This is a genomic window from Algoriphagus ratkowskyi (assembly GCF_002150505.1).
Classification (GTDB): domain Bacteria; phylum Bacteroidota; class Bacteroidia; order Cytophagales; family Cyclobacteriaceae; genus Algoriphagus; species Algoriphagus ratkowskyi.
In genome coordinates, this window is sequence record NZ_MSSV01000015.1 from 172,611 (window position 1) to 216,506 (window position 43,896).

Below are 43,896 nucleotides of genomic sequence, written 5' to 3' on the forward strand. Positions count from 1 at the left end.
AAAACCAGCCACCCAAAAGTTCACCACTAAAAAAGAGCCTTCTCTGAAGGATTTTAGTTTGGATAAGCTTAATCAGATGCTTGACAAAGCGATTAATAACGAGGACTACGAGCGAGCAGCTCGGATCCGAGATGAAATAAACAAGAGAAACTAATACCAGTTAGAGCCCGAGATTATCTCGGGCTTTTTTTATAAAAAAAGAAATAACCTCAAAGGGCACAGCATTGATTTAGTTTAAGTATGAAGTTTCACATTAGCTAGCTCATACTAGTTCAACTGCGATTGCACTCTGATGACTGTACACTTATTACCTTTTGCTCTTGATAACAAATTCAAGTCAGTCCAGTTGTCCTGCTTCTCCAGAAGCTGGACTTTTAATAACTTAAACTACTTTTGTCAATATAACTGAATCCTGATCACTGAAAATTGATCACTTTTCTACCCCCTCATTTCTATTTCAACTGTATTCGCCGAAAGCAAGATTGTTTTCCGAGCAGGCGTTCCTTATTTTTAGGCCTTATTCGCAATAATTACTTAATGGAGTATTTAAGAGGAGTCTTTGGTCTGGCCGTCATCGTTTTGGTGGCTTTTGTTTTTTCAAGCAACAAGAAAAGTATCGACTGGAGATTAGTTGGAATTGGAATTCTCTTACAATTAGTTTTTGGATTTTTGATTACTCAAGTTCCTATTGTAGAAAGTGGATTTGCGATGGTTAGCCGAGGTTTTGTGAAGTTTCTGAGTTTTAGCCGTGATGGAGCATCCTTTATTTTTGGAGACCTTGCTGGAGACAGTTACGGTTTCATTTTCGCTTTCCAGGTACTTCCTACTATTATTTTCTTCTCTACAGTTTCCGCAGGATTATATTATTTAGGAATACTTCAGAAAGTTGTTTTTGGTATCGCCTGGGTGATGGCGAGAACGATGAGACTTTCAGGACCGGAGAGTTTGTCCGCAGCAGGAAATATTTTTCTGGGACAAACTGAAGCACCTTTGCTGGTGAGACCCTTTATCCCAACCATGAGTAAATCAGAACTAATGTGCCTGATGACAGGTGGAATGGCGACTATTGCCGGTGGAGTTTTGGCTGGGTATGTAGCTTTTCTGGGAGGTGACAGTTTGGAGGAGCAAAGTAAATTTGCAGCATATTTACTTGGAGCAAGTATTATGAATGCCCCGGCAGCGATTGTGATGTCCAAGATGTTTATTCCTGAGGTAGAGAAGGAACGAACGGCCGCTAAGCTTGAAGTGAATGAAGAAGCGATGGGAGTAAATCTGATCGATGCGATGTCGATTGGTGCTTCTGAAGGTTTGAAATTAGCGTTGAATGTTGGAGCTATGCTTTTAGCGTTTATAGCCGTCATCGCTGCAATCAATTTTCTTTTGATGGGGATTGTGGGTGACATCACAGGATTGAATGAATTTGTAGTGAATAGCACAGGTGGCCAGTTTAAGGGCTTTTCTTTGGAATATCTTTTTGGCCAAGTCTTTAGATTGTTTGCTTGGGTGATCGGAGTGGAGTGGGCTGATACGCTCCAGGTGGGTTCTTTACTTGGACAAAAGACCGTTATCAATGAATTTGTGGCTTATTTGAGCCTTTCAGAAATGAAGGAAATGGGAAGTCTAAGTCCAAAGTCGATTGTGATAGCAACCTATGCACTTTGTGGTTTTTCTAACTTCAGTTCAATTGCAATTCAGTTAGGAGGTATTGCCATCATCGCACCAAATCAACAAGCAAATATTAGCAGACTAGGCTTGAAGTCATTGCTTGCAGCATCGCTTGCTTGCTTGATGACGGCTACGATTGCTGGGATGTTGTTTGGGTAGCTTCACTTTCAATATGCAATTTTTAAAGCTTTAATTATGAATAAACTTTTCGTTATAGAAATTGTGAAATCAGATAACTATGAGGGAATTGTAAAATTCAGCAATTCAAGAGGGAATTCTATATATGCGAATTTTTGGGGACAAGATTTTGAAATCGGAAAATCTTACATGGTTGAATTTTCTCATTTGGAATATTCATTAAGGTGGGAGGAAGTTTTCAGTGAAAATATAAACAAACAATGTAAAATTGACCAAGCTGAAAATCAAACTGCATATAATTGTTATGGGATAATCGAGTCTATAAATCCGACGGTTGCTGACTTCGGAGATTTGAAACTTTCAATTGGCGAGTTATCAAACGACCAAAAAATAGTCGATGAATTTATTTATTGGAAAATATTCCGACTTGATGTCTTTCAAATTTTGGAGCTGAATGATTTACATTGAAATTCATTTAAAATTTTGTGTTTTTCTTGAATCATAATAATAACACCCACAGTATTTGAAAAAAATAGGCGGATAATCGATTTTATCATAACCCAACTTACCGCCTTTTACTTTTTACCTATTTTAAGAATTGCAACTTACAATTCATACATTTTTTTAGATATACCGATCGTGCCTTTGACACTCATATTTATCTATAAATTTGACTAAACCCCGAATTTCGCTTCGCTGTATTTGGGGCTATTATGGGAATTGCCGTTGGCAATTTCTCGGGATCTGAATTAGATTATAGTTCTGAAAATCTAAAAATGATTAGGGTATTGTTTTGTGCCAACGGCACAACCAGTAACAGCCCAGAATGAAATTCTGGGTTAAAAAATATCTGATGGTTCTCTAGAGTGCCAAAGGCACGATCCATATTCCATGTAAAATCCGACTCTTCATCCCTCCATTAAAATAAGAGGTAAAAAATATCTTGTATTTACATCTCACTTTTCACCTCGAACTTCTTACAACTTACAAGAAAGTATTTCGCTTAGAGTCCCAGCCCTGACGAGCAGGGCTTTGGTATTCAGGGCTTTCAGCCCTATTATTCAAAGTCATCAGTTTTTAGTTTCTGAGGGATTCCTCGTGTTCAATTTCACTATTACCTCATACAAGAATTACTACTTAGAAATGAAACAATTTTAGATATACCGATCGTGCCTTTGGCACTCGTATTTATCTATAAACTTGACTAAACCCCGAATTGCGCTTCGCTGTATTCGGGGCTTTTATGGTAATTGCCGTTGGCAATTTCTCGGGATCTGAATTAGATCACAGTTTTGATAATCCAAAATGATAAGGTTTTCGTCTTGTGCCAACGTTACAACCAGTAACAGCCCAGAATGAAATTCTGGGTTATAAAATATCTGATGGTTTTCCAGAGTGCCAACGGCACGATCAGTGTCATGATTCAACTACAGGTGAGAGAAACTAGCTGAGGTACGACAATTAAAACTATCCCTGAAAGAATTCAACAACATTACCCTTTGCGCTTTCTTTGTGATCTTCGTGGCTAAAAATAGAAATCTATCAAAAAAGGTGGTAAATGGAATTCATCAGAACCCAACTTACCACCTCTCACTTTTTACCTCTTACAAGAATTACAACTTACAAATCTTACGATTTACAAACTTTACTTATCCCCGTAAAGCTTTTTCCCTGCTTCCTGGTACTTATCACCAGCAACCCACATTGGCTGCTCTTTGTTGTTCGCGATGTTTTGCGCAGCTAGGATAAATGACTTCCAATAAAGGGTCACATAATCCAAATCCATGGAATCCACGTGATCCCCAGCTTTGTGATAATACTTGTTAATCTCATCATCAAAAGCAGTGAATCCTAAACTGAAGGTAGGAGCGGGGATGCCTTCTTTGGCGAAGTTCACATTATCCGATCTATCGTAAAGTCCCTGCTCTGGAGCTGGATCAGCAATTGCTTTCAGTCCAAAATCAGAAACAGCTTCCGATACTAAGTCATCAGCAGTTGTTCTTCCCAAACCAATCACGGTAATGATAGATGTGTCATTGTAACCAGCACCATCGATATTCAGATTGTAAATGATTTGATTTAATGGAATTAGGGGATTGCTTGCAAAATATCCACTACCCAACAATCCTTTTTCCTCAGCTGTCCAAAGCGCTAAAAGTATAGATCTTTTTGGAGGGTTTTTGGCAAAAAACTTAGCTGCATTCATTACAGCTACTGTTCCCACAGCATTGTCACGAGTTCCGTTGTAAATGGAATCTCCACTTGCATCTGGTGTCCCAATTCCCACATGATCGTAATGCGCAGACAGCATCACAAATTCATTTTTTAGTGTTTTGTCCGTTCCCTCGATCCAGGCAAGCACATTTTTCCCTTCAACAGGTGTATTTTTTTTGCCTTCAATGGAAAGAGAAGCCTCCACCTTTCCGGCAGTTAATTGATTTTTAAAGGTGTTTTTCACATCCTCTATCCAGATATATGGCATTTTGCTTGATTCTCCATTATCAACGACCATCTGAGTGCGATTCAAATAATTGGAAATCAAAGGCCATGGAATAGATGGAATGTTAAATCGTTCGATCACTCCAATAGCACCTGCAGCTTCTGCAAGTTTAGCTTTCTCAGCACCCAAGCTGAACAAATCAGCAGGACTCATTCGGTCTGGAGCACCTACATTTGTCAACAAGATTTTACCTTTCAGGTCTTTTCCTTCCAGATCTGCGGCCATTCCAAACCCTACATCTACCAACTCATATTTCCCAGAAATAGCACCTCCATTAATTACAAGCATGTTTTTTCCTTGAGAATAAACCGAATCTCTCAATTTTATTTCTCCTTTGGTAGGAGGCGATGACATTATAAAAGGAATGTTTTGAAAAAAGCCATCTCCTCCAGGAACTGGCTTTGCACCAGCAGATTCTAGTTGCTTGGCGATGAAATCATAGGCAAGTGCCATCTCAGGAGTGCCAGGATCTCTACCTTTCAGTTCATCAGATGCTAGGTAAGTCAGTTCAGAAATTGCTGCTTTTTCATTGAATTTCTTGTCAATTTTCTTCTTTTGAGCCTCAGCTACAAAAGTCACGGATAGTAAAAGGCTAAGGCCTAAAAGTGATTTCTTCATAGGGTTTATAAATTGTGGATTTTTGAATATATGATTATCCGCTTGTTACTAGCAACCATTAGTTTTAATTGACGGGAGACAGAAGACAGGAGACCGAAGTGGCCTGAAACATAGAATAAAATTATTCGAATTTGAGTTTGCTTTTTTAATGTCAGAAAAGCGGATTTGACTACTAAAGTATTTAAATTTTGGGAAATGGCGATCCTATTCCTTTAGATGAAGGGCTGTCCATCCTAAATCAGTGATGGTTTTTTGGAAATGGCCTGGAAGCTCAGCTCGTACGATGAGAGTTTCTTTCAAAATAGGGTGGGTAAACTCAAGTTGTCTCGCATGCAAAAGCAAGTTTTCCATTCCAAATTGTTTCTCGAAAAACTGGTTCTGCTTATTGTCTCCATGCTTCCTATCCCCCAAAATATAGTGTCGTATATGTGCCAAATGCCGACGGATCTGATGAGTTCGACCAGTTTCAGGTTTCAATTCAAGCAAACTATAGCGGCTTGTCGGGTACCTTCCAGTGGTGTCAAACGGGATCTCACCTTCCTCTAAAACTTTATAATGTGTTTGCGCTTCCTGCAGTTTGTTTGAGCGCTCACTTGTGAGTGGATGGTCAATTAGAGCTGATCTGATAGCAGGAATCCCACGAACTATCGCCAAATAAGTTTTCTGCACAGATCGATCAGCAAATTGCTGTTTCAGCATGGGCAGAATATCTTCTTTTTTGGAGAAAAGTAAAACCCCACTCGTAGGTCTGTCCAAGCGATGTACAGGATATACATGCTGCCCAATTTGATCACGGAGCATTTGCAAGGCAAAAACAGTTTCCTCTGCTGCGATGGAAGTTCGGTGAACCAACAGTCCCGAAGGCTTATTAATTGCGATAATAAAATCGTCTTCGAAAAGTATTTCTAACACAGGGGAATTTAAAATGGAATAATTTAAAATTGAAAATGAATGAGTAGTGAAAGAGGCTAATGAATTGAACTGAAGGTTTCAAATTTCATTAGCCTCATATTCCGATAGCTTTCGGAACGTAAATCCTAAATCAAAATTCTGAACTTATTAGAATATCGTCCCCGAACCAATACATTCCTCACCATCATACCAAGCCACAAACTGACCTGAAGCCACACCTTTTTGAGGCTGTTCGAAGATGACATAGAGACCATTTTCTTTTTGGATAAGCGTGGCTCCACTTAGCGGTTGACGATAGCGAATGCGGGCTTCGTATCTGGCAGTTTCGCCAAGATTGAGCTTTAGATCCTCACGGATCCAATGGATCTCGTCAGTTTTCACGAAAAGCCCATCTCGAAGTAGTCCAGGATGTGTTTCTCCCAAACCTGTGTAAATCACATTTTCAGTGGTATCGGTAGAGATCACAAATAGTGGTTTGCCAGTGCCACCAACATGAAGCCCTTTTCTTTGGCCGACAGTGAAGTAATGCGCTCCATTATGCTCAGCCAACACTTTTCCCTGATCCTGAGAATAATGGATAGGTAGAGAAATGGCATCCAAAGCTTCCTGATCGTAATCTTCAGGAGAGATTCCCGCTGGGATTTGTTGTTTTTGATAGATTGCTAAGTCCTCAGGGATCTGTATGATTTGCCCTTTTTTAGGTTTTAGCTGCTGCTGAAGAAAATCAGGTAATCTAACTTTACCTATAAAGCAAAGTCCTTGACTGTCTTTCTTGTCAGCAGTAATTAAGTCCATTTCTTTGGCCTTTGCCCTTACATCTGGCTTTTGCATATGCCCAATTGGAAAGAGCGCTTTTGCTAACTGACTTTGATTCAATTGACACAGGAAATAACTCTGATCTTTGTTTGGATCGGCTCCTGCAATTAATTGATAGGTTGTTTTGCCATCAGCACCCATAGTTTCGCCTTTTTGGCAATAGTGTCCAGTAGCCACAAAATCAGCTTTTAACTTCTCTGCGGCTTTCAGGAAAATATCGAATTTGATTTCTCTGTTGCAAAGGATATCTGGGTTGGGAGTTCTGCCGGCTTTGTATTCGGCAAACATATAATCCACGATTCTATCCTTGTATTCTTCGCTGAGATCGATTGCTTGAAATGGAATACCTAGTTTTTCTGCCACCAGCATTGCATCGGTGGAATCTTCCATCCAAGGGCAATCATTAGATATGGTGACGGATTCATCGTGCCAGTTCTTCATGAACATCCCGATGACTTCGTAGCCTTGCTCGATTAGCAATTGAGCGGCGACGGAACTATCGACCCCTCCAGAGAGGCCGACTACTACTCTTTGTCTTGTCTTCATGTGCTGTAATAGGTAATGGATTCAAGGTCCATTAGGTTACAATGTGTTCAGAACAGCATTTCTTGCGAAAATGGTTCTAATTGGGACAAAGGTAAGGTAAATCTATTTTTCTGCGACCTAGTTTGATGATCTCAAAACAATAGGTCGTTCGAGATGACACAAACGACTGCATAGGCATGCTATCATTTAGTTTTTAGATCTATGCTACCCCTTCCAAGGGTAATTACTTCATTGTAATTTCGTACTAAGTCTTTGCGCTTTCTACATGGCTAGAAAAAATATTTGCAGTTATAAAACCTTACAACTTGAAATCCTCTTCCCAGAATTTGAAACCACCTTTGAAAGCATTCTCGTTGGTTCCCAATCTGCATCCTTCAGGAATAGTGGTTAATAACTTGGAATTTCCGCCACCCAAGAGAATATCATCTGGCTGAAATGCTGCTCGGAAGTGCTCTACCATTTTTAGCACGTTTTTTTCCCATCTTTTTGTACCGCTTTTGGTCAGGTATTCCTTTCCAACATACTCTTCGAATGTCTTTTTCTTGAAGGGAAGATGTCCGCCTTCTATAGGTAAGATGGTGTTGTGTATGACCATTGCAGTACCGAGGCCAGTTCCTAAACCGAGAAAAAGTAACTTTTTCCCCTCATAACTTCCAAGAGCCTGCATGGCAGCATCATTAATAAATTTTATTGGGAGATTGAATGCAGCTTGAAAATCAAATTTATTCCAGCCTTCTCCAAGGTTTACAGGTTCTGAGACTATTCGATTTTCTTTGACCACTCCTGGGAATCCCATCGTGATCATGTCGTAATCCCAATGAGAAGCATTTTCTTTTACTAATTCAACCAACTCCTCGGGCTTGAAATCTGCTCCAGATGGGATTTTAATTCTTTCTGCGGCACCTGTTGCCAGGATTTTAATGTTTGAACCCCCTATATCGATTACGAGGATTTTCTTTTTGGTTTTTTCCATTCATTGAAACTAATTAGAAATGTTTACTTACAGAAGAAGAAATTGAATCAATTGTTAATTATTATGATTTATGGTAATTATTTTAATAGCCTTATTTCCCTTGGTTAAGGGGCTGGAAGACCGAAGACCGATGACCGAAGCCACATCAATTATAGAGTTATTCAATCCTTCTTTTACTTCAAACTCTTTAGAGTTAAATAAATTACATACATAAAAATTTTGCCTTGAACTTCCCTTGCGCTTCGGTAAATATTTTTTTTGGCTGAAATGATTTTTCTTTAATCAAATGCTGTGTTCTCTCATTTCTTACTTTAAATTACAAGTATTACATACATCTCAGATGATTCAAATTATTTTCATGTGAGGATTAATTTGACCTTTTTCTACCAGAATATTCTATCTAGCCATGTCAATTAAAGTTGCTATCCGGCACTATACCAAATACGAGTACGATCGCCACATTGCACTTAGTGCCCAAGTTATTCGCTTGCGTCCGGCACCTCATTCACGCACTCACATTAAAGGCTATTCTTTAAATATCAAGCCTGAAAATCATTTCATCAACTGGCAGCAAGATCCATTCGGCAATTATTTAGCAAGGATAGTTTTTCCAGAAAAAGTAAAATTCTTTGAGATCGATGTGGAAGTGATCGCCGATATGGTTGTGATTAATCCTTTTGATTTTTTTGTGGAAGAGTATGCTGATAAGTTTCCCTTTGTCTATGATGAAAGTGTAAAGCAGCAGCTGGGGCCGTATTTGGAGCTGAAAGAGTCCGATGCTTTGTTAATGAAGTTGGTCGAAAAGGCTAAAGCTTTGATCACAAAGGATATTATCACAGTGGATTACCTGGTTGCTATTAATGCTATGATCAATCAGGAACTTCGCTACAATGTGCGGATGGAGCCTGGCGTACAATCCTGTGAAGAGACGCTGAACATCGGCTCAGGATCATGTCGTGACTTTGCCTGGCTATTTGTGCAGGTTTTACGTCATGTGGGATTGGCATCTAGATTCGCTTCTGGGTATTTGGTTCAATTGAAATCTGATGAGAAATCACTCGATGGGCCATCAGGACCAGAGGAAGATTTTACGGATCTGCATGCGTGGACTGAAGTATATGTGCCAGGAGCAGGATGGATAGGATTAGATTCGACTTCAGGTTTATTTGCTGGAGAAGGGCATATTCCGCTTGCTTGTACCCCAAGTCCTCAGGATGCAGCTCCGATTTCTGGGATGTCGGAACCTACGGAAACTGAGTTTTTCTTCAAAAATGAGGTGACTAGGATCGAAGAAACTCCCCGGGTGACCAAACCTTATTCAGAAGAGCAATGGGAGAAAATACTCGCAGTTGGAGATCTAGTGGATGAAGATTTAGAAGCCAACGACGTGAGGCTGACTATGGGAGGAGAGCCTACTTTTGTGTCTGTGGATAATCAGGACGCTCCTGAATGGAATACAGACGCTGACGGAGAACATAAGCGAAGTCTTTCCAATACACTTTTTCATAAGCTAAAAGGAGAATTCGGAGCAGGTGCGCTGATGCAATATGGTCAGGGGAAATGGTATCCAGGCGAACCTTTGCCGCGATGGAAACTTGCTTGCATCTGGAGAAAGGACGGTAAACCCATGTGGCACAACGATGCTTTGATGGCAGATTTGTCGAAGGATTATGAAATGGTTGATACCGATGCGGAGAGGTTTATGTCTGAATTGGTTTTGCAGCTTAATCTTGACAAAAGCAATTTGACGCCTTTGTATGAGGATCCATTCTATTTTATTTGGCAGGAAGGGAAAGTTCCAGTAAATATAGATCCCTATAAATACGATCTGAAATCGCCTCTTGAGCGTCAGAAATTAGCTGAACTCCTAAATGAAGGCTTAGATAAACCAGTCGCATTTACTATTCCTTTGGAATGGGATACAGAAGAAATCTTATGGCAAAGTTGCAAATGGGAATTCAGAAGGAAAGATTTGTTTTTGGTGCCGGGGAATTCGCCTGCGGGATTGAGACTGCCTTTAGATTCTATTGAGTTTACTCCTCCAGAAGAAGAACCACTCAAGCCAGAAACGGACTTATTTGCTGAGGTTTCTGCTTTACCAGATTCATCAGTTAAGGCAACTTCTTTTAAAACAGCTCCAAAGAATTCAGAGCGTATTTTCAAGACTTCCTTAGTGGTAGAAGTAAGAGAAGGAAAACTCTTTATCTTCTTTCCACCACTCAATAGAATTGAGAATTACCTTGATTTGGTGTCTGCGGTAGAGCGTACTGCAGAAAAGTTGGGAATCCTGATTTTGATTGAAGGATATGATCCCCCATCTGATAAGCGAATCGAAAAGATGATGATTACTCCAGATCCCGGGGTAATAGAGGTGAATGTTCAGCCAGCTAAAACCTGGAAAGAGGTTACTCACAATTATGCTGTGATCTATGAGAAAGCCCGCGAATCCCGTCTGATTAGCGAGAAATTCAACGTGGACGGTAAGCATACTGGAACTGGTGGTGGAAATCACATTACCCTTGGCGGGTCTTCTCCAGAGAATAGCCCTTTGCTAAGAAGACCTGATGTGTTAAAGAGTTTTATTACTTATTGGCAGCATCACCCAGCTTTGTCCTACCTATTTTCTACCCAATTCATCGGACCTACCAGTCAGGCTCCAAGAGTGGATGAGGGAAGGGACGATATGCTTTATGAGCTAGAATTAGCTTTTCAGCAGGTTCCTAATGGCAAGGAGAATGAGATTCCTTTTTGGATGGTTGACCGTGTTTTCAGAAACTTACTGGTGGACATTACGGGAAATACGCACAGAGCGGAGTTTTGTATTGATAAATTGTATTCACCGGATTCTAGCACAGGTCGCCTTGGGATTCTAGAATTCAGAGGATTTGATATGCCTCCGCATTATCGGATGAGCATGGTGCAATTGCTATTGATTCGTGCATTGATGAGCTGGTTTTGGAAAACTCCATACGATCATAAACTCGTACGATGGGGGACTTCTCTTCATGATAAATTTTTGCTTCCACACCACTGTGAAAAGGATATGGCTGAGGTGGTCAACGATTTGAAAGGTGCTGGGTACGATTTTGATCTTTCGTGGTTTGATCCGTTTTTCTCTTTCCGTTTTCCTTTTATAGGGGAGCTACAAGTGGATGATATTCATATAGATATGAAGATGGCTATCGAGCCATGGCATGTGTTGGGAGAGGAGATTTCCAGTACTGGAACGGCTCGCTATGTAGATTCTTCTTTGGAGAGACTTCAAGTGAAAATCTCAGGATTAACAGATTCTCGTTATCATCTGCTCTGCAACGGACATAGAATTCCTTTGAAGAACACTGGTGTACAGGGTGAGTTTGTCGCTGGCATCCGATACAGAGCGTGGCAGCCTTATTCTGCTTTGCATCCGACTATTGGCATTGATACACCCTTGGTGATTGATTTGTATGATACTTGGACTAAAAAGTCTGTGGCAGCTTGCCAATATCATGTGGTACACCCAGGAGGCAGGAGCTACGATAATTTTCCTATAAACAGCAATGAAGCGGAATCCCGTAGGATTTCGCGGTTTTTTGACTTTGGCCACACGATCAATTCCTCACCAAATGCACCCAAGACCGCTGTGCAGGAAGATAAGACGTCAGGCAGGTATATTACTAAAATGAATTTGAAAGCAACTTATGATGAATCTCCTGAGATCGTTAATCCTGAATTCCCATATACAATGGATCTCAGACGGTATAAAAAACGCTAATTGTTTATTATTTAAACCTCATTAAGTTCATTTTTGCGGTATGATTGAGTCTTATCTTATTGACAAAATGTTCAATAATGAGCCGTTTCTGGATGAAATGGCCACCGACCAAGGTAAAATACATCCTCATTGGGAAAAGTTAGCTAGATACTACGAACAGATTGGATCTGACCGTATGGGGCAATTCCATGAGGAGGTTGGTCGGCAATTGCGTGAAAATGGCGTGACATACAATGTCTATGGTGATCCCAATGGGATGAATAGACCATGGATCTTGGATCCTGTTCCTATGATTTTTAGCAGTGAGGAGTGGGAGGGAATAGAGAAAGGCTTAATTCAAAGAACGGAGCTTTTAAATCTGATCTTGAGTGACTTGTATGGAGAGCAAACCTTGATCAAAGAAGGTCATATTCCCTTTGAATTGATTTACAATCATGGAGGTTTTCTTCGTCAAGCTCACAACATCAAGCTCGATGGAGATCAGCAACTTATTCAATATTCTGCTGATTTGGCTCGTGGTCCACATGGCAAAATGTGGGTGCTTCATGATCGCACAGATGCTCCCTCAGGCTCTGGATATACTTTTGAAAATCGCGCCGCTATGACACGTGTTTTCCCAGAATTAATTCGAGAAAATCACGTACGTAAAATCACCTCCTATTACCAGACTTTTAAAAATACACTAAGTAATCTCACCACAAACAATAAGGAAAATCCCCGAGTAGTTTTGCTTTCTCCGGGACCCACGAATGAGACATTTTTCGAGCATGCGTACATATCCTCTTTTATGGGATTTACATTGGCTTTTGGAGAGGATCTTACAGTAAGTGATGGATATGTATGGCTGAAAACCATCAAGGGTTTAGAAAAAGTAGATGTAATAATTCGTCGTGTTGACGATGTTTTTTGTGATCCCTTGGAATACAGAAATGATTCTCACCTAGGCGTTGTGGGCTTGATGGAAGCGATTCGACAGAGAAAAGTATTGGTGATTAACCCATTGGGATGTAGAGTGTTAGAGAACCCTGGTTTAATGGCTTTTTTGCCCAAAATAAGCAAACATCTCTTGGGTGAAGATTTGATTTTACCTTCTGTGGCGACATGGTGGTGCGGTCAGCCTTCCGAAATGAAATATGTTTTTGAGCATATTGAAACATTGGTAATCCGTAATATTTACAGAAGTACTCAGAAGAAATCTGTTTTTGGAGGAGATCTGTCAAAGGCTGATTTGGAGACTTTTAAGCGGGAGATTAGACGTAGCCCTTTTATGTATGTAGGGCAGGAGATGGTAGAATTTTCTACTACTCCCTCTTGGATCAACAATAAGTTGGAGGCAAGAAATGCAGTTTTCCGTAGCTATGTTGTAGCCGATTCAGAACACAAAAGCTATAAAGTAATGCCAGGTGGAATGTCTAGAAGTTCTCCTGAAAAGGGAGCTTTTCTAGTGTCAAATCAAGGTGGCGGAATCAGCAAGGACACTTGGGTATTAGGAAAAGGAAAAGAGTCATATGTCTCTGTATCTAAAGCTTTAAAATCTCAGCCATTGGTTCGAAATGTACTTCCTAGTAGAACTGGAGAGCGCTTATTCTGGCTGGGAAGGTATCTGGAAAGAGCAGCATATTCTGTGCGTCTGATGCGTTTGACCCTACTTTCTTACAATGAAGCGGATGAGGATATACATATTCATGACAATCCAGTATTGAGTACTTTGCTTCAGACGCTCACCGTGATGACAGGAACTTTGCCAGGTTTTACTTTGCAGAAGAACCTGAAAAAACCTGAGACTGAGCTGCTCGCGCTGGTTCATGATGTCAATAAGACCGGTAGTTTGGCTTATTGTATTCAGTCTTTTCTCACAAATGCGTATTCGGTACGAGACAGGCTTAGTCCGGATACTTGGAGGATTTTAGATAGTATTTCGGAGGAGCTTACTCGAATGCGCAAATCCGATACGACCCTGATGCAAGCCTATCAAAGCCTAGATAATATGGTGGTGAAATTGATGGCCTTTTATGGGTTGAATATTGATAACATGACCAGAGAGCCAACATGGCATTTATTGAATATTGGGCGTTTTATAGAGTCAGCAGCCAACAATTGTTTGATTTTGAAAGGGATGCTGAGTAAATCGTTTGATTCAGAATCTAATAAAGAGTTGATGGAAGATACCCTGCGATGCAACGAAAGCTTAGTGACCTATCGCTATCGCTATCGATCCAACCTGGAAATGCACGGGGTTCTGAGTTTATTGATTCTGCATGAAGACAATCCAAGAGCATTGATTTTTCAATTACTTGAGATTGATAATCACTTGAAAACTCTTCCTAATCAGAATGAAAAAGAGCTTTTCAGTACTGAGCGTAAGAAATTGCTGGAAGCGATCACCAAAATCAGATTATGTGATATTGAGCTTATTTCTACTCCAAATGAGCTAACTCATGAGTTTGATGAGTTAAGGGCACTTTTGGATCAAATTATAAAGCTCCTTCATGAGACTTCAGATGCTATTTATGAGAAATATTTTAGTCATACTGAAACTAGATACAGTATGATTCAATCCTCTGTAATTCCTGAGATATGAAATCATCACTAGCTCAAGCGTTACACGGAAAGGTGATTAAACTCCATGCGAGATTCTCCCAAAACAAGCCTGCCTGGGGCAGACATGTTCGGGACGGGCTATGTGACCAATAAAAATCAAGTATAAACACATGAAATATAAAGTCACACATATCACAGATTATATCTACGAGTTCCCAGCTACTCTTTGTCATAACCTGATGTTCCAGATTCCTCCAAATCTACCTTTTCAAAATGTGGAAGAATACACCTGTGAAATCACTCCAAAGCCGAGTTCTGAGATAGAGAGAATAGATTTTTTTGGGAATAAGTACTTATATTTTTCTGTGGAAAGACCTCATAAAAATCTAACTATCAACTCTAAAAGTTTGGTGGAACTCTCTGCTCCGCCATGGATAGCTATCAAACCAACTGAGACTATGGTATGGGAAAAAGTGGTCGAATTACTTCATTCCACAGAAACCTCTACGGATGTTCGGCAATATTACTTAGAGTCGAACCACGTTCAATTTGTGGATAGGATACGTGCTTATACGTTGAAATCTTTCACTCCCGGGCGACCAATAATGGAAGCTATGCTTGACCTGAATACTCGGATATTTCGTGATTTTGCTTTTACTCCAGGGTTCACAGATATCAGTACTCCGTTAGAGAAAGTTTTTAAGCATAAAAAGGGTGTATGTCAGGATTTTGCACATTTTTCTCTGGCCTGCTTGCGTGTAATTGGATTGTCTGCTCGATATGTCAGTGGGTATCTGGAGACTCTACCACCTCCCGGCAAGCCAAAATTAATAGGTGCAGATGCTTCACATGCTTGGATTGCAGTATATATGCCAGGGCACGCATGGGTGGAGTTTGATGCGACAAATAACCTGCTAGTGAATGATAAGCATATCCGTGTGGCAGTAGGGCGAGATTTTGCAGATGTAACACCACTAAAAGGAATAGTATATAGTGGAAGTGAGCAGGAAATGAGAGTTAGTGTAGATGTTAAGAAAGTGGAGGAGGAATAAACTATCCTTAAAAATGGACCTTATTATCGCAATTGTACCTCCAAAGGATCAAAACCTTCTTTTAAAGTTTCCATAGCCCTAAAACAGGATAAGTTTTGAAGGTTTTAATGAATTGGGTCTCCCGCAACTATGGGGACGTCACTAGGCATCCAGCCGTTTTTCAAAGGGATAAATTCAAAGAACAAGACCCTTTAGCTATCGAATGCAGATGATTTCCTGCTCTCATTAACCTTATCCTCCTGACTTTTTAGCTTTATAGCCAGCAGCCTGTAAAACTTGTACTACTTTGTCGCGGTGATCACCTTGGATAAGAATTTCTCCATCCTTTGCAGATCCACCTACACCGCATTTATTTTTGAGCATTTTCCCTAACTCTTTCAGATCATCATCACTTCCTATAAAGCCTTCAATAAGAGTCACTTTCTTGCCTGCACGTGCTTTTTTATCCAGTAACACTTTTAGATTTTGCTGATTGGAGGCTAGTGTTTCGTCGCTTTCCTCATCTCCAGTTTGAAATTCGAATTCATCACTGGTGGAATACACCACACCATCTCGTTTCTTCCAGTCGTTATTTTTCTTAGCCATATTAATTGAAGATACCTACTCCGAAGAGTAGGTATAAGGTTTTTTACTTAAAAATCATTTTACTCTAAAGGTCCAAACTGGTCGTTTAGCATGGTTTACAACATCTTCGGCAATACTCCCTGTAAAGAGGTGGATCAACCCAGTCCGACCATGTGTAGCCATAGCGATCATATCTGCGTCAATATCTTCAGCAAATTCCACAATCCCAGCTTCTTCAGAATTTGCATTATAAATCTCTGCCACAGCATGTGTTATTGAATATTTATTGGCAAAGTTTTTAATTCTTCTGGCAGATTCTCTGGTAGATTCAAAGTTGCCAGGTGTGTTAATAAGAACTAGATATAGGTCAGCATCAAACAATTTTTGGATTGTTTTAAGGCGTTCGGCTAATTCATCTTGATCATCTTTGAAGTCACTTGCAAATACTATTTTTTTGAATGTTTCCGGGTTTATTGCGCCCTTAACTGTCAAAACAGGACAATGAGAGGTGCGAACTATTTTCTCAGCGTTACTTCCAAGTAATACTTCTTCCATGCCGCTAGAGCCCTTAGAACCCATTATTACCAAGTCTGGATTTTGATCAATTATCGCTGAAGAAATATTTTGGAAGGCATTTCCAAGGACAATTTTCGTCTTTAGCACATAATTATTGCTCGCGTATTGACTTTCCAGATCCTTTAACTGCTGCTTGCGCCGATTCATTAGTTCTATGAAGAATATCTGATTTTCATATACTGGGAGCATCTCACCGCCTCCCATCGTACCCATTCCACTGGCAGAAGGTACTTCGATGACATGCAACACAGTGATTTCCACATTTTCAAATTTGTTTGACAAGTGAGTGGTTAAATCAAGAGCATTTTGAGCCTGCTCGGTGAAGTCGAAGGGAACAAGTACTTTAGTCATAACAAGGCTATATTGGTTTATGCCAAATTAGCCTATTTAAAAGGATTACAAAAGGACTTTAATCAGCTTTTTCCTAAAAAAACTAAACCGATTCCAAATAGAATTATCCATGCTAAAGTGCTGAGCGCCATTTTTTTCAGGTTAGGATCGATCTCCTGCGAATTTTTGCCTCTTTGGACACTCAAACCAATTTTTACCATAAAAGGGAAAAGTCCAAGAGCGAGTAGGGAAGTCCATTCTTTGGTCACAAAAGCGAAAATTAACAAGCAATAATTGCCTCCCAAAATTAAGAACCAATTGTAAATAACCGCTGCTTTCTTCCCGATTCGCACAGGTATAGACTTTTTACCGGCAGTTGTATCAGATTCTATATCTCGGATATTATTGATGTTCAACACCGCTGCACTGAAAAGGCCTAGAGAGATACCTATCCAAATCACGGAATCGTCCCATGCTAAGCTGTGAAGGAAATAGGTCCCATAAACGCCAAGTAATCCAAAGAATAGAAACACTGAAATATCACCCAAGCCAGCATATCCGTAGGGATTTTTTCCAGAGGTATAAGAAATAGAAGCCCAGATAGCGGCAAGGCCTAGGCCAAGAAATATTCCAAAAAGCATCCAATCCTGAACTGCAAGAAATAGGAGTATCAGGCCTGAAACTAGTGCCAAGCCACCAAAAAGAAACATGGCATTCTTCATTTCGGGAAGAGAAATCAACCCAGATTGCACTGCTCTTACTGGTCCTTGTCTATTTTGATGGTCTGCCCCATGAATTGTATCTCCATAATCATTCGAAAGATTGGAAAGAATCTGTAGAAATATGGTGGTAAGGGATGCTAAAAGTAAAATGTCCCAGCGGAAAACAGATTTGTAAGCAGCCAGGAAAGAACCCGCGAATATACTCGCCAGTGCTAAAGGTAAAGTACGAAGCCTGACCGCATGCAGCCAGGCTTCCTTTTTTGTTTGAATTGCTAATTTCACGAAGTAGAAATTGTTCTGATTATCCGTTGATAAGGTCTATAATTTCCTGATCCATAGGTTCAACTTTAGATGGTAGGAATTTGAGGAGTTCACCTTTTTCATCCAGAATGTACTTGCAAAAATTCCAGCTTGGTTCTTCATTGTTCCACCCATTCATAGTAGCATCTGATAGCCATCTGTAAAGTGGGTGCTTGTCGAAACCTTTCACAGAAACTTTTTCAAACATAGGAAAAGTCACACCATAATTTTCAGAACAAAAGGTTTGAATTTCCTCATTTGATCCTGGCTCTTGCCCTCCGAAATTATTGGCGGGGAAACCTAAGATCACAAGTTTGTCACTGTTCTCTAAATATAACTTTTGCAAGGCTTCATACTGAGAAGTGTACCCACATTTGGAAGCTACATTCACTATCATGATTTTTTTGCCTTTGAAGGTGCTGAAGTCAACTTCTTTTCCATTAAGGTCTTTCATCTTGAAATCAAAAAATGATTTTTCCATGGTGTTTTCAGATATAGATTCCGTTTTAACTACTCGGGAATGCGTCTTACTGATAGCATAAGCACTGACTAGCAAAAGGAGGCAACCAAGAAATACTAGATTTTTTATTCTTTTATTTTTAGAAGTCATATAGCCTATTCCGAACCTGATTGACTCAGGCCGGCTTTAATTATGAAAATTATATATAGGTACTAATCATACCAGGAATTGACACCAAAAGCATCTTAGATCTTACATTCGTTCAGGTACAGCGATTCCTAGTAGTTGCATTCCTTTATTCAGAGTTTTGGCGGTATGAGCCGAAAGCGCAACTCGGAAAGCGAGAATGCTCGCATCATTCTCCAGAAATATAGGAAGATCTGCATAGAATCTATTGTATTCCTTTGCCAAATCGAATAAGTATTGTGCTAAAATAGCAGGAGAATAATCCAATCCAGCTTGGAAAATCTTCTTCTCAAAATCATTGAGTAAGTATATTAAGCTTGATTCAGATTCTTCAATTTTAGGAATGGAGGTGAAATCCGCTTGCTTATATTCCACACCAATTTGATCTGCTTTTCTCAAAATTGAAGCAATTCTAGCATGAGAGTATTGGATAAATGGACCGGTGTTTCCTTGGAATTCAATGGATTCCTGAGGATTGAAAAGCATGCGTTTCTTTGGATCTACTTTCAATAAGAAGTATTTCAAAGCTCCCATTCCAAGCATCTCATAAAGCTCTTTGGCTTGCTCGGAATTGAAGCCATCAATTTTTCCCAACTCTTTGGTATGCTGAGCTGCAGTGTCTATCATCTCTTGCATCAGGTCATCTGCATCCACCACTGTCCCTTCACGAGACTTCATTTTGCCAGTTGGCAAATCAACCATGCCATAAGACAAATGATGTAATCCTTCTCCATAGGGTCTGCCTAACTTTCGCATAATCTTAAACAAGACATCAAAGTGATAATCTTGCTCGTTACCAACAACATATACAGACTTGCTAATTCCAAAATCATCGTACTTCAAATCAGCTGTTCCCAGATCTTGTGTGATGTAAACTGAAGTCCCATCGCCACGTAAAACAAGCTTTTCGTCCAATCCCTCTTCCGTCAAGTCCACCCAAACTGAGCCATTGTCCTTTTTAAAAAAGACCCCTTTTTCCAAGCCTTCGGTTACGATATCTTTTCCTAAAAGGTAGGTGTCAGACTCATAATAGTATTTGTCAAAGCTAACGCCCATGCGCTCATAGGTTTTTTCAAACCCAGCATAAACCCAAGTATTCATAAGATTCCAAAGTGATACTACTTCCTCGTCATTAGCTTCCCATTTGCGAAGCATATCCTGAGCTTCGAGGATAAGAGGAGCATTCTTCTTCGCTTCATCTTCTGTCTGACCTTCCTCTTTCAGTTCGGCAATTTGCTTTTTGTATTCCTGATCAAAAATCACGTAGTATTTACCAGCTAAGTGATCTCCTTTTAACCCTGAGGATTCTGGTGTTTCGTCATCACCAAAGTGCTTATAAGCCACCATTGACTTACAGATGTGAATCCCACGGTCGTTTACCAAATTAGCTTTGGTTACTTCGTAGCCATTTGCGGCTAGAATATTCGCAACAGAAAATCCTAAAAAGTTATTTCTTAAGTGCCCGAGGTGAAGCGGTTTGTTGGTATTTGGGGAGGAATACTCCACCATCACTTTTTGACCATTTGCAGGAAACTGACCAATGTTTTGGTTTGAATAAAGCTTTTGAAAGACATCCACCCAGATCATGTTATTCAACTCCAGGTTCAGGAAACCTTTCACCACATTGAAACCAGTGACTTCAGATACGTTTTCTTTTAAGTATTCACCGATTAAATTGGCTGTAGCTTCAGGAGTTGCTTTAGATACTTTCAAATAAGGGAAAACCACGAAGGTGTATGTCCCTTCAAATTCCTTCCTCGTAGGAGCGAGGCTGATCTGATCCAAAGGTAAATCGTGGTTGAATATATTCTGAAAGGCAAGCTGAATGCCTCGGTTGATAGTTTCTTGTATTTCCATAAATTTTACCACAGAGGGCGCAAAGTTTTACACAGAGGCCACTGTGAATTTAATTGAGTCTTATTTAGTATTTATCACTCTTCTAATTCCAAGTTTTAGTCTTGGAACATTGAAGTTAATTAGTAGTCCTAATTTGAAATTGCCAAGCTTAATGTAATTCAGTGTTTGGGCAAAATGAATCTCTGTAGTCCTTTCTACTGCTTTCAATTCTAAAACTAGCCTACTTTCCACTAAAATGTCAATACAATAGCCATTTTCTAATTCGACACCATCAATAATCAATGGCATTTTCTTTTCTACTTCGATTAAAAAGCCTTCTTTTTTGAGCTTGAAAGCTAGTGCTTGTTTATAGGCATTTTCTAATAATCCAGGTCCTAACTGCGTGTGAACTTCCATTGCAATTCCTATTACTTTCGTTGCGAGTTCATTTTCAAAAGCCAAGTCATAATTATCCATAATACCCAAAAGTCTTTCCTATGAAAATAAGGATTAAATTAGTCATTGTGTCCTCTGCGTTACCCTCTGTGAACTCCGCGGTTAAAACAATTAAAAATTATCCACTAATGACTTTGTAGTTGCTTCGAGGACTTCGAAGGCGTTTTCGGCCATTAGATTCTCTGAGTCGAGCGTTGGATTTACTTCCACGATCTCCCAGCAGCAGACACGCTTATCCTGGATGAGTTTTACATTGAGTTCTATCGCTTCCTGCACAGTCAAGCCATCAGGCACAGGAGTTCCTGTACCTACAGAAATGGAGCTATCTAAACTGTCCACATCAAAGGAAATATAGATTTGATCACATTCTTTCAATACTTCTAAGGCTTCAGAAGCGATTTGATCTATACCTTTCTTCCGTACTTCAGCTGTGCTGAAATTTTTGATTCCAAAATTTTTGATCAAATGATCTTCGGGAGCTTCGGTGTCTCGCACGGTGATGAAAACGATATCGCTTGGATGAATTTTAGGGAAATCACCACCAATGGATTTTATCTTTTTCCAAATTTCCAATGTCTCCTCTGTAGGTTCATTCACTTGGCAATCCAAGTTGTCAAGATTAGAAACGATCGCCAATGGCATTCCATGCATATTACCAGAGGGAGTAGTATAAGGCGTGTGCATATCCGCATGTGCATCGATCCAAATTACTCCGAGGCGTTTATCTGGGTCAGCCGCTTTGATTCCCATAATAGTACCTGCTGCAGTGCTGTGATCTCCTGCCAAAACGATTGGGAATTTCTTCTCCATCCGCAGAGATTCGATAGTGGAATACACGTTTTTCAAGACCTGATACACGCCATCTATATACTTAGCATGCGGGAAATTATTCCCTTTCCAGAGAAAACTGTTTGCATCCTGAACGTTGATAGGATCAAATTGCGTGAAGAAATCAGACTTTTTGTCCAAACTCGCAATCTTCAACGCATCTATGCCCATACTTGCTCCACGAGTTCCTGCGGCTAATTCTGATCGTACTTCTACTAATATTATATCACGCATTTGGAGTAGATTTTAAAGTTAATTTGGGTTATATAAAGCGTCGCAAAAGTAGTCAAAAATGCCCAAAAAGTGCTTAAATTATCAGTTGACAATGTTCAAGTATAGATAGTGCTGGTGTTTTTTTAACCGCAAAGGCCACAAAAGTTTCGCAAAGGACGCTATTAATAACAATTAGCTGTTCGTGAGACACGAACATATGAGCTGAGGTTAGTCCCATATTTGATGCTGTAATTCCCGTAGTTCGTGTCCCAAGAATGGCTACCCGCAATGATTTAAACTAAAAATAAGCGATTATCAGCGATGTTTTCTACAGAGATCTACGTGGAATAAGGAATATTTCTAGACCAATTTGAGCATCTTTAACAAGCTAAACGCAAAATCAATAGTTTTGAACTATGTCTATTTCATCTAAACTTCCCAATGTAGGGACGACGATTTTCACAACAATGTCCAAGCTCGCAAGTGATTGTGGCGCAATAAACCTCTCTCAGGGATTCCCCGGTTTTGACTGCGACCCTGTGTTGGTAGAACTAGTCACGAAACATATGAAAGCAGGACTCAATCAATATGCACCGATGAGTGGTGTTCCAATTTTGCGGGAACAGATTGCGGTGAAAACTAAGTTAGTTCATAGTGTTGACTTGAATTCAGAAACGGAAGTAACGGTTGTTTCTGGAGCAACAGAGGCTATTTATGCAGCTGTGACGGCAGTGGTAAAGCAAGGTGATGAAGTCATTCTTTTTGATCCAGCTTATGATTGCTATGCGCCAGCGATTGAGTTGAATGGAGGTAAACCAGTTTATGTTCCTTTAGAAACGCCAGACTTTTCGGTGAATTGGGATAAAGTGAAAGCAGCTATTTCTGAGAAAACTCGGTTGATCATGGTGAATACACCTCATAACCCAAGTGGATATGTGTGGACATCAGAAGACATAAATACATTGGTTGAATTTGTTGAGAATAAGGATATTTTGATCGTGAGTGATGAAGTATATGAGCATATTACCTTTGATGGAAGAAAACATTTATCCTTACTTACGCATCTGGTTTTGAGGGAAAGAACCTTTGTTTGCGGGTCTTTTGGGAAGACTTTTCATGTGACAGGTTGGAAGATTGGCTATTGCCTGGCTCCGCCGAAACTCACAGAGGAATTTAGGAAGATTCATCAATTTTTAACTTTTAGTTCTGCCACACCTTTACAATATGCCTTGGCAGATTATTTATCAGATCCTTCGCACTATCTAACACTTCCGGATTTCTATCAGAAGAAAAGAGATCTGTTTTGTGAAGGACTGAAAAATACTCGCTTCGAATTCAGTCCCGCACAAGGAAGCTTTTTCCAAATGGTGTCTTATGCCAATCTCTCTGAGGAATCAGATTATGAGCTAGCCGTGAGACTGACAAAGGAAATAGGAGTGGCTAGTATACCTATTTCAGTTTTTTTCTCTAATAAAAAAGACTACAAAATTTTAAGATTTTGCTTTGCTAAGAAGGATTCAGATTTGATAGCAGCGCTAGATAAGCTCCAAAGATTCGAATTATAAGCTTATAAATCAGGTAGATACTGCAGTCGATTGATATTTTATAAATAAACCCTACAAATATTATAGGGAATATAGGATAATATTAAAAACTCGGCTACATTTGACCAGTTGTTAAATTCTAAAACTCGCATAAATGAGCGCATTATCACAGACAAAACCCGCATCAGTAGATCAGCTAATTGGATTATCCAGTGGCTATTCTAAAGTTTCCGTCAATCAGCAGGAAATCGTAAAGATTTTCAATCAGAAATCTGGTTTGGTGATGCAGGGGATGTGCAAGTTCGATGAGAGCTTTGAATTTCTTTTCCCATTGTTTAAGGGTTTAAGTGAAGCTGGAAAACCGCGGAGCTTGAATCTTAGCTTTGCTTCTTCGGAAAAAGCAGTATACTTTCATTATCCAGAGTCCAATCAGTCTGAAGTTTCTTCTTTCTTTTCTCAACTTATCTTGCATTTGCAAAATGAAGTGAGATTCAAAAAGGTGTTAAAAGAAATTATCAGACATAGAAAACACTTCCTTTCTGAACAAATCTTGCTTCAGAACGCCATAATGGGTAGAGCAGATAATTAATAAATTCTTATGTTTTTTTAATATTGGGACAATCCGAATGGATTTGTCCCTTTTTCATTTGAATTCCCCCGAGAAAAAGCAATTTTTGCAACGCTTTAACACCAATTATTTTTGCAAATGAATACATACAAGGATCTGATTGAGCAGACATTCGATTTTCCTACGAAGGAATTCAAAGTAGAAAACAATGAACTGCACTTCAATGGAGTGAATATGATGGAGATTATAGAAACCTATGGAACTCCACTCAAGCTTTCTTATTTGCCAAAAATCTCTGAGAGTATTCAGAATGCAAAGACGTATTTTAAGAATGCGATGGAGCAGCATGACTACAAAGGGAATTATACCTATTGCTACTGCACCAAGTCTTCCCACTTCAGTTTTGTGCTGAATGAAGCCCTGAAAAATGACATACATATCGAGACTTCTTCGACATTTGACATTCCGTTAATCAGAAGTTTGTATGCTCAGGGTAAGATCACAAAAGACACTTTTATTATTTGTAACGGCTTCAAACGAGAACTTTACAAGCAATACATCTCTGAGTTGCTGAATGAAGGTTTTGTGAATTGTGTACCGATTTTGGATAATTTGACTGAAATCGATTATTACTTGGAGCATGTGAAAGTACCTTTCCAAGTTGGGATCAGAATCGCAGCAGATGAGGAGCCAAAGTTTGGTTTTTACACTTCTAGACTCGGCGTGAGATACAATGACATCATCCAACTTTACGAGGATAAAATCAAAGATAATCCGAATGTTAGCCTAAAAATGCTGCATTTCTTTATCAATTCTGGGATCAGAGATACTGCGTATTACTGGTCTGAATTGACTCGCTTCATCCAGAAATATGTGGACTTGAAAAAGATCTCACCAACCTTGGACTCCATGGATATTGGAGGTGGATGGCCGATCAAAACCAATGTCTTTTTCGACTACGACTACCAATACATGGCGGAGCAGATCGTGAAAAATATCAAGTGGATGTGTGGTAAAAACAATACAGAAGAGCCAAACATTTTCACTGAATTTGGAAGCTACACAGTAGGAGAGAGTGGAGCGGTATTGTATTCTGTTTTGGAGGAAAAACTTCAAAACGACAAGGAGCTTTGGTATATCATAGATGGATCATTTATTACGCAATTACCTGATAGCTGGGGTCTTAACCAGAAGTACATCATGCTGGCCGTGAACAACTGGGATGAGGGATATCAAAATATCAACTTAGGTGGATTGACCTGTGATAGCATGGATTATTATAATTCAGAAGCTCATCAGTATAATCTATACCTTCCGAAGCCAGAGAATAAAGTGCAGTATCTGGGCTTTTTCCATACGGGAGCTTATCAAGAATCTCTTGGCGGATATGGTGGAATTCAGCATTGCTTGATTCCCGCTCCTAAGCATGTGTTGATCGAGAAGGACGAAGATGGGAATATCAGCCATCGACTCTTCGCCGATGATCAGACGGAAGAGAGTATGTTAAAGACTCTTGGATATTAAGAATTCACACACAGTAACTTTTCCAAGTTTCCGGTTGTCCTGCTTCTCCAGAAGCAGGACTTTTTTTTTGAGGATAAAAAGCAGAAGGTTTTTCACCAAAACTTCTATCTTAGTAGCCAAACCCAATCTTTTCCTAATGACTTCATATCTAGTTAGATTACTCTGCTTTTTGCTGATGGCATGTTTTATCAATTTTTCAATAAGTGCACAGACCATTTCTGGAACTGTCAAGAACTCCAAAACTGGTGAAGCCATGCCTTTCGCCAATGTTTTTGTCAATAACACCACCATAGGTAGCACCACGGATGTGAATGGAAAGTATTTGATTTCTGGAAATCTCCCTCGAAATATTGAACTCGTAGCGTCCTTTGTGGGGTATGAAACCGAGACCAAATCTTTCAGTCTTGCTGGCACAAACAAGTTGGATTTTAAGTTGGAGCCCTTGGAGTCTATGCTTTCTGAGGTGGAATTGAAAACACGCCGGGACAAGAAGTGGGAGCGGGACTTACGTCGTTTTCAGGATGTATTTTTAGCAGTTCCGGATGATCCATTAGTTTCTCAATTGGAAATCAAAAATCCTTGGGTATTAGATTTCGAAACGATAAAAGAGAGCGGGCCAAATTACGTTCATGCCACTGCTCAGGAACCATTGCAAATCGTTAATGATGCGTTGGGATATGATGTGACCTACTATTTGAAGGATTACCGTTTTTATAATAACCGCTCCAGCTACGTTGGTTTTGTGTTTTTTGATCCAAAAGACATTAGCGATTCTACGAAGTTGGCCATCACTGAAGCCAATCAGGAAACTAGCTATGTTGGTTCTATTCGTCACCTTCTAAAGTCAATTTTGCTCTCTAAATCAGCTACAGAAAATTTCGAGATCTTTCAGGTGTTGCCTTCAGATATGCTTCGAAAACGAACCAACATCTACACTGAAGAACTCGACAAATCCATCAACCTTGTCAATCCAGATTCTATTCGAAGAATGCCGCTCAAAAACGGTAATTACAGAGTATTTTGGCCGAATGATGCAGAAATCCATTACAAAGGAAAGCGCTGGAGAAACGATTATTACTCGGATATTTATTATCCAGTCAGCTGGATTTCTGCTCCTCTTGGATATTTTGACATTGATCGAAATGGCATTCCTGTTGTTCCATCACAGGTGGTCTTATCAGGTTATATGGGTAGGCAGCGAATGGGGCGACTTTTACCACATGACTATGTGCCTTCGGAAAGTTTTGAAAAATACCTGGCAGAAGTCGATAGCAGTCAACTAGAATATCAGCGCTGGAATAACCTACGGGAAAAACCGTATTTCACTACCCATAAGCCTTATTACTATCCTGGGGAAACGGTTTGGCTGGGAGGGCAAATGCTCTATCAAAACAAGGTAATGTCTGATACGCTCAGCCGAGTGCTCTACTTGGACTTGATGAATGAAGACGCTGAGATTATCCAAACTGAATCATTTTTCACCCAAATTGGAAAGATCTCTGGAGCTTTTGTGATACCAAAAGAGCTTGAATCTGGCGATTATTTTATTCGAGCTTATACAGAATGGATGCGGAATTATCCAGAAAAGGATTTTTTTGTGAGGGCACTTCCTGTTCTGAAAAAAGAAGAAAATATCAAAGCAGTAGCTATTTCAAATCCAGACTTATTTGGTGATCTGATGATCAATTTAAAAGACTCGGTATTTTTCAGAGATTCTTTCAAAGAAATTGAATTCAGGGTATCGTTTTTGGATGAAACGGAGGAGTTGACAGATGTGGAGTTTATGGTTTCGCTGACAGATGCTGATATGGTGTCCACTGTCGCTAATCAGAAAACACTGATAAATGCGATGGATTGGCTAGATGAAAAGCAGGCTCCGGCAAACCTTGCACTTGGCCAGCATCAAATAGAGTATGGGATCACAGTCGAGGGGCAATTCACCAGAGATAAAAAGCGGGATCCATACGTCAATCCTATCACGCTAGTTAGAGATGATTTGGCGGATTATGGGATTGTTGAGACAGATTCCTCCGGCTATTTCCGAGCTACTGGATTGAATTTTACTGATTCGGCAACCCTCTCCATAGCAGCATTGGATGCTAAGCAAAAGCATTATGGGTCAGTAGAATTAGGTGTTAAAACCAAGCCGCTCTTCAGAGGGCCTTATCCCAAAATCAGCTATGAGACTTATCCAAGAGTAAATGATGAATTACGATTTGACATCTCAGGTGATTATATCTTGCTGGAGGAATTTGTGAAGGAGGATGAAAAGATTGAAACCATGGAGGAGCGAAACTATGGGTATGGAACGCCTGATCGTGAGATTGGTGAGGATAGATTAGCGACGATTACACCTTCAGCACTAGCTGGATATTTCGGATTTAAGCAAGGAGGAAAGAGTATAGGCAATTTTAATTTTGGGTTTAAAGTTCCCAATGCACTTTTGATTATAGATGGGGCTAGTTATCCTTTTTTGGATGATGTAAGTTTTGACGCATTGATGAGCTCATTCATTCCATCCGAATTGGAATCAATCAAAGTTTACACGTTGAATTCGGCAGTTTTTGGAATGGCTGGAGCTGGCGGCGTCATTATGATTACTACCAAAAAAGGTCAGAGATCTGAAACTGCTGAACAAACGGCATTTAATTCAGAAGGCTTTCAGCAATTCAGAATCCGTGGTTTTTCCCGAGATATTCCTTTCCCAACCAAGATGGAAGATGATCAGGCTGTGGAGTTGAAACCAACCTTATTTTGGGATGCGAATGCGGAAAGTAAAGATGGGGTTTACACCTTCAACGTAAAAATCCCTCAAGTTCTCAAGCGTGTGAATCTGAGAGTTGAGGGATTGACCAAAGACGGTTTGGCCTTTGAAAAGACTTTTGAAGTCGAAGTGAAATAGGCGGTTTTACTTAGGCAATCTGCTTTTTAGCATATTAATCTGTCCCATGTGATTGGCCTGATGCTCCATCACATGAAACCAAGCCCAATGATTATCAAACTGCCCACCTTTTGCTAGTTTCGCAAACCATTTATCGTCTTTTTCTTTTAATGTGTCTAAGGTTTTTTGTCGCACTTGTGACCAGATGTCCAAGTAATATTGGATTGGTTTTCCTACTAATTCAGATCTAGCTTCATCGCCTAGGTTTAAGGCGTTTTCCCATTTCTCTTTTTCCTCCTCGTTAAATCCTCTTCCTTCAAATGTGTATGCTTGATAATAGACCTCAGTGGCCGCTAAGTGCATGATCATTGCACCTATTCGATTGGCTTTATCATCCAGTAAAAAATCTGTTTGCTCCTGATTGAGTTCTTGGGTGCTATAGATTATCCTTGCTCGTAAGTTTTCAAGCATAGACACCATATTTCCAGTATCATGATCATAGCCTTTTGGAGGATTCAATGTATTCTGGCCGAAACTTAGGCTTGAACTCAGCACTGCAAAAGCTACAATGAAAAGAGGTTTAAACAGATCTTTCATATTATAAGAGTTTGTGAATCAGTAAAATCGGTATAAAATTAGAAATCAAGTAGTCAAACTTTGTTAATTATTTTCTTCAAAAAAATCAAAAGCATTACAAGAGATGTTAAACCCGTCGATTGAGGCCACTTCGGTCTCCTGTCTTCGGTCTTCCCTACCAGTTAATCAAAGAAACTATAGCTACTCGCTAAAATGCAAATGATCTCATCAATCACTCCCCAGACTTGAAGATTCTATTCATCAAGATCCACTTTTCTCCAGGCTTTGCCCAAGGGATAGCTTGCTGATATTTCCACATAAAGGCTTCCCATTTTGCTATAACAGGGTTGGAAGCATCGAATTTCGCTTTGACGTCGAAGTCGAACTCATCGACAGTTTCCAGCAGCATAAACATGCGATTTCCTGTACGGAAAATCTCAATATTGAGTATTCCCGCATCTATATCGTGCTGAGTCACTTCTGGCCACGCAGCTCCGGCAGCGTGATGCTGCTCGTATTCTTTGATAGATTCCTCATCATCGATGAGGTCAAGTGTAAGTGCGAAGCGTTTCATTTTTTAAATTAAAGAGATTAGAGAAAGGAGATTGGAGAAAAGAGATTAGAGATTAGAGAAAGGAGATTAGAGAAAAGAGATTAGAGAGAAGAGATTGGAGAAAAGAGATTAGAGAGAAGAGATTAGAGAAAAGAGATTGGAGATCGAATCCAAAATCAAGAATTGAGAGACTGAAGAATACTGATTGATCGTAACATAACATACGGTTCACTAGTGAATTCATGGGTTGGAGTACCTATAAACCTCGTAAATCGTCAATCGTACTTCGTAAATCACCGAAACCATTTCCCAAACTCCTCAATCGTCTGCTCTGCTGCTGCATCCGGATCAGGGTAGGGGAAAGCTTCGGCGGAAGCATAACCAGTATATCCAATAGTTTTCAGCGCTGATGCTATTTCCTGCATTGATGTATGTCCAAAACCCATAGGTCTTCTATTACTATCTGCAAAGTGAACATGGCCTATGTATTTACCCCAATTCAGTATGCTTTCTTCCAAATTACCCTCTTCAATATTCATGTGGAATAAGTCCGCCAAAAGCTTTACTGACTTGGTTTCCAGCGTATCCAAGAATTTTGACCCGGCTTCAATAGTATTGAGCAAATTGGTTTCGTAGCGGTTTAAGGGTTCATAGATCAAGATCACTCCCATCGATTCTGCATGCTTTCCAAGTTGGTTCAAAGCTTCGGCAAGCCAAGACATCGTTTCTTCTCTGTCATTTCCGGGAAGTACATTTCCCTGCATCGAACCAATAATCGCCGGAGCACCAAAAACAGCTCCGAAATCCATCATATCCTTGATAAATGAAATCGCGTTCGCTCGAATAGCTGGATCAGGATCAGTAAGCGTTAATCCATGAATTACCTTGCCTGCACCTGTTCCCACAGCTGCGAGTTCCAGTTTATGGTTTGCGAGAAGTGCTTTCAATCTCGGAATCTCAATCGCGTCCGCTGCTGGAGTGAACAATTCTATGGCATCAAAACCTAGTTTGGAAGCTTTCTCCATTCCAGCTTCCAGATCTTCCCAATAGATCCAAGGGCCGCTTTTGATTTGAGGTACTAGGGCAATTGTTACGCAGGATTTTATCATTTTTCTACTTGTCAAAATCTATCATTATTTTAATTATCCCCTGCTGATCCTTAGACCAATCTTCGAGAGCTTGTTCGGACTCGTCAATGGTCACCACTTTGCTGATCACCTCATCCACAGGGAATTTACCTTGTTCCAAATAGTCAATTACTTCAGGGAATTCTGTGGTACAGTTCCTCGAACCTAAGATTTCTATTTCCTTTTGCACAAAGAGAGAAGTATTGAATTCCACAGGCGCTTTTGCGTAGCCAATACATACAACTCGACCAGTAAAAGCAACTTCTTCTACCGCTTGGCGATAAGTAATCGGGCTTCCCACTGCTTCGATGATCACATCAGGGCCATCGTTGGTGGTCATTTCCTGAAGGGTTTTGTGTAGATCAACCTTCTTAGGATTTATCGTATGCTTCACGCCAATTTTCTTTGCGATCGCCAGTTTGGCATCATCCAAGTCAATGGCAATCACTTGTGCACCTTTATTCACAGCCGATGCTACAGCTCCCAAACCAACAATTCCACAACCGATCACAGCCACTCGATCTTGTGAAGTAACTTTTGCACGATTCACAGAGTGAAAACCAACTGTCAGTGGCTCCGCCAAAGCTAGCTCACGAAGTGATAATTTCTCAGAAGGAAACACATCCTGCCAAGGCAACGCAATGTATCTGCACATCGCACCTGGTCGGCGAACGCCCATAGTCTTATTTTCCTTGCAGGCATTTCGAGCGCCTTTGCGACAAGCGATGCATTTTCCACAATTCAAATAAGGGTAAACCGTCACTTTCATTCCGACTTTGATGTTCTCAGGAATATCAGCTCCGAGTTCCTCGATGGTTCCGCCTACTTCATGTCCGAGGATATTTGGGTATTCTTGTAAAGGGAAAAGGCCTCTATAGCTATTCAGGTCTCCTCCGCAAAAACCAACCATTCCGACTTTTAAGAGGACTTCTCCAGCTTTTGGTATGGGCTTTTCGACTTCTCGGAGTTCTGTTTTACCGATATCAGTTAGGACTAGTGCTTTCATTAGGTTTGAGTTTATCGGTTGAATATTCTACTTCAAAGTTTACTATATGCCGACTTCGACTTCGCTCAGTCTGACACGATTGTCACCCTGAGCGGAGTCGATTGTCACCCTGAGCGAAGTCGATTGTCACCCTGAGCGAAGTCGAAGGGTTATCACTTACAAACAGATCGCTTTAATACTAAGTTGTTTGTGATGAACGCCTCCCCGGTCTTCTGTCTCCCGTCTTCTATCTTCTATCTTTTTCTTAAATATTATTCTCCGCTTTTCCTTCAAACCACATTTGGTTTTTGACAGGAGCGACGAGGGTTTCGATTTCCTCCAAAAGACCTTGAGGAATCTTGAAATCCAGCACAGATACATTTTGAGTAATTGTAGATAGATCACACATGCCTACAATTGTCGTGGTAATATCTGGATGATCCAATGCATATCTAATCGCAACATCGCTTAGTTTCACTCCATAGCTAGTGCAAAGTGTAAGCAGTTTTGATTGCATGTTCTTCATCGCTTGTGGAGATCTATGCCATTCAGGTAACGGAGCATCCGAAAGTATACGTTGCATCAAAGGAGCAGCATTCATCAAACCGAAGCCCTTTTCTTTAGAAAGGGGCACCAATTCTCGATTGATTTCATCTTCCAGTAGATTGTAATGCGCCCAAGACAGGACTGTGTCTACATCTATATTTCGAGTGATTTCTGCTAAGTAATTTACTGGCAAACCAGTAATTCCTATAAATCGGGCTTTTCCTGACTCTTTAAGTTTTACCAGTGTTGGCCAAGCTTCATTTAGGATTTGCTCTTTGTCCACAAACTCTATGTCATGAAGCTGAAGGAGATCGACGTAATCTGTTTTGAGTCTGGAAAGAGATTCATCTACACTTTTGAGAATACGCTTTTCAGAAAAATCAAATTCCTGCAGGTCATAGCGGCCACATTTTGTAGCTAAAATCACCTTGTCCCGCTTTCCTTCCAGTGCATTTCCCAGTCGCTTTTCCGCCAGGGTAAGACCATAAAAAGGAGAAACATCGAAAAAATTCACACCATGATCGATTGCATAGGCTACGGCTCGGTAACCGTCTTTTTCGTCAGAAACATTGAAAACATCTCCCATAGGTGACGCTCCAAAACCTAGAATAGACAGGTCTATTCCAGTGTTTCCTAACTTTCTGTATTCCATAAATTAGGTTATTGTTGGGGTTGTTACTTTACAAATCCAATATATGGAGATTTTATGAGTAGGGAAATCAAATTTGGTCGAATGGCAAATTGCCAGAGCGAGTTTTAGTATATCTAAGGATACACATTCCATTAATTTTTGATTTATTGTAAACTGATTTCTTGTCCTTTGTAAGAAAGGCAGGATCAAACTTTCAAATCCTTTGCTTTCACCTCTATATTAATCAAACCTTGTAACCCAATGAAACACCTTTTACTTATTTGTTTAGTAACCATCCTTTTTTCCTCCTGCCAAGAAGAAGAGAAGATATATAAAGATAAGATCTACGAAAAACCTGAAATCAATCCAAATCCAGAATTAGTAGCACTTTCTCCTCAAGAATCAATGGAGAGAATTCACCTTCCCGAAGGTTTCAAAATCGAGTTGGTAGCAAGTGAACCCATGGTTTCGGAGCCTATTGCACTTGCCTGGGATGGCAATGGTAGAATGTATGTCGCACAAATGAATACCTACATGCAGGATGCCGATGCCACAGATGAGAATGAGCCATGGAGTCGGGTGATGCTCTTGGATGATACAGACGGAGATGGAGTAATGGACAAAAGTTCGGTGTTCATAGATAGCTTGGTTTTACCGAGGATTATTTTGCCGCTGGATGATCGTGTGATTGTGGGAGTGACTTACGATAGAAATCTTTACAGCTATCGCGACACGGATAATGATGGGGTAGCAGATGAGAAAATATTGATTCTTGGAGATCCGGATCGTGATAATCGTAACCTAGAACATCAGGACGCAAATATGATTTGGGGAATAGACAATTGGCTATATGTCTCCAATGACCCTTTTCGCTACAGATTTGAAAATGATCGATTGATCCGAGACACGCTTCCTGAGCCTATGCCTGGTCAGTATGGCTTGACTCAGGATGAAGTAGGTAGGTTGTTTTTCTCACGTGCTGGAGGAGAAATTCCAGCCTTGGGATTCCAACAAAATCCTGCTTACGGACAGCTCACTTTGAAAGATCATTGGGATGAGAGCTTTATAGAGCCTTGGCCTATTGTGGGAAATATTGATGTGCAGGGTGGGTTACGTAGAGTAAGAGCTGAAGACAATACCTTAAATACATTTACTGCAGTTTCTGGTCAGGAAGTTTATTTGGGGGATAAAATGCCTGGAGCTTACGGAGATCTTTTTATTCCTGAGCCAGTGGGTCGTCTGATTCGCAGAGCCAAAGTGAATCATGTGGATGGCAAAATCGTGTTGGAAAACCCGTATGAGAAGACTGAATTTTTAGCTTCAACTGATCCGCTTTTCCGTCCGGTTTTCTCAAGCACAGGTCCTGATGGAAGTTTGTATATCGCGGATATGTATCGTGGAATTATACAGGAAGGCAACTGGGTAGGAAAAGGAAGTTATTTGAGAGAGATGGTTGATAAGTATGGATACGATAAGTTTTTCCAAAGAGGGAGGATTTATCGAGTATATCATGAAGAGACGACTCTTGGCGAAAAGCCACAATTGCTTAATAAATCTGCTGGTGAATTAATACAATACCTATCACATCCAAATGGCTGGTGGAGGCTAAATGCTCAGAAGTTGATCATACTAAAGAAAGATATGTCAGTAGTGCCTGAGTTGGAAAGTATCGTGAAGGGTAACGAGGGGTTTTTCCAAACCTTATTTAAGGATGATAAAGATTATGGAATAGAGAGAGTACATGCGCTTTGGACTTTGGAAGGTCTGCATGCTGAGAGCAAAGAATTGGTGAAGATTGCCATGAAAGATAAAGATCCTCGCGTCCGAGCTGCGGCGGTGAGAATCAGTGAGCGATACCTAAAGGCAAATGACGCAGATATGCTGGAAGCGCTTAATGCGATGGGATTCGACAAAGATGCTGAGGTATTGCAGCAAGTAGTACTTTCTGCTAGGATTCATAGTGAGGAGACCAAGGCTATGGTGACTCAGATTAAAGATAACTATCCGAATAACGAGCTTCTTGTGGCTACTACAGCCGAGAATCTAAATCCTTCTTTTTCTGAGATTCAAATGCTCAAGAATAAGTACAAAATGACGAATGGTGGTTCACAGATTGTAGCAGGCTATGTGATCTTCAAGGATTTCTGCTCTGCATGCCATGGAGCAGATGGAAAGGGAATCGACCAGTTGGCTCCCTCGCTTGTAGGTTCACCACGCGTGACTGGTGATCCAGAGACCACCATAAAAATCCTAATGAACGGCTTGACGGGACCTGTAGATGGTAAAGAATTCAATGGACCGATGGCACCTGCTGCGCAATACGATGACACTGAGATCGCCAATGTGCTAAGCTACATCCGAGGACATTTGAATAATGAAGGGACGGTGTGGAGAGTGACAGTTGGTTATGTGAGAGATGCTTATAAGGATAAAAAGGGCTATTGGACGCTGAAGGAGTTGGAGGAAAATCCAGGCCTTCCTGCTGAGAAAAAAAGTAAGTAATAAGTTAGGAGTATCATATAGAAGCCTGTAGCACCTACCTACAGGCTTCTATTTTTTTTTGCTTTAAGGTAAATTATTTTTCCCTTTTTCGAAACGCTTTGGCAAAAGGCTAAGAGTGTCTTCCAAATAAATATAGAATGACTAGTGCCAGTAGGAAACGTAAATTATAAGTTGTTTGTAAAACCTATCGTGTATTTCTACCTGCTTTTTACAGCTAAAAATAGTATCATCGCAACTAGAATAAACTTAACCCGGATAGTATATGAAGAATAAGTTCTTCCTCACAATGGCTGTAGCGTTGGCCACTACCATTTCTGTATCGCAAGCTCAAGACAAGCTCAAAAATATGCCTGGCTATGAACAATATCAGAAAATGGTACCTCAGTATAGATCGGCAGTAAAGCCCGGAAGTCTAAATGTGACTTGGGCTCCCGATGGTCAGTCCTTTACATATGTTGAAAATGGTAAGCTTCAATCTTTCTCAGTTAAGACCAAAAAGGTAACAGAAGCTGGTGAAATCACAAGACCTGAGCGACGTGCTTTTAATCGCCCTGTACGTGGTCGTCAATTTGATTCTGCTGAATCTCCTGACGGAAAATTAAAAGCATTCACCAAGGACCGTAACATGTACCTCAGTAATGCTGACGGCAGCAATGTAGTTGCAATCACTACAGATGGTAACGAGGAAAACCAGGTGAAATATGGTATCGCAACTTGGGTTTATGGTGAAGAATTAAGCCAAAACACTGCGATGTGGTGGTCTCCAGACGGTAGCAAAATTGCATTCTACAGATTTGTAGAGAAGGATGTAAAGAAATATTATGTGCTTTTGAACCAGTTGGAACTGTATGATTCTCTTGAAGTGGAGGCGTATCCTAAGGTAGGTGAGCCAAATCTTCCTGTCGATCTGATGGTCTATGATGTGGCTACCAAAAAGATGACGGAACTGGATATCAGAGATGGTAAGCCATATTCTGATGGAGATTTAGGAACTTATATCTATGATATGTCTTGGACTCCTGACGGCAAAGAATTGCTTTACCATTCTACGAATAGACGCCAGAATATCCTTGAATTACGTGCTGCAAATCCTGAGACTGGCAAAAGTAGAACAGTAATCCGTGAAGAGTGGCTTCCTAGTTTTGTAGAGAATTCTCCAGAAATGAACGTCTTGGCTGATGGAAAGCACTTTATATGGGCGTCTGAAAGATCCGGTTTCAACAATTATTACTTATACAACTTTGACGGAACGCTAGTCAATGTAATCACTTCTCATCCTTTCGAAGTATCTACTATTGTGAAGGTGGATGAGGATAAAAAGTTGTTGTACTATATGGCTCGCAGTGGTGAAAATCACATGCTCATGCAGCTTCATCGTGTTCAGCTTGATGGCACGAAAGATACTCGATTGACTGATCCAGCATACCTTCATTCAGTGACGATCTCTCCTGATGGAAAGTTTTTCGTAGATATCGCTCAGACGCATGACATTCCACCATTTACGAATTTACTCGATGCTAAGGGCAAAGTGGTTGCTGAGTTGGCGAAAAGTGACATGAGCGAGTTTGAAGAATTGGGCTTGAAAAAAGTGGAGGTATTTACTTTTACTTCCAAAGATGGCGTGACTGAATTGCATGGTATGATTCACTTCCCATCGAATTTTGACCCAAGCAAAAAGTATCCAGTCATCCTAAATAACTACGGTGGTCCGGCTACCAATGCATTTAGAGAGAATTTCAGCACTCCAGACCCTATGACAGAATACGGTTTCTTGGTATTGAATATTGATGGCAGAAATCTAAAAGGTGGAGGAAAGAAATTGCTTGATCAATTGTATGGAAACCTAGGTTTAGTAGAAATGGATGATTTTGCCGAAGGCATTAAATCACTTCATAACCGTCCTTACTTCGATAAGGATAGAGTAGGTGTGTACGGAACCTCTTATGGCGGAACTACCGCAGCATCTATGTTGCTAAGATTCCCAGAGTTAGTCCACGCGGCTGTAGCCAATTCATCGGTGACTGACTGGAGGTTATATGATAATATCTACACAGAGCGATTCATGAGTACACTGGAGAACAATGAAGAAGGTTATAACAACTTTAGCTTGATGAATAAAGTTGATCAGCTAGAAGGTGAGTTATTGGTTTTCTTTGGAACTGCAGACAACAATGTTCACCCAGCCAATTCACTAATGCTGATTAAAGCATTCCAAGATGCTGGCAAAAGCATTGAAGTGCAACTTGCACCTGATGGAGGTCACACTGCTCTGAACAGAGATAGAATGATGGAATTTTTCATTGAGCACTTAGTAACTGATTATAAAAAAGTAGTTCGTTAATCTAAAATTTGATTTCATAAAAAACCACCTGCTGAGCAATCGGCAGGTGGTTTTTTTATAATTCAAGTTTACTGCATTGGGCACGGAGGTTACGCAGAGATCGCAATTGTCAAGTTGAGCTAAGTTAATATCAAATCGTATGATCTATTTATCGTCATTGCGAGGAACGAAGCAATCTAGACTTGTAATGGTATGAACTTCTATTTAAAGCTATTTACATCTATCTTAAATAACTCTGCAGCATTTTTCCAAAGAATCATTTCCTTTTTATCATCGGGGAGCTCTAGATTTTTCATGAAATTCAAATATGATTTCATCGAAGAAATAGGCCAGTCTGTTCCGTAAAGCAGGTACTTTGGGTTACCCGCATAAGTGATCATCTGCTCCAATTCATTTTTCATCCAACGTTCAAATTTCTCAGTGAAATCCCCTAAGACCAATCCTGAAAAGTCTGCATGAACATTTTTGTTTTTGTAGGTGACTTCCATACAGTCTTTGATCCAAGGATTTCCTACATGGCAAATCACAATTTTCAAATCGGGATAGTCCACTGCCAGATCATCGTGATGAATTGGGTGGGAATATTTTACCCTGCCTGTGGGAGAATAGGTGTCACCTGAGTGAAACATAACCGGTACATCATATTCTATCGCCATGTCATAGACGACTTTCATTCTTGAATCACTTGGATAAAATGGTTCGTATCCAGGATAGAGTTTGAGACCTTTAATAAGTCCTGTCTCTAGATATTCTGCGATTTCGCGGAGATCATGATGGTTATAATTCAGATAACTGATTCCGGCGACCACCCCTAAGTTTTTCCTGTTTGCAATAGCTTCTACCACCTTTTTGGTACTAGGTCGATGTTCATTGACTTTGTACGAAGTGAGAACTAGGGAGTAATCAACCTCATTTTCTTCCATTGTTTCGGTCAATTTATTTAGGCAGTCTTCAAGTGATACCACACGTTCTTCATGGTAATTATTGATGTGGGTGTGGACGTCTATGATCATGTTTCAAAAATTGGTTGGTGCAAAATGTAACAATATTTTGACCAAGGGAAGAAAAGCCAAAATATTCAAGTAACTCATGAGATGTCTTAGCTGCAGGCAAAGTAAATTTTTTATAAAATTAATTTTCCATAAAAGTCTCCGCAAAATCAGTAAAAATTGAAGCTATAAATTCTGGTTTTTTTCTAAATTTGATCATGTGCCGCGACACAAATTTTTAAGTAACTGATTAATTTTTAAGTAAATACGATTGACAAATCTATTTATAGACGGATAGCCGAAACCGCTAATAGTAGGCGAAAATTTTTATCTAAATATCAAAATGAAGACAATAAAACTAGGCAAGCTTACCTTACCGGAGTTTGCTGCAGAAAAAGCAATTGGCGTGCGAGGTGATGGATCACTTATGTATGCGAAAGAAGTAGTATCTGGAAAAATGCCTCCAAAATTTGGCATGGATCTCACCTCACTTGACAACATAGCCAAGCTGGCAATACAGCGAATTAAGCTAGAACCAGAATTGAAGATCGGAGTGATAGAAGCTGGTACGTATAGTAAGGCGGAAATTATATCTCATATTGAAAACCAAACTTCCTTTGGAAGGCAGATCGCAGATGCAGAGGTAAAGTATGCGGAATACTTGCTTAATCAGATGCTGGGAAAGATATCTATAGATTCGCTCAAATTTGTGATGCCAAAGGCCGAAGTATTGCCCACTATTCCTACTGAATGGAAAATCATCCCAAAGGCTCAGTGGAAGCTTTTTTCCAACAAAGTATTGTTTTGTGAAAACACCACGGATAGTGTCACCAGCGAGGTTGCTACCTATAGGCAAAATAATGTTCACCCTGTTTTCGCAAGTCGTGGTTTCGAGGTGATTAAGCTGATAGGGGTGAATGACAATCGTACTAATTTTGCAGCCAGAGCAAAAGAATCAAGGGTGACTTATATCAGTGGGATCGGTCATGGAAATTATGACAACTATACCGGCCATAGCAACTCCAGTTTACTTCGCGTAGGTTCGTATGATTCTTCGGAAGTAGACAATAGCTCCATTCACTTTTTGAGTTGCCGAACTGGAAGAGATTTGGGGCCAAATACAGTTTCCAAGGGCGCATTCTCTTATATGGGATACACGGAGAATTTCACTTTTACTTGGGCAAATTCAACACTCTTTTGGATTGCCGATTCACAATATGATATCAGCATGGCTCTTGGACGTACTGTTCAGCAGTCCGTAGCGGATTCAGTTGCTCAGTTTAATGTGGGTATGGCAGCTGTGCCAGGTACTACCACAGCTGCATTGCTCATGCAAGACCGTGACCTGATGCGCTCAGCCATGTCTGGTGCTGCTTGGGGAAGCAAAACTGCTAGAATCCAGCCTTATGTTTTCTACCATATGACCTTGGCGGATTTCACCATGAAACGTTTATAATGCATTCACATAGCAGTTGTTTTGAAAAACAAACAGCTGCTATTTTTAACTTTAACATTATGGAAAAAATAACACTACCTCCAATCGCATTAGAAGCTAAAGGCAAACCACTTAGCTACAAGCCACAAACCTGTGAATTTAGCTATTACGATAAAGTGGCTAATGGCGAACAGAAAATTTATCCTTTTGCCAAAATGGATAAGGATTCACGTATCAAACTAGCAATTAAACGTTATCAATCCTCTGAAGAGAATACCATGGTTTCCACCTTGAATGGTGAGCAATATTCAAAAGAAGCTATTGTTCGAGAAATCGAACAAGAAACGTCTGTTGGAAATAGCTTTGTATCTCTCGATCTAAATTATTTGGAATATTATCTGAGTACCTTTCCTGCTAACGCTTTTGGTGTATGAAGACCGAAAAAACTTTATACTAGTAATTTACCGTCTAGCTGATAACTATCTGTTAAATGTGTCCATGGAAATGAAACTTCAATTTGCCTTTTCTACTCCAACACTTTAACCAAAAGCTTTTCGCATACTTTTTCTGATAGTGTCTCACTAGAATGATCCAAGTAGGAAACAACAATACTTTGATCGTAGCCTTCTTTAGATGTGATTTTCAGTTCAGTGCCTAGACTCAAGTTTCTGCCATTAAGAAATTCTAAAAATTCCGTTGAGGAGTTAGTAAGTGCGGCAAGTATTACGGTTTGTCCAGCTTTGCAATCGGATAGACTGAGGTAGTTGATTTCTTGTATGCGGCCTTGCTTGTCTGGAATAGGAGAACCATGGGGGTCGATAGTTGGGTAACCCAACATTTCGTCCATCCGCTCGAAGAATTTTGGAGCGTGGATATGTTCTACCTGCTCTGCAATCTCATGGACTTCTTCCCATCCAAACCCCATTTTGTTTACTAAAAACATCTCTGTCAGCCTATGCTTTCGGATGATTAGTGCAGCTTCTTTTTTGCCTTTTGGGGTCAGCGTTACTGGCTTATACTTTTCATAGATTAACCATTCATTTTTTTGGAGGGTCTTCACCATGCTGTTTACCGTAGGCATGCTGACTTGCATCTGAGTTGCCAGCTCGGAAATATTCACTTCGCTTTTCTCATTAGCGAGATTAAAAAGTGATTTCAGGTAGTTCTCTTCTGTTTGAGATGCCATGTTCTATTGCTTTAGTATTCAAATATGATAAAAAAATTATTAAAACAATTTTGTTAGATAGATCTAACAATGTAGATTTGTCGTATCTAATAAAAATTTAACTACCGTTTTATGAAATATAAGTACCTCTTATTTATTGGTTTATTCTTTTTTTCAGGGGCTATTTCTGCCCAAACTAGTACAGTGAAAGGTAGAGTAATGCTGGAAAATGATCCTGTAGAATTTGCAAATGTCTATATCAAAAACCTCAATGTAGGTGCTGTTACAGATGCGGATGGAAAGTTCCGAATAGAAATTAAGGAGTCAGGAACATACATCATTCAAGCATCGATGGTAGGGTTTAAGTCTGCTCAATTGAAAGTGGCGATTCCACAAAGCTCAGAGGAACTAGTTTTTCAAATGGAGGAAATGGACGGTGGATTGGATGAAGTTGTCGTCTCTGGCACCATGCAGGAGGTTTCCAAATTGGACAGTCCAGTGCCAGTAGAGGTGTACAACGCTAATTTTTTCAGAGCAAATCCTACGCCTTCTATCTTTGAATCTCTACAAAATGTGAATGGAGTGCGTCCGCAGATCAATTGCAATGTTTGTAATACGGGTGACATTCACATCAATGGATTAGAAGGACCATACACCATGGTGCTGATTGACGGTATGCCGATTGTGAGTGGTTTAGCAACAGTTTATGGATTGACGGGTATTCCTCAAGCGCTGATAGATAGGGTGGAAGTAGTGAAAGGCCCGGCTTCCACACTTTATGGTTCTGAAGCAGTCGGAGGACTGATTAATGTAATTACAAAAAAACCTGAAGCAGCACCTTTAGTGTCTACAGACTTCTTTGCTACTGGCTGGGGAGAGATGAATTTGGATCTTGGTTTGCGTTCAAATTGGGGCAAGAAAATACAATCGCTTACGGGAATAAATGGCTTTTATTACGACAATCCCATTGATAATAATGGTGATGGGTTTACCGATGTCACACTTTCTAAGCGAATATCTTTTTTCCAGAAAATCAATGTCCAAAGACCCGATGATAGGCTTTTCACCATGGCTGGAAGATATGTCTATGAAGATCGCTGGGGAGGAGAGATGGACTGGACATCTGCGGATAGAGGCGGAGATGAAGTTTATGGAGAGAGTATTTATACTAGTCGATGGGAGACTTTTGGTACTTGGCAGTTGCCAACTTCTGAGAATATGAATTTTCAGTTTTCAGCTAATGGACATAATCAAAATTCGGTATATGGGACGACTATCTATAAAGCTAGCCAGTACATTGGTTTTGGACAATTGACCTGGGCAAAAACTGCTCAGAAACATGGTTTATTGCTTGGCTTGGCTTATAGATACACCTACTATGATGATAATACTTCTGCTACCTCGAGGCTTAATTTGGATGAAAACGCACCTTCAGTCATTCATTTACCAGGAGTTTTCTTACAGGATGAAATTAAGTTGACGGCCAATCAGAGTTTGCTATTAGGAGCTCGTTACGACTATAATTCCATTCACGGATCGATCTTTTCACCTCGTGTAAATTATAAGTTATCCTCAAGTGACAAGCATACAGTTTTGAGACTTTCCGCAGGAAATGGTTTTCGAGTAGCCAACGTATTTACTGAAGATCATGCAGCGCTGACGGGTGCGAGGGAAGTTGTATTTACAGAGGAATTGAAGCCTGAGCAAAGCTGGAATGCAAATGCCAATCTTGTAAAGAAAATCTATTCAGCCAAAGGTGTATTTGTTGGATTAGATGGTTCAGCATTTTACACTTATTTCACCAACAGAATTATCCCAAATTATGAAACCAACCCAAATCAGATCATTTATTCTAATTTGAAGGGTTCAGCTGTTTCTAAAGGTGTCTCTCTAAATCTAGATGTTGCATGGCCAAATGGGTTGAGTGTGACAGCGGGGGGAACGTTAATGGATGTGAGTATAGAAGAGGAGGGAGTTAAAAGACGGCAGTTACTCACGGAGAAGTTTTCTGGTGTTTGGTCCGTTGGTTATGAGATTTTCAGCTTGGGTTTGACGGTGGATTATACAGGAAATGTTTACAGTCCTATGCGATTGCCTTTGCTAGGTCCGCTAGATGACAGACCTGGGTATTCGCCTTGGTATAGTCTTCAGAATATACAGTTGACCAAAAAGCTGGGTGAAAAATGGGAAGTGTTTGGAGGAGTCAAAAACCTACTGAATTTCACGCCTGCGGCAAATTCTATTGCAAGAGCTTTTGATCCATTTGATAGAGGAGTTGACTTTGCGCAGGATGGATCAGTGATTCCTACTCCGGGCAATCCAAATGCATTAACTTTTGATCCTACCTATGTTTATGCTCCAAATCAGGGGATCAGAGGGTTTTTGGGAGTGAGGTTTACGGTTTTGGATTAAGTTTTTTTTAACCGGAAAGTGCACAGAGGTTTACGCAGAGATCGCAATTTTATGATTACCATCATTCCTTATCATAGAATTGTTTTGGTGAGTGTGCCACAACATGTCAAATGAGAAGAGGTTTTTTGAAC

At 40.2% G+C, this 43,896-nt stretch carries 33 protein-coding genes (1 of these 33 cut by a window edge); 15 read left to right on the forward strand and 18 right to left on the reverse strand.

Going from position 1 to position 43,896, the window contains the following annotated elements; translation table 11 throughout:
- The 3 genes from BVH02_RS15385 to BVH02_RS15395 all read left to right on the forward strand — a co-directional run.
- A protein-coding gene (locus BVH02_RS15385; protein WP_086502357.1) for a bifunctional nuclease family protein crosses the window boundary here: on the forward strand, positions 1-154 show its end. It extends 443 nt beyond the left edge of the window; only the last 154 of its 597 coding nucleotides appear in the window; the start codon falls outside the window, past its left edge; the stop codon is at positions 152-154.
- A 383-nt stretch (positions 155-537) separates the two neighbouring features.
- Positions 538-1,824 (forward strand): NupC/NupG family nucleoside CNT transporter, encoded by a 1,287-nt coding sequence (locus BVH02_RS15390; protein ID WP_086502358.1) that lies wholly within the window; start codon positions 538-540, stop codon positions 1,822-1,824.
- 36 nt (positions 1,825-1,860) lie between these two features.
- On the forward strand, positions 1,861-2,271 hold the full coding sequence (locus BVH02_RS15395) for a hypothetical protein (protein ID WP_086502359.1): 411 nt from the start codon (positions 1,861-1,863) through the stop codon (positions 2,269-2,271).
- A gap of 1,177 nt (positions 2,272-3,448) precedes the next feature.
- On the opposite strand, the gene BVH02_RS15400 is transcribed toward BVH02_RS15395, so the two are convergent.
- The 4 genes from BVH02_RS15400 to BVH02_RS15415 all read right to left on the reverse strand — a co-directional run bounded on the left by BVH02_RS15400 (position 3,449) and on the right by BVH02_RS15415 (position 8,168).
- The gene (locus tag BVH02_RS15400; protein ID WP_191278345.1) at positions 3,449-4,921 is read right to left on the reverse strand and encodes a M28 family peptidase; all 1,473 of its coding nucleotides are present in this window, start codon (positions 4,919-4,921) and stop codon (positions 3,449-3,451) included.
- Between the two features lie 204 nt (positions 4,922-5,125).
- The gene (locus BVH02_RS15405) at positions 5,126-5,833 is read right to left on the reverse strand and encodes a pseudouridine synthase (RefSeq protein WP_086502361.1); all 708 of its coding nucleotides are present in this window, start codon (positions 5,831-5,833) and stop codon (positions 5,126-5,128) included.
- A gap of 147 nt (positions 5,834-5,980) precedes the next feature.
- A complete protein-coding gene (mnmA, locus tag BVH02_RS15410; RefSeq protein ID WP_086502362.1) occupies positions 5,981-7,195 on the reverse strand; it encodes a tRNA 2-thiouridine(34) synthase MnmA in 1,215 nt (404 codons plus the stop codon).
- 298 nt (positions 7,196-7,493) lie between these two features.
- Positions 7,494-8,168 carry an ROK family protein gene (locus tag BVH02_RS15415; protein ID WP_086502363.1) on the reverse strand — a complete coding sequence of 225 codons (675 nt, stop codon included), beginning with the start codon at positions 8,166-8,168 and terminating at the stop codon, positions 7,494-7,496.
- 406 nt (positions 8,169-8,574) lie between these two features.
- Between BVH02_RS15415 and BVH02_RS15420 the strand changes: the two genes are divergently transcribed.
- The 3 genes from BVH02_RS15420 (at position 8,575) to BVH02_RS15430 (ending at position 15,515) form a co-directional block, all read left to right on the forward strand.
- A complete protein-coding gene (locus tag BVH02_RS15420; protein WP_086502364.1) occupies positions 8,575-11,922 on the forward strand; it encodes a transglutaminase family protein in 3,348 nt (1,115 codons plus the stop codon).
- 40 nt (positions 11,923-11,962) lie between these two features.
- Positions 11,963-14,503 (forward strand): circularly permuted type 2 ATP-grasp protein, encoded by a 2,541-nt coding sequence (locus tag BVH02_RS15425; RefSeq protein WP_086502365.1) that lies wholly within the window; start codon positions 11,963-11,965, stop codon positions 14,501-14,503.
- Positions 14,504-14,633: 130 nt separating this feature from the next.
- Positions 14,634-15,515, forward strand: a complete 882-nt coding sequence (locus BVH02_RS15430) for a transglutaminase family protein (RefSeq protein ID WP_086502366.1) — start codon at positions 14,634-14,636, stop codon at positions 15,513-15,515.
- 231 nt (positions 15,516-15,746) lie between these two features.
- Here BVH02_RS15430 and BVH02_RS15435 read toward each other — a convergent pair whose 3' ends face one another.
- The 7 genes from BVH02_RS15435 to rocF form a co-directional block, all read right to left on the reverse strand.
- Positions 15,747-16,100 (reverse strand): translation initiation factor, encoded by a 354-nt coding sequence (locus BVH02_RS15435; RefSeq protein WP_086502367.1) that lies wholly within the window; start codon positions 16,098-16,100, stop codon positions 15,747-15,749.
- 54 nt (positions 16,101-16,154) lie between these two features.
- Positions 16,155-17,006, reverse strand: a complete 852-nt coding sequence (locus BVH02_RS15440; protein ID WP_086502368.1) for a universal stress protein — start codon at positions 17,004-17,006, stop codon at positions 16,155-16,157.
- 62 nt (positions 17,007-17,068) lie between these two features.
- Entirely contained in the window at positions 17,069-17,989 is a 921-nt protein-coding gene (gene menA, locus BVH02_RS15445; protein WP_086502369.1) for a 1,4-dihydroxy-2-naphthoate octaprenyltransferase, read from the reverse strand.
- Between the two features lie 19 nt (positions 17,990-18,008).
- Positions 18,009-18,617 carry a glutathione peroxidase gene (locus BVH02_RS15450; RefSeq protein WP_169712847.1) on the reverse strand — a complete coding sequence of 203 codons (609 nt, stop codon included), beginning with the start codon at positions 18,615-18,617 and terminating at the stop codon, positions 18,009-18,011.
- A gap of 102 nt (positions 18,618-18,719) precedes the next feature.
- The gene (gene argS, locus BVH02_RS15455; RefSeq protein ID WP_086502370.1) at positions 18,720-20,510 is read right to left on the reverse strand and encodes an arginine--tRNA ligase; all 1,791 of its coding nucleotides are present in this window, start codon (positions 20,508-20,510) and stop codon (positions 18,720-18,722) included.
- 60 nt (positions 20,511-20,570) lie between these two features.
- Complete coding sequence (locus tag BVH02_RS15460; RefSeq protein ID WP_086502371.1) at positions 20,571-20,966, reverse strand: GxxExxY protein; 396 nt, start codon at positions 20,964-20,966, stop codon at positions 20,571-20,573.
- Positions 20,967-21,056: 90 nt separating this feature from the next.
- Complete coding sequence (gene rocF / locus BVH02_RS15465; protein ID WP_086502372.1) at positions 21,057-22,007, reverse strand: arginase; 951 nt, start codon at positions 22,005-22,007, stop codon at positions 21,057-21,059.
- 395 nt (positions 22,008-22,402) lie between these two features.
- On the opposite strand from rocF, the gene BVH02_RS15470 reads away from it, so the two are divergent.
- The 4 genes from BVH02_RS15470 to BVH02_RS15485 all read left to right on the forward strand — a co-directional run bounded on the left by BVH02_RS15470 (position 22,403) and on the right by BVH02_RS15485 (position 28,524).
- Positions 22,403-23,551: a methionine aminotransferase gene (locus BVH02_RS15470; RefSeq protein ID WP_086502373.1), complete on the forward strand. Its 1,149-nt coding sequence runs from the start codon at positions 22,403-22,405 to the stop codon at positions 23,549-23,551.
- A gap of 133 nt (positions 23,552-23,684) precedes the next feature.
- Positions 23,685-24,119 (forward strand): hypothetical protein, encoded by a 435-nt coding sequence (locus tag BVH02_RS15475; RefSeq protein ID WP_086502374.1) that lies wholly within the window; start codon positions 23,685-23,687, stop codon positions 24,117-24,119.
- Between the two features lie 117 nt (positions 24,120-24,236).
- On the forward strand, positions 24,237-25,622 hold the full coding sequence (locus BVH02_RS15480; protein WP_086502375.1) for an arginine decarboxylase: 1,386 nt from the start codon (positions 24,237-24,239) through the stop codon (positions 25,620-25,622).
- A gap of 136 nt (positions 25,623-25,758) precedes the next feature.
- Positions 25,759-28,524, forward strand: a complete 2,766-nt coding sequence (locus BVH02_RS15485) for a carboxypeptidase-like regulatory domain-containing protein (RefSeq protein ID WP_086502376.1) — start codon at positions 25,759-25,761, stop codon at positions 28,522-28,524.
- A 6-nt stretch (positions 28,525-28,530) separates the two neighbouring features.
- Here BVH02_RS15485 and BVH02_RS15490 read toward each other — a convergent pair whose 3' ends face one another.
- The 5 genes from BVH02_RS15490 to BVH02_RS15510 form a co-directional block, all read right to left on the reverse strand.
- Positions 28,531-29,100, reverse strand: coding sequence for a mycothiol transferase (locus tag BVH02_RS15490; protein ID WP_086502377.1), 570 nt, complete (start codon positions 29,098-29,100; stop codon positions 28,531-28,533).
- 211 nt (positions 29,101-29,311) lie between these two features.
- A complete protein-coding gene (locus tag BVH02_RS15495) occupies positions 29,312-29,653 on the reverse strand; it encodes an L-rhamnose mutarotase (protein WP_086502378.1) in 342 nt (113 codons plus the stop codon).
- Positions 29,654-29,925: 272 nt separating this feature from the next.
- Entirely contained in the window at positions 29,926-30,741 is an 816-nt protein-coding gene (locus BVH02_RS15500; protein WP_086502379.1) for a sugar phosphate isomerase/epimerase family protein, read from the reverse strand.
- Positions 30,742-30,745: 4 nt separating this feature from the next.
- Positions 30,746-31,765 (reverse strand): zinc-binding alcohol dehydrogenase family protein, encoded by a 1,020-nt coding sequence (locus BVH02_RS15505; RefSeq protein WP_086502380.1) that lies wholly within the window; start codon positions 31,763-31,765, stop codon positions 30,746-30,748.
- Positions 31,766-32,009: 244 nt separating this feature from the next.
- Entirely contained in the window at positions 32,010-32,942 is a 933-nt protein-coding gene (locus BVH02_RS15510) for an aldo/keto reductase (protein ID WP_086502381.1), read from the reverse strand.
- A gap of 240 nt (positions 32,943-33,182) precedes the next feature.
- On the opposite strand from BVH02_RS15510, the gene BVH02_RS15515 reads away from it, so the two are divergent.
- Both BVH02_RS15515 and BVH02_RS15520 read left to right on the forward strand, forming a co-directional pair.
- Positions 33,183-35,423, forward strand: coding sequence for a DUF7133 domain-containing protein (locus tag BVH02_RS15515; protein WP_086502382.1), 2,241 nt, complete (start codon positions 33,183-33,185; stop codon positions 35,421-35,423).
- Between the two features lie 262 nt (positions 35,424-35,685).
- On the forward strand, positions 35,686-37,764 hold the full coding sequence (locus BVH02_RS15520; protein WP_086502383.1) for a S9 family peptidase: 2,079 nt from the start codon (positions 35,686-35,688) through the stop codon (positions 37,762-37,764).
- A 200-nt stretch (positions 37,765-37,964) separates the two neighbouring features.
- On the opposite strand, the gene BVH02_RS15525 is transcribed toward BVH02_RS15520, so the two are convergent.
- Complete coding sequence (locus BVH02_RS15525; RefSeq protein ID WP_086502384.1) at positions 37,965-38,777, reverse strand: amidohydrolase family protein; 813 nt, start codon at positions 38,775-38,777, stop codon at positions 37,965-37,967.
- A 319-nt stretch (positions 38,778-39,096) separates the two neighbouring features.
- Here BVH02_RS15525 and BVH02_RS15530 point away from each other — a divergent pair, with 319 nt between their 5' ends.
- Positions 39,097-40,209, forward strand: coding sequence for a hypothetical protein (locus tag BVH02_RS15530; protein ID WP_086502385.1), 1,113 nt, complete (start codon positions 39,097-39,099; stop codon positions 40,207-40,209).
- Positions 40,210-40,268: 59 nt separating this feature from the next.
- The gene (locus tag BVH02_RS15535) at positions 40,269-40,622 is read left to right on the forward strand and encodes a hypothetical protein (protein ID WP_143244227.1); all 354 of its coding nucleotides are present in this window, start codon (positions 40,269-40,271) and stop codon (positions 40,620-40,622) included.
- A 92-nt stretch (positions 40,623-40,714) separates the two neighbouring features.
- Here the strand turns inward: BVH02_RS15535 and BVH02_RS15540 are convergent, their stop codons facing one another.
- Positions 40,715-41,374, reverse strand: coding sequence for a metal-dependent transcriptional regulator (locus BVH02_RS15540; RefSeq protein ID WP_086502387.1), 660 nt, complete (start codon positions 41,372-41,374; stop codon positions 40,715-40,717).
- Positions 41,375-41,485: 111 nt separating this feature from the next.
- Here BVH02_RS15540 and BVH02_RS15545 point away from each other — a divergent pair, with 111 nt between their 5' ends.
- Positions 41,486-43,765, forward strand: a complete 2,280-nt coding sequence (locus tag BVH02_RS15545; protein WP_191278343.1) for a TonB-dependent receptor — start codon at positions 41,486-41,488, stop codon at positions 43,763-43,765.
- The last annotated feature ends 131 nt before the right edge of the window (positions 43,766-43,896 follow it).

Coding starts and splice junctions, on each gene's coding strand:
- BVH02_RS15390 (WP_086502358.1), top strand. CDS start 538: ATGGAGTATTTAAGAGGAGTCTTTGGTCTGGCCGTCATCGTTTTGGTG.
- BVH02_RS15395 (WP_086502359.1), top strand. CDS start 1,861: ATGAATAAACTTTTCGTTATAGAAATTGTGAAATCAGATAACTATGAG.
- BVH02_RS15400 (WP_191278345.1), bottom strand. CDS start 4,921: ATGAAGAAATCACTTTTAGGCCTTAGCCTTTTACTATCCGTGACTTTT.
- mnmA (WP_086502362.1), bottom strand. CDS start 7,195: ATGAAGACAAGACAAAGAGTAGTAGTCGGCCTCTCTGGAGGGGTCGAT.
- BVH02_RS15415 (WP_086502363.1), bottom strand. CDS start 8,168: ATGGAAAAAACCAAAAAGAAAATCCTCGTAATCGATATAGGGGGTTCA.
- BVH02_RS15420 (WP_086502364.1), top strand. CDS start 8,575: ATGTCAATTAAAGTTGCTATCCGGCACTATACCAAATACGAGTACGAT.
- BVH02_RS15425 (WP_086502365.1), top strand. CDS start 11,963: ATGATTGAGTCTTATCTTATTGACAAAATGTTCAATAATGAGCCGTTT.
- BVH02_RS15430 (WP_086502366.1), top strand. CDS start 14,634: ATGAAATATAAAGTCACACATATCACAGATTATATCTACGAGTTCCCA.
- BVH02_RS15435 (WP_086502367.1), bottom strand. CDS start 16,100: ATGGCTAAGAAAAATAACGACTGGAAGAAACGAGATGGTGTGGTGTAT.
- BVH02_RS15440 (WP_086502368.1), bottom strand. CDS start 17,006: ATGACTAAAGTACTTGTTCCCTTCGACTTCACCGAGCAGGCTCAAAAT.
- BVH02_RS15450 (WP_169712847.1), bottom strand. CDS start 18,617: ATGACTTCTAAAAATAAAAGAATAAAAAATCTAGTATTTCTTGGTTGC.
- argS (WP_086502370.1), bottom strand. CDS start 20,510: ATGGAAATACAAGAAACTATCAACCGAGGCATTCAGCTTGCCTTTCAG.
- BVH02_RS15460 (WP_086502371.1), bottom strand. CDS start 20,966: ATGGATAATTATGACTTGGCTTTTGAAAATGAACTCGCAACGAAAGTA.
- rocF (WP_086502372.1), bottom strand. CDS start 22,007: ATGCGTGATATAATATTAGTAGAAGTACGATCAGAATTAGCCGCAGGA.
- BVH02_RS15470 (WP_086502373.1), top strand. CDS start 22,403: ATGTCTATTTCATCTAAACTTCCCAATGTAGGGACGACGATTTTCACA.
- BVH02_RS15475 (WP_086502374.1), top strand. CDS start 23,685: ATGAGCGCATTATCACAGACAAAACCCGCATCAGTAGATCAGCTAATT.
- BVH02_RS15480 (WP_086502375.1), top strand. CDS start 24,237: ATGAATACATACAAGGATCTGATTGAGCAGACATTCGATTTTCCTACG.
- BVH02_RS15485 (WP_086502376.1), top strand. CDS start 25,759: ATGACTTCATATCTAGTTAGATTACTCTGCTTTTTGCTGATGGCATGT.
- BVH02_RS15490 (WP_086502377.1), bottom strand. CDS start 29,100: ATGAAAGATCTGTTTAAACCTCTTTTCATTGTAGCTTTTGCAGTGCTG.
- BVH02_RS15495 (WP_086502378.1), bottom strand. CDS start 29,653: ATGAAACGCTTCGCACTTACACTTGACCTCATCGATGATGAGGAATCT.
- BVH02_RS15500 (WP_086502379.1), bottom strand. CDS start 30,741: ATGATAAAATCCTGCGTAACAATTGCCCTAGTACCTCAAATCAAAAGC.
- BVH02_RS15505 (WP_086502380.1), bottom strand. CDS start 31,765: ATGAAAGCACTAGTCCTAACTGATATCGGTAAAACAGAACTCCGAGAA.
- BVH02_RS15510 (WP_086502381.1), bottom strand. CDS start 32,942: ATGGAATACAGAAAGTTAGGAAACACTGGAATAGACCTGTCTATTCTA.
- BVH02_RS15515 (WP_086502382.1), top strand. CDS start 33,183: ATGAAACACCTTTTACTTATTTGTTTAGTAACCATCCTTTTTTCCTCC.
- BVH02_RS15520 (WP_086502383.1), top strand. CDS start 35,686: ATGAAGAATAAGTTCTTCCTCACAATGGCTGTAGCGTTGGCCACTACC.
- BVH02_RS15525 (WP_086502384.1), bottom strand. CDS start 38,777: ATGATCATAGACGTCCACACCCACATCAATAATTACCATGAAGAACGT.
- BVH02_RS15530 (WP_086502385.1), top strand. CDS start 39,097: ATGAAGACAATAAAACTAGGCAAGCTTACCTTACCGGAGTTTGCTGCA.
- BVH02_RS15535 (WP_143244227.1), top strand. CDS start 40,269: ATGGAAAAAATAACACTACCTCCAATCGCATTAGAAGCTAAAGGCAAA.
- BVH02_RS15540 (WP_086502387.1), bottom strand. CDS start 41,374: ATGGCATCTCAAACAGAAGAGAACTACCTGAAATCACTTTTTAATCTC.
- BVH02_RS15545 (WP_191278343.1), top strand. CDS start 41,486: ATGAAATATAAGTACCTCTTATTTATTGGTTTATTCTTTTTTTCAGGG.